This window comes from Bradyrhizobium sp. (assembly GCF_035652035.1).
Taxonomy (GTDB): Bacteria; Pseudomonadota; Alphaproteobacteria; order Rhizobiales; family Xanthobacteraceae; genus Bradyrhizobium.
Genome location: NZ_DASREO010000075.1, coordinates 110,780 through 166,114, shown reverse-complemented (window position 1 = coordinate 166,114; position 55,335 = coordinate 110,780). Strand labels below are relative to the sequence as shown.

The window sequence follows — 55,335 nt, the reverse complement described above, 5'->3', positions numbered from 1 at the left end:
TCGGCCGCCACCGCCCTCAAGGCGATGCTGGCAGACCGGTGAATTTCAGCGCGAGCTTCGGCTCCACTCTTCGCCGCCGCACAGCGATCCGACACAGCCTTCGACTTTCAGCGTGCCCGGTCCGCTGACGGAGATATTGCTCGCATAGGTTTTGCCGTCGTCGGCATTGTAAATCTGGCCCGACCATCGGTTCGGCCCGGACGGCCGCATCCCCGAGAACAGCGACAGCCCGATGATAGGACGCCTCGCCAGCGCCGGATTGGGGTTCTTGTCGTCGACCTGGGGTTTCCCGGTCTGAGGATCGATCGGCTCCTTGAGCCAGACCACAACGCCGCAGATTCCCGCGCCGCATCGGCCGACGCGCACCTTCGCGTCGCCTGCCTGGGTGAGCCAGATACCCTCTGGGCTTCCCGCGCTTTGCGCCATTGCAAGCGGGGCCGTCGTCAGTGCCGCGAGGGCCGCGGCGACGATTCGAAATCTGCGGGTCATTCATCTCTCCGGGAAGAATCGCGCCTGCATAGCAAGAAATGGCATTGGCGCAAATCCTTCACCACGGCATGCCGCACATGTCGATCGTGCCGAGCGTGGGCGCGCGCCGTTTCAGATCGAACACGAACGGTGTCATCGCTTCAAAGCGGATGCGGCCCTCCGGTTGCTCGGCATAGATCGCTCCGGCAAAAGGCTGCCAGCCGCGGGACTGGTAGAATTCGAAATTGTGCGGCTCGCAGAAGCCGCGGCGACGGTAGGCGGGATGGGTCGCGACGCCGCCAATGCCGCCGATATGCACCTTCTGGCCGTTCCAGGTCACGGTCCTGAAATGAATGCCGGCATGGCAGGCGAGTTCGCCGTCCTCGGTCTCGATCAGCACGCGCAAATCCGCATGCGCCCATTTGACGTGCCCCCAGAAAAGCTTCCCCATCTCGGCTGGCGGCCATACCGCATCCAGCAATTCTTCGGCCCGCTGCCAGGAATGATCGCCATTCAAAATTTCGATTTCGATACTCACGGCGTCACCTCGCGTGTTGCACAGCTTATCTTACGCGAAATGACCACGCTTGTTACGGACTGACTTGGCGTGGCGGCCTTGCTTCAATGGATGACGGTGCACTCGGCCTTGACGACCTGCGGCTTCGAACAATAGGCAAGTCCGATTGCGGTATGGAACGTGTATTGCGATTTGCCGCGCTTCAGCCGGTTCTCGACCTTGAGCGAGCACGAGTTGCCTATGATGGTGAGATCCACGATCAGGCTGTTGTTCGGATATTCGCGGATCGCCCGAAGCGTGTGTCTTCCGGCGACGTGCAACGAAGCCGAACCGTTGGGCAATTCGATCTTTCCTCCCAACTTGCCGTTATATTCGACCATGCCTTCAACGTTGGATGACATATCGACGGTGGCACTGCGATCGGTGGCCAGCGAGGCCGTGCCCTCGGCATGAACCGGAAAGCCTTGTATCGGCGGATTTTCGCAATTGGCGATCCCGTCGACGCTGAACTTGCCGCGGATGACGTCTCCGGCAGCCCTGCCCGAAACAGGTGACATCACAATCGAGACGGCAAGCAGCGCAACGGCGTAAACGAATCTGGTCTTCACCATTTCAGCCCCCATAAATGCCTCATCCCCATGAGAAATTCGATTTAATGCGATCGCGCACCGGTTGGCAATTGCAACGCGCTGTGCCCCGGCGGGGCCGGTCGAATTCAGTTTTTTGCGGCCAAGGAACCTTCTATAAAGGTTCCCGTTAGCCATCGTATCCCACTCTTTTCGGACATGACCCCAATGACCTTCACGCTCCCCGACCTTCCCTATGCCTACGACGCCCTCGCGCCGCATATGTCGAAGGAAACGCTGGAATTTCACCACGACAAGCATCACCAGGCCTATGTGACCAACGGCAACAACCTGCTGAAGGGGACCGAATTCGAGGGCAAGTCCCTGGAGGAGATCGTCAAGGGCTCGTTCGGCAAGAACGCCGCGCTCTTCAACAATGCGGGCCAGCACTACAACCACATCCATTTCTGGAAGTGGATGAAGCCCAATGGCGGCGGCAGCAAATTGCCGGGCCGGCTCGAAAAGAAGATCAACGAGGACCTCGGCGGGTTCGAGAAATTCAAGACCGATTTTGCCGCCGCCGGCGCCGGCCAGTTCGGCTCGGGCTGGGCCTGGCTGTCGGTCAAGGGCGGCAAGCTCGAGGTCTCCAAGACGCCGAACGGTGAAAATCCGCTGGTGCATGGCGCAACGCCGATCCTCGGCGTCGACGTCTGGGAGCACTCCTACTACATCGACTATCGCAACCGCCGCCCGGACTATCTGAAGGCGTTCGTCGAGCACCTCGTGAACTGGGACTATGTCGACGAGCTGTTCGGCAAGGCGTCCTGACCTGCGAGATCAACGGTCTCACAAAAGCGGCAGCGCGAGCTGCCGCTTTTTTCGTTGATGTTGCTGTTTCCTGAAGCTTGCAGGGTTAGCGCCCTTGCGGCAAAGCTGATGCCGGCAGCTTGGGGACTTCAGGGATGAACTATTTTCTGGTTTTTATCGGCGGTGGCCTCGGCTCGTGCCTGCGCCATACGGTGAACGTGATCTGCCCGCGTCTTCTCGGCAATCACTTCCCGTATCACACCTTCATCATCAACATCACCGGCTCGACCATCATGGGTCTGATCGCCGGCTATCTCGCCTTCAAGGGCGACGCCGTCCAGTCCTGGCGGCTGTTCATCATGACCGGCATTCTGGGCGGCTACACCACCTTCTCGGCATTCTCGCTGGATGCGGGGCTGCTTTACGAGCGAGGCGAGGTTGGCCTCGCGGCGCTCTACGTGTTGGGCTCGGTGGTGCTGTCGATCATCGGGTTGTTTGCCGGCCTCGCAATCGTGCGGTCGATGGCCTGAGGCCGTCGGGGCCCTATCGGTAGACTTGCCGGATGTTACATTATAACATCTAGCGATGGTAAGCTCCCACGGCCACGATCACGCCCAACTCCATCACCACGGCCATGGTCACGCCCACAGCCATGGTCCGGCCGCGCCGCATCCGGCACAGGCGGTCGCCTGGTCGATCCTGCGGATGACGGTGGTTTCGCGGCTGATGGCCGCGATCGCCGTCAGCGCCGTGCTCTGGGCCCTCGTCTGGCTAGTGTCCCGGTTCTGACATTCGTATGGTGTCTCGGAGGGTTCGTTTACGAATGTCAGAACCAAAGGGGACACTAGCAAATATAGGATTCCAGTGTGGTTTGGGATTTGACATTCGCCTGGAGGACTCGCGGTGATGCTGATGCGAATGTCAAATCCCCCACACTGACGATGAAGTAACGATGGCACCGCAGCTGCAATTTCACGACGTCACGCTGGGCTATGACCGGCACCCGGCCGTGCATCACCTGAGCGGCGAGGTTGCTTCCGGCGCGCTGCTCGCCGTCATTGGACCGAACGGCGCTGGAAAGTCGACGCTGTTTCGCGGGCTGGTCGGAATCCTCAAGCCGCTGTCGGGCACCATCCTGACCGATGGCATTAACCCGAAGGATATCGCCTATCTGCCGCAGACGGCCGATATCGATCGCAGCTTTCCGATTGCGGTGTTCGACTTCGTCGGCACCGGGCTGTGGCGCAGGACCGGCTTTTTCGGCGGCATCGGCAAAGGGGCGCGCGAAAAGATCGCTCAAGCCCTGGGGGCCGTCGGCCTCAGCGGGTTCGAGAACCGGGGCATCGGCACGCTGTCGGGTGGCCAGATGCAGCGCATGTTGTTTGCGCGCGTGTTGTTGCAGGATGCGCGGCTGATCGTGCTCGACGAGCCCTTCAATGCGATCGACGCGAAAACCTCGGCCGACCTGCTGGCGCTGGTCAGGCAATGGCACGCCGAAGGGCGCACGGTGCTGGCGGCGCTGCACGACATGGATCTCGTGCGCGCCCATTTCCCGGAAACGCTGCTTCTCGCCCGCGGGGAGGTTGCCTGGGGCGCAACTGCCGACGTGCTGACAGCCGAGAATCTCGCCGAGGCGCGGCGGATGTGCGAGGCCTTCGACGACAGCGCGGCGACCTGCGTCGTTCATGATGACGCGTCCGAGGCTGCCTGAGCCATGATCTACGACGCGCTGATCGCGCCATTCACCGAATTCGAATTCATGCGCCGGGCGCTCGCGGCCGTGGTGGCGCTGTCGCTTGGCGCAGCGCCGATCGGCGTGTTTCTGATGCTGCGGCGGATGAGCCTGGTCGGCGATGCGATGGCGCATGCCATCCTGCCGGGAGCTGCGGTCGGCTTTTTGCTCTCGGGCCTCAACCTGTTTGCGATGACGGCAGGCGGGCTGATCGCGGGCTTTGCGGTAGCGCTGCTGGCGGGCGTCGTGGCGCGTGCGACCGAGCTGAAGGAGGACGCTTCGCTTGCGACCTTCTATCTCGCATCACTTGCGCTCGGCGTTACCATCGTCTCGGTCAAGGGCACCAATATCGATCTCTTGCACGTGTTGTTCGGCAATATTCTCGCGATGGACGACCAGACGCTGCTCGTGGTCGCCTTCAACGCCACGCTGACCCTGACCGTGCTTGCGGTGATCTACCGGCCGCTCGTCATCGAAAGCGTCGATCCCTTGTTCCTGCGCACCGTGAGCCGGGCAGGGGCGTTTGCCCACCTCGTGTTCCTGGCGCTCGTCGTCGTCAACCTCGTCAACGGCTTCCAGGCGCTCGGCACGCTGCTCGCGGTCGGCCTGATGATCCTGCCGGCGGGGATTGCACGGTTCTGGTCGCGTGAGCTGACCGGCATGATCTCGATCGCGGTCGCAGCTGCGATCTTTTCGGGATATGCCGGATTGGTGCTGTCGTTCCAGACCCGCATTCCCTCAGGCCCCGCGATCATCCTGGTGTCGGCGCTGCTCTACGTCGTCTCGATCCTGTTCGGCAATGTTCGCGGTATCGTCAGGCAGCTCTTTCCGGCACCTCATCTCGAGGCGTGAGGCGCTCGATGCGAAGCTGGCGTGGTCTCCCTCTTTTACTGGTGTTGGTGCTATGGCTCGGCGCGGCGCCGGCTGAGGCGCAAACGCGTGTCAATGTCGTGGCGAGCTTTTCGATCCTCGGCGATTTCGTCAGGAACATCGGCGGCGATCGGGTCGACGTCACGACGCTGGTCGGCGCCAATGGCGACGTGCATGTCTACACGCCGACGCCGGCAGATGCGCGCACGATCGCCGCGGCCAGACTGCTTGTTGTCAACGGCTTCGGTCTCGAAGGCTGGTTGCCGCGGTTGCTGCAGGCGGCAGGCGGCAAGGCCTCGATCGTGACGGCTACTCAAGGCATCGCGCCGCTCAAGGCTGGCTCCGATGCCGATCCGCATGCCTGGCAGTCCGTCGCCGATGCGGAAAAATACGTCGCCAATATCCGCGACGCACTTATCGCCGCCGATCCCGCGGATGCGGATGTTTTTCGACAAAATGCGTCAAATTATCTGGCGAGGCTCGAGACGCTCGATGCGGAGGTGCGTCAAGCGGTCGGCCGGATTCCGCAAAGCCGCCGCAAGGTAATTTCGACCCACGGTGCCTTCGGTTATTTCGCCGCCCGCTACGGCATTGAGTTCATCGCACCGATCGGGGTTTCGACCGAGGCCGAACCAAGCGCGCGGGACGTTGCCAGGATCATCGCCCAGGTGAGAAAGGCTCATATTCCGGCGGTCTTTCTGGAGCGGATCGGCGACCCCCGCCTGATCCGCCGGATATCGGAAGAGACGGGGGCGAAGGTCGGCGGGACGCTCTATTCCGACAGCCTGACCGATGAAAAGGGCGATGCCCCCACTTACATTGACATGGTCAGGCACAATATTAGAACCCTGACGAGCGCGCTTGCGGATTAGGACCGAAATGGTCCTCCGACGAGCGTCAAAAATACCGGTTTCTCGCGGAGTACCTATGTCCGAACTGACGTCCCAAAAAATTCCTGTGACCGTGCTGACGGGCTATCTCGGCGCCGGCAAGACCACGCTTTTGAACCGCATCCTGTCGGAAAACCACGGCAAGAAATACGCTGTCATCGTTAACGAATTCGGCGAGATCGGCATCGACAACGACCTGATCATCGGCGCCGATGAAGAAGTTTTCGAGATGAACAACGGCTGCGTCTGCTGCACTGTGCGCGGCGACCTCGTGCGCATCCTCGACGGCTTGATGAAGCGCAAGGGCAAATTCGACGCCATCATTGTCGAGACCACGGGCCTCGCCGATCCCGCGCCGGTGGCGCAGACGTTCTTTGTCGATGAAGACGTGCAGAAGAATGCGCGGCTCGATGCTGTCGTGACGGTGGCCGACGCGAAATGGCTGAGCGACCGCCTCAAGGATGCGCCGGAAGCCAAGAACCAGATCGCGTTTGCCGACGTGATCGTGCTCAACAAGACCGATCTTGTTTCAAGGGGCGAACTTGCCGAGGTCGAGGCGCGGATCAGGGGCATCAATCCCTATGCGAAACTCCATCGCACCGAGCGCTGCAAGGTCGCGCTGTCGGACGTGCTGGAGCGCGGCGCGTTCGACCTTGATCGCATTCTCGAGATCGAGCCGGATTTTCTGGAGGAAGATGATCACGACCACGATCATCATCACCATGATCACGACCATCACCACCACCATGACCACGATCACGGGCATGGCCTGAAGCACTATCACGACGAGGACATGCAATCGCTGTCGCTCTCTTCGGACAAGCCGCTCGATCCCCAGCGGTTCATGCCGTGGCTGCAGAACCTGGTCGCGACCGAGGGGCAGAAGATCCTGCGCTCGAAGGGCATCCTTGCGTTCCATGACGATGATGACCGTTACGTGTTCCAGGGCGTGCACATGATGCTGGAGGGCGACCACCAGCGGCCGTGGAAGGACGGCGAAGAGCGCCTGAGCCGGCTCGTCTTCATCGGCCGCGAATTGCCCGAAGAAGCGATCCGCGAAGGCTTTGAGAGCTGCATCGTCGCGCGATGACCGATTTCGATCCGGGCGAATCCGCCTCCATTGTATCCGTCACCGACAAGGTGCGTTCGATTGCGATCGGCGCGCCGGTCAGCGCCGTGCATTTTCTTAAAGAGACCGCGGCTTTCGTCGGCTCGGAAGAAAACATCTTTGTTGTCGCCGGCGAGGGGGAGCCGACACCGATCGCCGTGCATGGCGGCGGCATCCTGTGCGCCGCCTCCGACGGCAAGCGTCTTCTCACCGGCGGCGATGACGGCAAGGTCGCCTCAGTCGACGCCAAGGGCGAAGTTGCGGTGCTCGCGACCGACGCCAAGCGCCGCTGGATCGATAATGTGGCTGTTCATCCCGACGGTGCGTTTGCCTGGTCGGCGGGCAAGACAGCGTTCGTCCGCGGGACCAAGAATCAGGAAAAACCGGATCAGGAAAAATCGCTCGACGTCCCCTCGACCGTCGGCGGACTTGCTTTCGCGCCGAAGGGACTGCGGCTCGCGGTTGCGCATTATAACGGCGTGACGCTGTGGTTTCCCAATATGGCGGGCGAGCCGGAATTTTTGCCATGGGCAGGCTCGCATCTGGCGGTGACCTTCAGCCCCGACAACAAGTTTCTGGTGACGGCGATGCATGAGCCGGCGCTGCACGGCTGGCGTCTTTCCGACAACAGGCATATGCGCATGACCGGCTATCCGGCCCGCGTGCGCTCGATCGCGTGGAGCGCCGGCGGCAAGGCGCTCGCGACCTCGGGCGCCGACATGGTCATCATGTGGCCGTTCGCGAGCAAGGACGGTCCGATGGGCAAGGAGCCGGCGATGGTCGCGCCGCTGAAGTCGCGCGTCACCGCGGTCGCCTGCCATCCGGATCAAGCGATCCTCGTTTCAGGTTACGAAGACGGTACCGTGCTGATGGTGCGCTTGAGCGACGGCGCGGAAATCCTGGTGCACAAAAATGGCGGCGCGGCCATTGCCGGACTAGCCTGGAACGCCAAGGGTACGCTGCTCGCATTCGTGGCCGAGGACGGCGAGGCGGGCCTTCTGGAGCCTTGAGCGCGTTTAGTTCCGGGTTCCAGGTTCGAATTTCAGCGGAACAACATTTTCCAGCGTCTGTTAACGCTCACGATGCATTTGTGAGCGGAAGATGATGTTGAATGATCGAAAGCAGCGGGCGGAGTTTTTTGTCGCGTCAGTAATGCTGGTGACGGGATTGTCGCTGACCGGCTTCTCGGTCGTCTCCACCACGCTCACCAACGTTCAGCTTGCGCAGGCAACGCCGCCCTTGCAGGGCACGCCGTCGACCAAGCCCGACGACAAGCCTGCGGAATCAAAACCCGGCGGCACGCGTCCGACGACGCCCGCGCCCGAGCCGGCTCGTCCCGATACGCAGGCGCAAAAAGAGGGCGCCAAGCCCGCGCTTCCGCCCGCGCCTCCAGAGAAGATGGCGCCTCCAATGGAGAAGAAGTGATCGACTAACCGTTGGGAATCGGCGGCTTCCCAACATCGCCTGATGCCAGGATGTGATCCGATCATGCTGGAATTGGCCGGTTGGGTCGCCTTTACGTCACCTTGTTCCCCCATAGTTCGGCCGCGCAAAGCGTTGACCGCATTCCGGGAGAACATCATGAAGATCGAGGACGTCCGGCGAACCGCCTATTCCATGCCGCTGACCAGCCCGGCCTTTCCGCCGGGGCCCTATCGCTTCTTCAACCGCGAGTATTTCGTCATCACGTATCGTACCGATCCGGAAGCGCTCGCCGCCGTGGTGCCTGAGCCGCTCGAGGTCACCGAGCCGGTCGTCAAATACGAATTCATCCGCATGCCCGATTCAACCGGCTTCGGCGACTACACCGAAACCGGTCAGGTGATTCCGGTGCGTCTCAAGGGCGAGGAGGGCGCCTATACGCACGCAATGTATCTCGACGATGAGGGCCCGATCGCGGGCGGGCGTGAGCTATGGGGATTTCCGAAGAAACTGGCGCGGCCCAAGATCGAGGTCGAAAGCGACGTGCTGGTCGGCACTTTACACTACGGATCCGTGCTCTGCGCCTCGGCGACCATGGGCTACAAGCATCGCCCCGTGGATCTCGACACCGTCCTGAAAGGGATGAAGACGCCGAACTTCATTTTGAAGATCGTGCCGCATGTCGATGGCAGCGCGCGCATCTGCGAACTCGTGCGTTTCAATCTCGAGGACATCACGTTGAAGGAAGCCTGGACCGGTCCCGCCGCGCTCGGCCTGTTTCCGCATGCGCTCGCCGATGTGGCGCGGCTGCCGGTGCGCGAGGTGGTCTCGGCGCTGCATTTCAAGGCCGATTTGACCTTGGGGCTTGGCAGCGTGGCGTTCGACTACATGGCGCGGTGATCGCACCTCTCTCGGACTGCTTGACCGTCTGCGGCGCCGCCTAGTCGCCAAAAAAGCTGAAGAAGCGAGGAGGCGGTTCGCTGACCAGGCGCGGTGGGGGATCGTCGTCGTAGAGTTCATAACGTCGCGGGCGTTCGCCAAAACGCGGCGGCCGTTGCTGTCCGACAACGTCATCGACCCTTGTGTCATACGGCATCTGGCGAGCGGCATTGGTCGCCTCATTCAGGCGGCGGTCATCCTGATCCTGTCGCCGCCGGCGTTCCGATTTGCGGTCATCGGAATATCTTCGTTCCACTCGCTTGCGAGCGACCTTGTTCTGGTCGGGGGAACCGCTGGCGCGCTCGCTTTTCACGGGCGCCGCATCTTCGCTCTTGGCCGCTGGCGCGGGGTTGCTGGCCGCGGGCGCGGGTTTTCCGCTTGTAGCGGCGTCCGCCTTGGCCGCAGCCGCGGGAGGATCTTGAGCCGGTTGTGAATCAGCGGCCGCGGTTTGCGGCGGCGTCTCTTGCGCTTGGGACTCCGTATCCACCTTTTTCGGATCCGTCGACGCCGGCTTCTGATTCGTCGGCGCGGAATTCGCGCCTATCGTCACTCGGGCCGTGGTGCCCGCATTCTGGCGCTCCAGCCTGTTCGGGGGCTGGACCGTGCTGGTCGTGATCATGTTGCCGCAGGCTACTCCGAACGCGATGGCAGCGACGGTCGTTCCAATGCCGGCAAGATACGATGTCCCGCTGAAGGCCATGTCATGTCCTCCGATTTCGGAGGTGCAACGCGGCGTGGCTTTGCGCGTTCCGGGAACTCAGGCGCTTACGGAGCGATGAGAGAGTTTTCGTTCACCGCACCAGCACGTTCCTGAATTGCCAGGGATCGCTGGTGTCGATGTCCTCAGGGAACAGTCCGGGACGATCGGTGAGCGGCGTCCAGTCGGTGTAGTAGCCTTTCACCGGGCCGAGATACGGCATCTGGATTTCCAGGAGACGATCGAAATCCATCTCGTCGGCTTCGACGATGCCTTCGTTCGGGTTTTCCAGCGCCCACACCATGCCGCCGAGCACGGCGGAGGTCACCTGCAGGCCGGTGGCGTTCTGATAGGGCGCCAGTTCGCGGGTCTCCTCGATCGAGAGCTGCGAGCCGTACCAATAGGCATTATTGTCGTGGCCGAACAGCAGCACGCCGAGCTCGTCGATGCCATCGACGATTTCGTTCTCATCGAGGATGTGGTGCTTTTCCTGCATCTTCCCTGCGCGGCCGAACAACTCATGCAGCGACAGCACGGCATCGTCAGCCGGATGGTAGGCGTAATGGCAGGTCGGCCGATAGATTGCAGTGCCCGATGCGTCACGTACCGTGAAATAATCCGAGATCGAGATCGACTCGTTGTGGGTGACGAGAAAGCCATACTGCGCACCGCGAGTCGGACACCAGGTTCGCACGCGCGTGTTGGCGCCAGGCTGCATCAGATAGATGGCGGCGCCGCAACCGGCCTGGTGAGTGTGCGCATTTTCGGGCATCCATTTCTCATGGGTGCCCCAGCCGAGTTCTGACGGCTGCATGCCTTCCGACAGAAAACCTTCCACCGACCAGGTGTTGACGAACACGTCAGGCTCTTTCGGCGACTTGGAGCGCTGGGTGTCGCGTTCGGCAATGTGGATGCCTTTCACGCCAGCCTGCCGCATCAGGTCCGCCCATTCGGCTTTGGTCTTCGGCCTGGGGGCATTGAGCTTCAGATCGGCGGCGACATTGAGCAGCGCCTGCTTGACGAAGAAGGAGACCATGCCGGGATTGGCGCCACAGCAGGAGACGGCCGTCGTCGAGCCCTTTGGCCGCGCTTTCTTGGCCGCCAGTGTGACCTCGCGAAGGGCGTAGTTGGAGCGCGCCTCCGGGCCCTTCGACGCATCGAAATAGAAGCCGAGCCAGGGCTCGTTGACGGTGTCGATGTAGAGCGCGCCAAGTTCGTTGCAGAGCTCCATGATGTCGGTCGAGCCGGTGTCGACCGAGAGATTGACGCAAAAGCCCTGGCCGCCGCCTTCGGTGAGCAGCGGGGTCAGCAAGTCGCGATAGTTGTCTTTTGTCACGCCTTTCTGGATGAAGCGCACATTGTGCTTCTCGCAATGCGCCTTGCGGCCCTCGTCTTTGGGATCGATCACCGTGATGCGCGACTTGTCGTAATCGAGATGCCGCTCGATCATCGGCAGCGTGCCTTTGCCGATGGAGCCGAAGCCGACCATGACGATGGGGCCGGTGACGCGGGCAAGCACGGATGAAGCGGACATCGAGGGTCTCCGAAACGGATGGGATTGGCCAAAACGTAATCCGTTCAAAACGGCAATTGGCCGATGAAATCAAGTCCTGAGGTTCAGGGATCTGTGGCTGTCATAAAGCCGTTACACGACGTGATCCGGCGCCAGGGCGCAATCGATAGTGGCCATCTCGATCTGCAAGGTGGCGTGGCCAATGCCGAAGCGCTGCTGCAGCTCGCGGCAGATTTCGCTTAAGAAGGCGTCGCCAGGGTGTCCGGCGGGCGTCACCAGGTGCGCGGTGAGCGCGGTTTCCGTGGTGCTCATTGGCCAAACGTGCAGGTCGTGCAGCGAAGCCACACCAGGACGGCCCGCCAGGTAGGCGCGCACCGCGGCCGGGTCAATGCCGGAGGGAACCGCTGCCATCGACATTGCGGTGCTGTCCCGCAACAGTCCCCAGGTGCCGACCACGATCGCCCCGACGATGGCAAGGCTGACGAGTGGGTCGAGCCAGAGCCAGTCTGTGAGCATGATCAACGCGCCGGCAACGACGACGCCGGCCGAAATCGCCGCATCGGCCGCCATGTGCAGGTATGCGCCGCGAATGTTGATGTCGCTGTCGCGGCCGCGCGCAAACAGCGCGGCGGTGAAGCCGTTGATGGCGATGCCAATCGCCGCGACAACCATCACGGTGATGGTGGCCACCGGCTCCGGCTGCAACAGCCGCTGCGCGGCTTTCAGGATAATGGCGCCGGAAGCGATCAGCAGCAGCACCGCGTTAAGTAGCGCGGCGAGGATCGAGGTTTTGCGCAGGCCGTAGGTCAGGCGCGGTGTCGGCGGGCGGCCCGACAGCACCGCGGCGACCCACGCTGCCACGAGACCCAGCACGTCGGAAAGGTTGTGTCCGGCGTCGGCAAGCAGCGCGGTGGAGTTCGCGAGCAGGCCGTAGACGACCTCGACGAGTACGAAGCCGCCGTTGAGCGCGACGCCGATCGCGAAGGCAAGGCCAAAGCTCGCCGGCGCATGGCTATGGCCGTGTTCGCCATGACCATGATCGTGGCCATGGTGCGCATGGCCTGCATGGTCGTGGTTGTCGTGCCCATGATGATCGTGCGCGCTCATGTCTTGATCATATCACCCGCGCAGATGAGGCGACAATCGCCGAGATTTTCAGTGCAAGATGTGATGTTATTATCTTACGTCGGTGACTGCAGCGATCACGCGCGCCGCTTGGCGGTGACTTCGATCTCGACCTTCATTTCAGGCTTCAAGAGACTAGCAACCACGAGCATCGTGGCCGCGGGGCGAATGTCGCCGAGAACTTCGCCGCAGACCTTGAAATGCGCATCCGCATTGTTGACGTCGGTGAGATAATAGGTTGCGCGGACGATATCGGTCATCGCGAAACCGCCCTCCTTCAAGGCCGCTTCGATGGTCTTGAAGCAGTTTCGTGTCTGGCTTGTGACATCCTCCGGCATGGTCATGGTGGCGTAGTCATAGCCGGTGGTGCCCGCGACAAAGGCCATATCGCCGTCGATGACAGCGCGGCTGTAGCCAGCGGTCTTCTCAAAAGGCGAACCGGTCGAGATCAAACGGCGGGGCATGTGGAGCCTTGGTTCGGGTCTGGATTGCGAACGGAATTAGCTCAGGGCAGACGCCGTGTCACGTCCGGCGGCGGCGGCGGGGAGCCCCATCGCCTGACTAAAATGTCCCGGACGATCAGCAGGCTCAACGCCATCACGAGCATGGTCGTGATGAGGCCGCGAAAGCGCGTGTGCGGCACCGCGCGTGCCGTCGGCAGGTTCTTGCGCATGGCGTCGGCTCCGCTACGCCGCGCGGGCGCGCGGCGCCTTCCGCATGGGAAGCGCCGAGCCGGTCGGCACGATCAGGCCCTGCGCGCCATCGAGCGCGCCAGGCGCAAGTTCGAGGCCGAGCAGGCGGTCGCGCTCGAACGGGCCCGGCAGCGACAGCTCGGCCGTCTTCTGGGCCGAGAAGCCGAAGCGGGCGTAGTAGGGCGCATCGCCGAGCAGGATCACCGCGCGATGGCCACGCGCCGTCGCCGCCGCGAGCGCATGGTCCATCAGCGCGGTCCCGACCCCGAGCTTGCGGGAGGTGCTATCTACCGCAAGCGGGCCGAGCACGAGCGCCGGGGTGCCCCCGGCGCTGACGTGCCACAACCGCAAGGTACCGACCAGGTGCCCTTCGGCCACAGCCGAGAAGGCAAGGCCTTCGGCGGGCGCGCGTCCGTCGCGCAGGCGCTGGCAGGTGCGCAAATGGCGATTCTCGCCAAATGCGGCATCGAGCAGCGCTTCACGGGCGACGACGTCTGAGGCCTTCTCCGCACGGATCGCGAACGGAGCGGCGTTCAGGGTGAGGGCGAGCTTGGTCTTCCGAAAAGCAGTCATGGCACGTCAGTCCCCACAGCCTAACGAGCGGCACGCCCGCGGCTGCGTTGTCCAAATCGGCGATGTCAGGGAGGGAGCCGGCGGACCGGCTCCCAGTGATGTCAGGCCTTCAAATCGGCCAGGTCAGATGTGGTAGGTCTTGAGCGGCGGAATGCCGTTGAAGGCCACCGACGAGTAGGTCGACGTATAGGCCCCGGTTCCCTCGATCAGCACCTTGTCGCCGATCTCGAGCGTGACGGGGAGCGGATACGGCATCTTCTCGTACATGACGTCGGCGGAATCGCAGGTGGGCCCAGCGAGCACGCACGGCGTCATCTCGGCCCCGTCATGCGGGGTGCGGATCGCGTAACGGATCGACTCGTCCATGGTCTCGGCGAGACCACCGAACTTGCCGATGTCCAGGTACACCCAGCGCACCTCGTCCTCGTCGCTCTTCCTGGAGATCAGGACGACTTCGGACTCGATGATACCCGCATTGCCGACCATGCCGCGTCCCGGTTCGATGATCGTTTCCGGGATCTGGTTGCCGAAATGCTTGCGCAGCGCGCGGAAGATCGACCGGCCGTACTGCACGACCGGAGGAACGTCCTTGAGGTACTTGGTCGGGAAGCCGCCGCCCATGTTGACCATGGAAAGGCTGATCCCCCGCTCGGCGCAGTCGCGAAACACCTGAGAGGCCATCGCCAGAGCGCGGTCCCAGGCCTTCACCTTGCGCTGCTGCGAGCCGACGTGGAAGGAGATGCCGACCGGCTCCAGGCCCAGGCGCTTGGCGAGGTCGAGCACCTCGACCGCCATTTCCGGGTCGCAGCCGAACTTCCGCGACAGCGGCCATTCGGCGCCGGCGCAGTCGTAGAGAATGCGGCAGAACACCTTCGCAGCCGGAGCCGCACGGGCAACCTTTTCGACCTCGGCGGCGCAGTCCACCGCAAAGAGCCGAATCCCCAAGGCGAAAGCGCGCGCAATGTCGCGCTCCTTCTTGATCGTGTTGCCAAAGGAGATGCGGTCCGGCGTTGCGCCTGCGGCCAGCGCCATCTCGATCTCCGCAACGGTCGCGGTATCGAAGCACGAGCCCATCGAGGCGAGCAGCGACAGCACTTCCGGCGCAGGGTTGGCCTTCACCGCGTAGAACACGCGGCTGTCGGGCAGCGCCTTGGCGAAGCTCTGATAGTTGTCGCGCACCACTTCGAGGTCGACGACGAGGCAAGGCTCGATGTCCTGGCCCTCGTTCCGGCGGTTGCGCAGGAATTCCCTGATGCGTTCGGTCATAGCACCCTCCAAACGGTCCAGCGACGGACCCGTTCAAAATGTTCTCGGTCGTAGGTGCCGTGGTCGTTGCCGCACGATGGAGACGCGACAGGACCTCGAACCTCAAACCGAATTGTGCTGCCGTGGATTGGTTGGGAATTTTCCCGCCCGATCACCTGGCAATGAAGGACAAGCCTTTTCAGTAGCCCGCGCCGGCGGTTGGAATGCCGGTAGAGACCAAAAAAGCCCGATCCGTCGTTGCTTTAAGTCGCGTCCCCCGTTGAGAACGAGGTGCGCCGGTTCGCCTCCGGCTGCCAGTCACGGTTGCAAGGAGAGAAGGGACCTTCAACGGCACCTCTGGAGAGAGATGCTGGCCTCTCGAGTCTGTAACTCGAAGCGACCCTCGGTCTTCTTCAACCCTTGGCGGCTGTCCGGCCTCTTGTCCGGATACCTACCGACTGACACACGACCACAGGCACGTGCGAAATTGGGCAAGTCCGCACATAAGACTTTTGAGTCTGCTTCGCAACAATTTTTTTAGGCTGAGCGCAAATTTCCCTAACGCGCGCTTACGTCGCCGCGCTCGAGGCACGAAAACGGAGTCGAAGATGAACGTGCGTTAAGTTTGTTTAAGGAAGCGTAACGCCGGCGAGCCCCATGAAGCGCGCGCTCGCGCTCTTCGACTCACGCGCGGCGCGTGAACGGCTCGACACGCTGCGCGGCGCGGATGAACGTGATCATCACGAACACGCCGATCGCAAACAAGATGGCCTGCAGGATATGAGCCCAGGTGTCCTGCGACATGCTCAGGAAGAAATCCTCCGGCGGAAGGATGATCGCGAGCGCCCAGCCGCCGGCGAAAGCCGCGCCGAACACTTCCGCGCTGATCAGCACCGCCGCGCTGAGGACGGTGATGACGCTGGGCCAGGCGATCTCGCGGCGGCCGGTGGTCGGTGAGGTTTTTGCGCTCATGGTCGTGAACTCATAGATGCCGGGACAGTTCCCGTTTTCGGGCCGCAATCTCCATGAAAAGCGGGCGTCTATCAAGCGCAAAAGGCGCAAAAAAGCCTCACCGCGTGATATAGCAGCGTCAAGGAATTTGCGAAGAAATACGGGATTTTTGGATGTCAGACATTGCCGAAACCGTGGCCACGCCTGCAGAGGCCAACCCGCTCCTGATCGCCTGGCAGACACCGGATCAGACGCCGCCCTTCGACGAGATCAAGGTCGAGCATTTCCTCCCCGCCTTCGAGCAGGCCTTCGCCGACCATGCGGCGGAGATCGCCGCGATCACCCACGATCCGGCGCAGCCGGACTTCGACAACACGATCACGGCGCTGGAGCGCTCGGGCAAGCTGCTCTCCAAGGTCTCGGCCGTGTTCTACGCGCTGGTGTCGGCCCATTCCAACCCGGCGCTGCTCGAGGCCGACAAGGAGGTGTCGTTGCGGATGGCGCGGCACTGGAATCCGATCATGATGAACGCCGTGCTGTTCGGCCGCATCGTCCAGCTCCACGATAATCGGGCGACGCTGGGCCTTGACGGCGAGCGGATGCGGCTCCTGGAGCGCACCTATACGCGTTTCCACCGCGCCGGCGCCGGGCTTGACGAGGCCGCCAAGGCGCGGATGGCCGAGATCAACGAGCGGCTCGCCCATCTCGGGACGACCTTCAGCCACCATCTGCTCGGCGACGAGCAGGACTGGTTCATGGAGCTTGGCGAGGCCGATCGCGAGGGGCTTTCGGAGAGCTTTGTGGCGGCCGCGTGCGCCGCCGCCGAGGAGCGGGGGCTTGCCGGCAAGGCGATCGTGACGCTGTCGCGCTCGTTCGTGGAGCCATTCCTGAAGACATCGACCCGCCGCGACCTGCGCGAGAAGGTTTACAAGGCCTTCACCGCCCGCGGCGACAACGGCAACGCCAACGACAACACCGCGACCATTGTCGAGATCCTGGCGTTGCGCGAGGAAAGCGCCAAACTCCTCGGCTATCCGACCTTCGCCGCCTATCGCCTGGAAGATTCCATGGCGAAGACGCCTGAGGCCGTGCGCGGTCTGCTGGAGCGGGTCTGGAAGCCGGCGCGCGAGCGGACGCTGGGCGACCGCGACGCGCTCCAGGAGATGATCGCCAAGGAGGGCGGCAATTTCGCGCTTGCCCCCTGGGACTGGCGCTTCTACGCCGAGAAGCTGCGGCAGGTCAGGGCCAATTTCGACGATGCTGCGATCAAGCCCTATCTCTCGCTCGACCACATGATAGCGGCGGCCTTCGACTGCGCCAGCCGTCTGTTTGGCCTCTCCTTCGAGGAGCGGAAGGATATCCCGGTCTGGCATCCGGATGTCCGGGTCTGGGACGTCCGCGATCGCAACGGCAAACACCAGGCGCTGTTCTATGGCGACTACTTCGCCCGGCCCTCCAAACGCTCCGGCGCGTGGATGACCTCCTTGCGCGACCAGCAGAAGCTCGATGGCGAGATCACGCCTTTGATCCTCAACGTCTGCAACTTCTCGAAGGGCGCCGAGGGCGAGCCGTCCTTGCTGTCGCCGGACGACGCCCGCACGCTGTTCCATGAGTTCGGCCACGGCCTGCATGGCATGCTGTCGGACGTGCTGTTTCCCTCGTTGTCGGGCACCAGCGTATTCACTGACTTCGTCGAGCTGCCCTCTCAGCTTTACGAGCACTGGCAGGAGCAGCCGCAGGTGCTGCGCCAGTTCGCCCGCCACTACCAGACCGGCGAGCCGCTGCCGGACGACCTGCTCAAGCGCTTCATCGCCGCGCGCAAGTTCAACCAGGGCTTTGCCACGGTCGAATTCGTGGCCTCCGCGCTACTCGACCTCGAATTCCACACGCAGGCCGCCTCCGCCAGCGCGGACGTGCGCGCCTTCGAGCGTCGGGAATTGGAGAAAATCGGCATGCCCGCGGAAATCGCGATGCGGCACCGGCCCCAGCAGTTCGGCCATATCTTCTCCGGCGATCACTATGCGTCGGGCTATTACAGCTACATGTGGTCGGAGGTAATGGACGCCGATGCTTTCGGCGCGTTCGAGGAGGCAGGGGACATCTTCGATCCGGCAACTGCAAAGCGGCTGCACGACGACATCTATTCCTCCGGCGGCTCGCGCGATCCGGAAGAGGCCTATGTCGCCTTCCGCGGCAGGGACCCCGAGCCCGACGCGCTGCTCCGCCGCCGCGGCCTGCTCGAAACGCCCGAGGCTGCATGAAAAGGCTGCCTGAGATGAGGCTGGTTCGGCGCAGCCTCGCAAGCCTGCTGTTTGGTGCCATGGGGGTGCTGGGCGCGACGGCTGCGCAGGCCCATCCCGACGTCTGGATCACCTCTTCGAGCGAACTGCTGTTTGCGCCGGACGGCTCAATGACCGGCGTGCGCCATGCGTGGACTTTCGACGACATGTTCACGACCGGCGCCTTGCAGGAGATCGACGGCAAGGCAAAGGACGCCTACTCCCGCGAAGAGCTGGCGCCGCTTGCACGGACCAACGCCGAATCGCTGAAGGAGTTCGGCTATTTCAACTTCGCAAAGGCGGACGGGAAGAATGTGAAGTTCGACGAACCCGTCGATTACTTCATGGAATACAGCCGCGACCGGCTGACGCTGCATTTCACCTTGCCGCTTAAGCAGCCGGTGAAGCCGAAGGAGCTCGTGCTCGACGTGTTCGATCCGACCTTCTTTGCGGACTTCAAATTCGGCGGGAGCGACTCGGTCAGCCTGGTCGGGGCGCCGCCTTCCTGCACGATCGGGCTGCAGCGGCGGCCGATGGATCGTGCGGCGCGTGCAAAGCCTGTGGACGAGCATCCAGCCGATGACGATCATGACGAGGCCGGTGCGATGTTCGCCAACCGGATCACGGTGGCCTGTCCGTGAGGGCGGGTGCGCGGGGGCTGCGCGTCAGATCGGCAGCAACTTTCGCAAGCCCGGCAGGAAGAAGATTGCGATGTTGATCACAAAGCCCATGCTCCACAGGATCGAGCGAAGGGTAGGCCGGTTGCCGATGTAAGTGAAGACATAGGCAATCCGCACGATCACAAACAGGACGGCGAGTTCGTTGATCAGGTTCTGGGGTGAGCTGCGAAATTCGGCGAGCAGCACCGCGGCCGCAAAAAACGGAAAGGCCTCCAGCCCGTTCTGGTGTGCGCCGAACGCGCGGGCCGCAATCGGGTCGTTATAGAAAGCCGGATCGCGCGGTCTGGAATTGTCGAAAACGCCATGCCTGAGCCATTTCACCGAAGCGATGCTCAGCAGACTGAGCATCAAGCTTGCGAAAACGCACCATTCGGCGACGGTCATGGCTCCCCCGGCCTGCGGAAGTTATTGCCGGACATAAGGACAACGTCGGTTGCTTGCCCCTTGCGATGTCCGGCCTGCTCTTGGCCATGACAGTACCGAACCTGCCGTTGCCTTGACAAGGTTGGTCCGACGCGCGAAGCCAGCCGCATGAGCGTGGTTTCTCCAAGCGATCTTTCAACGCCTGCCGCCGGGCCCGCACCGGCGCGCATCGGGGTGCTGCTGGTCAATCTCGGCACGCCCGATACGGCGGACGCGCGCGGTGTGCGTGTCTACCTGAAGGAGTTTTTGTCGGACCCCCGCGTGATCGAGAATCAGGGCTTGCTGTGGAAGCTCGTGCTCAACGGCATCATCCTGCGCACGCGCCCGGCCCGCAAAGCGCGCGACTATCGCAAGATCTGGAATACGGTCGCGGACGAGTCTCCGCTCAAGACCATCACCCGCGGGCAGGCCGACAAGCTCGCGGCCAGTATCGCCGACCACGATCATGTCGAGGTCGATTGGGCGATGCGTTACGGCAACCCGTCGATTGCAGAGCGGATCGGTGCGCTGACGGCGCAAGGCTGCGATCGCCTGCTGGTCGTGCCGCTCTATCCGCAATATTCGGCGGCAACATCGGCGACGGTGTGCGATGAGGTGTTTCGCGTGCTGGCGGCAATGCGTGCGCAGCCGGTGCTGCGGGTGACGCCGCCTTATTACGACGATCCCGATTACATCGAAGCGCTCGCGGTTTCGATCGAGACACATCTGAAAGGGCTTTCGGCTCAGCCTGACGTCATCGTCGCGTCATTTCACGGCATGCCGCAGAAATATGTCGACAAGGGCGATCCCTATGCACGCCAGTGCGAGGCGACGACGGACGCGCTTCGCAAACGGCTTGGCTTGGATCAAACGAAGCTGCTGCTCACCTATCAGTCGCGCTTCGGTTTCGACCAGTGGCTTCAGCCCTATACCGACAAGACCATGGAAAAACTTGCGAAAGACGGCGTGCGCCGCGTCGCCGTCGTCACGCCGGGATTTTCCGCCGATTGCCTGGAAACGCTGGAAGAAATCGCGCAGGAAAATGCCGAGATCTTCAAGCACAATGGCGGCGAGCAGTTTTCATATATTCCCTGCCTGAATGACAGCGAGGGCGGCATGGATGTGATCCGCCAGCTCGTTTTGCGCGAGCTTCAGGGCTGGGTATGATCTCCTGAAAGTCAAGGCGGTCAATCCCACTCGTTTTTCTTCTCTTCGAACCTTACATTTGCGGCAGGTGACCAATGGACGGGTTGGCTGCGCTTGAGAAGCGTTTGCAGGAGAGTTTTCAGGCTTTGCTGTTCACCTTCAGGAGATTTGGATGACCGGTTTCGACATCTTCGCCATTGCGATTGCGCTGTTGGTTATTCTCACCTTGTTTGCCGGCATCAAGACGGTGGCGCAGGGCTACAACTGGACCGTCGAACGATTTGGCAAATACACCCGCACTCTGACGCCGGGACTGAACCTCATCGTTCCCTATTTCGACCGCATCGGCCGCAAGATGAACATGATGGAGCAGGTGATCAACATTCCTGAGCAGGAGGTGATCACCAAGGACAACGCCACGGTGACGGCCGACGGCGTCGCGTTCTTCCAGGTGTTCGACGCGGCGAAGGCGAGCTACGAAGTCGCCAATCTCGAACAGGCGATCATCGTCTTGACCATGACCAACATCCGCTCGGTGATGGGCTCGATGGATCTCGACCAGGTGCTGTCGCATCGTGACGAGATCAATGAGCGCCTGCTGCGCGTCGTCGACGCCGCCGTCTCGCCGTGGGGCCTCAAGGTCAACCGCATCGAGATCAAGGACATCGTACCGCCCGCCGATCTGGTCGAGGCGATGGGCCGGCAGATGAAGGCCGAGCGCGTCAAGCGCGCCGACATCCTGCAAGCCGAAGGCCAGCGCCAGTCGGAAATCTTGCGCGCCGAGGGCGCCAAGCAAGGCCAGATCCTGCAGGCGGAAGGTCGCCGCGAGGCCGCCTTCCGCGATGCCGAAGCGCGCGAGCGTCTGGCGGAGGCCGAAGCCAAGGCGACTCAGATGGTGTCGGAAGCCATCGCCAAGGGCGATGTCGCCGCGCTGAATTACTTTATCGCCGACAAATACATCAAGGCGTTCGGGCAACTGGCCGACGCGCCGAACCAGAAGGTGATCATGCTGCCGGTGGAGGCGATGAGCATGCTCGGCTCATTGGCCGGCATCGGCGAGATCGCAAAAGCAACCTTCGGCGAGAGCGCGATCTCGGCCCAGGCGGCAGCGCGCCGCGCCTCGGTGCCGACCGCCGGAAGTGCTCCGCCGGCGCCTGCGGAGTAAATGCGGGAGAGCGTGTCATGAACGAAATGTTCGTTACCCTCGGCACCTGGAACTGGCTGATCTTCGGCATCATCCTGATGGCGCTGGAACTGATCGCACCCGGCGTATTCCTGTTCTGGCTCGGGCTCGCGGCGCTCCTGACCGGGCTGATATCGTTCGCGTATACACCGTCCTGGCAGGTCCAGATCCTGATGTTCGCGGCCTTTGCCGTCGTCGCGGTGCCGGTCTGGCGGCGTCTGGCGCGCAACAATGCCACTGACGGCGCCGACAGCCCCTTCCTCAACAAGCGCGCGGATGCGCTGGTGGGGCGCGTGTTCACGCTGGAAAAGCCGATCGTCGACGGCACGGGCACGGTTCGGATCGATGACACCGTCTGGCGGGTGGCCGGCCCCGACGCGCCGGCCGGCAGCCGGGTCAAGATCGTGCAGGCCGACGGCGCGAGGTTGACGGTGGCGGCGGCTTGATCGCCGCCGTCATTGCGAGGAGCGGAAGCGACGAAGCAATCCAGGATGCTTCAATGAAGGGCTTCTGGATTGCTTCGCTTCGCTCGCAATGACGAAAACTTACTGGTTTTTGCCCCAGCGCTCCGCAAAACGATGCAGCGGCAGCAGCGTCTCCTGCAGCTCGCGGCCCATGTCGGTCAGTCCGTAACCGCTTGCCGGGACCAGTTCGATAAAGCCGGCCTCGCGCAACTCCTTCAATCGTTCGTTCAGCACGGTCGGTGAAGCCTCATCGCAGGCGGCACGAAGCGCGCGTGACGTCATCGAACGCTCGCGCAGCTCCCACAGGATCCGCAGGCACCAGCGCCGCCCGAACAGGTCGAGCAGCGCCATGATCGGCCGGCCCGTCCGTGAGCCGCGCACCGGGCCGCCCCTGAGCTTGTTACGAATAGTTGAAGCTGGTTTTGCCATCCGCGTTCAAATCCTATCTTGCATCGCTACAAAATATGTAGCAAAAGCTGCTACTGATAGTGTAGCATGGAGTTGGCGATGTCGCGAATAGCCCCCCTCGAGCCGCCCTATGAGGCTGAGATTCAAGGCCAGTTCGACCGCATCATGCGCGGCGCGCCGCCATTGATGCTGTTCCGGGTGATGGCCTCACAACCGCGCGCCTGGGAGAAATTTCGCGCCGGCGGCCTGCTCGATCGCGGCCCGCTGAATTTAAGGGAACGCGAGATCGTCATCGATCGCACCTGCGCCCTTAATGCCTGCGAGTACGAATGGGGCGTCCATGTCACGACCTTTGCGAAGGCCGCTGGCCTTAACGAGGCCGAGATCAGCGCGACCGTGCACGAGGGCGCAGGCGCGCCGTGCTGGTCGGCCGCCGAACAAGCGCTGATTGCGGCCGTCGAGGCGCTGCATGCGCGTTCGACGCTCTGCGACGACGAATTCTCGCAACTCGCGTCGCACTACGATGACGCAAAGATCTTTGAGATCATCCTGCTGTGCGGCTTCTATCGCACCGTGTCGTATCTGGCGAACGGGCTCAAGCTGCCGCTGGAGGAGAGCGCGGCGCGGTTTCCGACTTAACTCCCTCTGCCCGCAAGCGGGGCGAGGCTAATTACACCACCCCGGCGCGCAACAGATCGTGTAAATGCACGATGCCAACCGGCTTGTTGGCCTCGGTCACGATCAGCGCGGTGATCTTCGAGGCGTTGAGGATTTCCAGCGCTTCGCTCGCAAGCAGATCGCCGCGGATCGTCTTCGGATTCGTCGTCATGACCTCGTCGACCAGCGCCGTCATCAGGTCGGGCCGCATGTGACGCCGCAGGTCGCCGTCGGTGACGATGCCGGCGACGTGCCCGCGCGCATCGACAATGCCGACGCAACCGAAACCTTTCGAGGTCATCTCGACCAGCGCCTCCGACATGCGGGTGCCGAGCGGCTTGATCGGCACCGCCGCCCCGGTGTGCATGACCTCGCTGATATGTTTCAGCATCGCGCCGAGCTTGCCGCTTGGATGCAGCACGCTGAAATCGACTGACGTGAAGCCGCGGCCTTCCAGCAGCGCAATCGCCAGCGCATCGCCGAGGGCGAGCATCATCAGCGAGGAGGTGGTGGGCGCAAGATTATGCGGGCAGGCCTCGCGCGCCTTCGGCAGCGTCAGCGCGACGTCGGCAGCCTTGGCAAGCGTCGAGTCGCGTTCCGCCGTCATGGCGATCAGGGGAATGCTGAAGCGCGTTGCATAGGTGATCAGCGACTTCATCTCCGGCTGCTCGCCGGACCACGACATCGCCAGGATGACGTCGTCGCCGGTGATCATGCCGAGATCGCCGTGGCCGGCTTCCGCCGCATGCACGAAGAACGCCGGCGTGCCGGTGGAGGCGAAGGTCGCCGCGATCTTGCGGGCGATATGGCCGGATTTGCCGAGCCCAGTGACGATCAGCCGTCCCTTGGCGTTGCGGATGAAATCCGCGGCGCGGGCAAAGGTCTCGCCGAGATCGGACCGTAGCGCCGCTTCGATGGCGGCGATGCCGCTGCCTTCGGCATCGAGCGTGCGGAGGGCCGATTGGACGGCGGCGTTATCGGGATCGGTGCCGGTTGAATTGGCCATCAGCGGTTTCGAAGGACGCATACGTGATTCCGAAGGTGCTTGGGATGAGGCGGCTTTCCTACCACGGCCGGGCGGGGGAAGGCGACGCGATGGGGCGTTCTCAACGCCTCATTAACCATAATTGTTTTTACTCCGTTAACGACGTTTTCCAGGTCGGCCACCGTGGCCATCAAGGTAAATGTCTGAAAGTGCTGGGGTATTTCCATCGTGGTGCCGAGGCCAGCTTTGGGCCGCCGCAAGCACGCAACCTTGTTGCGTGCCGTCTTGCCGTGCCTTGGGCTTTCCTTGGGCCTGACCGCGGCCACCTCACCCCTCAAAGCGCAGACCTTCACATCCGATTTGCTGCGCCCCACGCCCGGCGGCTTTCTATCGCCGCAAGATTCGTTTCTGCGCAAGACCAGCGGAAAGGCGGCCGACAACACGACCGATCCGGCGGTCGACGGCCAGCCCGCCGACCAGAAGCAGCCACCGGCGCCGTCGCGAATCGGCAATATCCCGAAATACGGCCTGCCTGCCGCGAGTGGCGCGGCCGACGACGGCTTTGATTCGCTCAACCGCAAACGCAAGCAGCCGAGGCTTTATCCGGGACAGGTGAAGCCAAAGCCATCGCCGGGGCCGGGCACGCCGGCGCCGTCCGAGGCGAAAGGGCCGACCAATCCGAATGCGCGGGTGAAGATTGCACCGCCGCCGTCCCAGACGGCGAATCGACCTCCCGTCCCGGCCGGGATGGCCGGCACTGCCGAGGGCCTGCCCGCGCGCAAGCCGTTGCCGGTCGACAACGATCCGTTCGGGCCGGTCGGCGACTACGCCGGCAGCTTCCTGGTCAAATCCGCGGTCGAACTGCGCGGCGGCTACGACACCAACCCCGGCCGCACCACGACGCCGCAGGGCTCGCCGTTCTGGGTGGTCGCGCCTGAACTGATGGTGACCTCCGACTGGGAGCGGCACGCGCTCGTTGCCGACCTGCGCGGCTCCTTCACGGGCTATACCAACAGCCTGTCGCCGACGCAGGACGGTGCGATTTCCGCCGCGCCGACCGATGTCAGCCGCCCGGATTTCACCGGCCACATCGACGGCCGTGTCGACGTCACGCAAGACACCAGCCTCACGCAGCAACTGCGCCTGCGCCTCGCAACCGACAATCCCGGCAGCCCGAACGTCACGGCTGGTCTTGCCAAATATCCGGTCTACGCGACCTTCGGCTCGACGCTCGGCCTCGATCAGCGCTTCAACCGGCTCGAGATTGCCGGCGGCGCCACCTTCGATCGCACGGTCTACCAGAACTCCGTGTTGACCGACGGCACAATCGCCAGCAACGCGGACCGCGCCTACAACCAATATGGCGGCGTCGGCCGTGTCAGTTACGATCTCTTGCCCGGCGTCAAACCGTTCGTCGAGGCCGAGGGCGACAGCCGTTTCCATGACCAGTACCTCGACTTCTCCGGATTTGCGCGCAATTCCAGCGGCGGATACGCCAAGGCCGGCACCTCGTTCCTGTTCTCGCAACTCCTGATCGGCGAAATCGCTGTCGGCTGGGCCGAGCGCAACTATGCCGATCCGCGTCTCGGAAAAATCGACGGTCTGCTGACGTCATCCTCGCTGACCTGGACCGCGACGCCTCTGACCACGGCGAAATTCAATTCGACGACCTCGATCGACGAGGTCATCGTGCCTGGCGTCTCCGGCGTGCTGACCCACACCTATACGTTCGAGGTCGATCACGACTTCCGCCGCTGGCTGACCGCGGTCGGCAAGTTCACCTACGGCACCTACGACTATCAGGGCGATGGCCGCTTCGACAAAAGCTACTCGTACGAAGGCGACCTCATCTACAAGCTGACGCGCAATCTCTGGATCAAGGGCACGCTGCGGCGGGACATCCTCGACTCCAACGTGCCGCTGGCAAGCTCGGCTTCGACGGTGGTGATGCTGGGCGTGCGGGTGCAGAATTAGCGCTGACCCTCCCCTGGAGGGGGAGGGTGAAAGTGTCTATCGCGGCAAACTCGTCGATCCCATCAGGAAGTTATCGATCGAGCGTGCGCACAGCCGTCCCTCGCGGATCGCCCAAACGACGAGCGATTGACCGCGGCGCATGTCGCCGGCCGAAAACACCTTTGCGAGCGAGGTCTGGAAGTCGTGGGTGTTGGCGCGGACGTTGCCACGCGGATCGAGTTCGACGCCGAGCGACTTGAGCAGGCCCTCGTGCACCGGATGCACAAAGCCCATCGCGAGCAGCACGAGCTGCGCGTCGAGTTCGAATTCGGTGCCGGCAATCGGCTTGAACTTGTCGTCGACCTGCACGCAATGCAGCTTTGCGACCTTGCCGTCAGCGCCGGAAAACTTCTGCGTCAACACCGCGTATTCGCGTTTTGCACCCTCGGCCTGGCTCGACGACGTCCGCATCTTGAGCGGCCAGTTCGGCCAGGTCAGGCCCTTGTTCTCGCGCTCGGGCGGCGCCGGCATGATCTCGAGCTGCGTCACGGAGGCCGCGCCTTGGCGGAATGAGGTGCCGATGCAGTCTGATCCGGTATCGCCGCCGCCGATCACAACGACGTGCTTGCCGCCGGCAAGGATGTCACGCACATCGCCGAGCGGTTCGTTGCCGACGCGGCGGTTCTGCTGCGGCAGGAAATCCATCGCAAAGTGAATGCCGTCGAGATCGCGGCCGGGGATGAGCAGGTCGCGCGGCGCCTCCGCGCCGCCGGTGAGCGCCACGGCGTCATAGTCCTCGATCAGTTTGCGCGGATCGGTGCCGCCATTGCCGATGTAGCTGCCGTAATGGAACGTGACGCCTTCGGCTTCCATCTGCGCCACGCGGCGGTCGATGACGCCCTTCTCCATTTTGAAGTCGGGAATGCCATAGCGCAGCAGGCCGCCGGCCTTGGCGAACTTCTCGAACACATGCACGTCGTGGCCGGCGCGCGCGAGCTGCTGCGCGCAGGCAAGCCCCGCCGGACCTGAACCGACCACCGCGACCTTCTTGCCGGTCTTCTCGGCGGGCGGCTCCGGCTTGATCCAGCCGTTCTCCCAGGCGCGGTCGACGATCGCGCATTCGATGGTTTTGATGGTGACCGGATTGTCGTCGATGTTGAGCGTGCAGGAGGCTTCGCACGGCGCGGGGCAGATGCGCCCGGTAAATTCCGGGAAGTTGTTGGTCGAATGCAGGTTGCGCGAGGCTTCCTGCCAGTTGTTCTGATAGACCAGATCATTGAAGTCGGGGATCTGGTTGTTGACCGGGCAGCCCGGCGTGCCCGGCGTCACAGCGCCGGTGCCGTGACAATAGGGAATGCCGCAGTTCATGCAGCGCGCGGCCTGGTCGCGCGTTTCCTTTTCCGTCAGGGGAATGACGAATTCCTGAAAATTCTTCAGCCGCTCGGCCACGGGCGCATACTTGCGGTCGTGCCGTTCGAATTCGAGAAAACCGGTTACCTTGCCCATTTAAACCTGCAGCCCCTGCAATTCTCGTCTTGTCTCATCTTGGCCTCATGGTTCGAGACGGCACTTTCGCGCCTCCTCACCATGAGGGATGTACAGTCTCTATCCTCATCCTGAGGAGCGGCGTCTTCGCCGCGTCTCGAAGGATGAGGCCCGTTGGTTACGCCCCGATTGCGATTTTCGGTTCGGCGTCGGCGTTTGCCTTCATTTCCTTCAGTGCGCGGCGGTACTCCACCGGCATCACCTTGCGGAATTTTGGCAGCCACGTCTTCCAGTCGCCGAGAATCTCGGCCGCGCGCTTCGAGCCCGTCAGCTTGGCGTGACGGGTGATCAGGACTTGCAGCCGCTCGACGTCAGAGTCGAGCAAGTCCTGGAACACGTCGACATGGCCGTGCGCTTCGAGATCGCCCGACTGGTGATAGGTGTCCTCGTTGATCATCTCTTCCGACAGAACCGGTTCGAGGTCGACCATCGCCATGTTGCAGAGCTTGTCGAAAGAGCCATCCTCGTCCAGCACATAGGCGATGCCGCCGGACATGCCGGCCGCGAAATTGCGCCCGGTCTTGCCAAGCACCACGACGATGCCGCCGGTCATGTATTCGCAGCAGTGATCGCCCGCGCCTTCGACCACGGCGATCGCGCCGGAGTTACGGACCGCGAAGCGCTCGCCGGCAATGCCGCGGAAATAGCATTCGCCTTCGATCGCGCCATACATCACGGTGTTGCCGACGATGATGGACTCTTCCGGCACGATGCCGGCGTTGCGCGGCGGCTTGACGACGATCCGCCCGCCGGAGAGCCCCTTGCCGACATAGTCGTTGGCGACGCCTTCGAGGTCGAAGGTGATGCCGGCAGCCAGCCACGCGCCGAACGCCTGCCCGGCCGTGCCCTTGAAGTTCACGGTGATGGTATCGAGCGGCAGCCCCGCATGGCCATAGATCTTGGCGACCGCGCCCGACAGCATGGCGCCGGCCGAACGGTCGGTGTTGTTGATTTCGCTCTCGATCTTCACCGGCGCGCCACGGTCCAGCGCTGCCTGCGCTTTCCCGATCAGGGTGCGGTCAAGCACGGCCTCCAGATGATGGTTCTGCGGCTCGGCGTGATAGATCTTCTGGCCTTTCTCTTCCTTCTGCCGCACGAACAGTTTTGAGAAATCGAGGCCCTTGGCCTTCCAGTGCGCGACCAGTTTGGTCTGGTCGAGCATCTGGGTCTGGCCGACCATCTCGTTGAATGTGCGGTAGCCAAGCGCGGCCATGATCTCGCGGACTTCTTCGGCGACGAAGAAGAAGTAGTTGATGACGTGCTCGGGTTGGCCGGTGAAGCGCTTGCGCAGCACTGGGTCCTGCGTCGCAACGCCAACGGGACAGGTGTTGAGATGGCACTTGCGCATCATGATGCAACCGGCTGCAATCAGCGGCGCGGTGGCAAAGCCGAATTCGTCGGCGCCCAGCAGCGCACCGATCACGACGTCGCGTCCGGTGCGGAAGCCGCCATCGACCTGCACGGAGATGCGGCTGCGCAGCCGCTCGCGCACCAGCGTCTGGTGGGTTTCGGCAAGGCCGATTTCCCAAGGGCTACCTGCGTGCTTGATTGAGGTCAGCGGCGAGGCGCCGGTGCCACCCTCGAAGCCCGCAATGGTGACGTGATCCGCGCGTGCTTTGGCGACGCCCGCGGCGACGGTGCCGACGCCGACTTCGGAGACGAGCTTCACCGAGACCCAGCCTTCGGGATTGACGTTCTTCAGGTCGTAGATGAGCTGCGCCAGATCCTCGATCGAATAGATGTCGTGATGCGGCGGTGGCGAGATCAGGCCGACGCCTGGCGTCGAGTGCCGAACCTTGGCAATCGTTGCGTCGACCTTGTGGCCGGGCAATTGTCCACCTTCGCCGGGCTTTGCGCCCTGCGCCATCTTGATCTGCATCATGTCGGAATTGACGAGATATTCCGTGGTGACGCCGAAGCGGCCTGAGGCGACCTGCTTGATCGCCGAGCGCATGGAATCGCCGTTCGGCAGCGGCTTGAAGCGATCTGCTTCCTCGCCACCTTCGCCGGTGTTGGACTTGCCGCCGATCCGGTTCATCGCGATCGCAAGCGTCGTGTGCGCCTCGCGCGAGATCGAGCCGAACGACATCGCACCGGTGGAGAAGCGCTTGACGATCTCCTTGGCCGGCTCGACCTGGTCGAGCGGGATGGCTTTTCGCTTTTCGTCCTCGGCGGTCTTGATCTTGAACAGGCCGCGCAGCGTCAAGAGCCGCTCGGACTGCTCGTTGAGGATTTTCGCGAACGCCCGATAACGCTCAAGCGAATTGCCGCGCACCGCGTGCTGCAGGTTGGAGACGGATTCGGCTGTCCAGGCGTGTTCCTCGCCGCGGGTGCGGTAGGCATATTCGCCGCCGACATCGAGTGCGTTCTTGTAGATCGGCGCCTCGCCGAACGCGTCCGCATGGCGGCGAACGGTTTCTTCGGCGATTTCGTTCAGCCCCACGCCCTCGATGCGGGTGTGGGTGCCGGCGAAATATTTGGCGACGAAATCGGCCTTGAGGCCGACGGCGTCGAAGATCTGCGCGCCACAATAGGACTGATAGGTCGAAATGCCCATCTTGGACATCACCTTGAGCAGGCCCTTGCCGATCGACTTGATGTAGCGCTTGACGATCTCGTAGTCGTCGAGCGAGCCGGGCAGGCGGTCCTTCATGGCGATGATGGTCTCGAACGCCAGATAGGGATTGATCGCTTCGGCGCCGTAGCCGGCCAGGCACGCGAAGTGATGCACCTCGCGCGGCTCGCCGGATTCGACGACGAGACCCACCGAGGTTCGCAAGCCGGTGCGGATCAAATGATGATGCACGGCGGCGCAGGCGAGCAGCGAGGGGATCGGAATCCGGTCCGTGCCCGCCATGCGGTCTGAGAGAATCACGATGTTGATGCCTTCGCGCACGGCCGCTTCGGCACGCGCGGTCAATTCGTCAAGCACCTGCTCGAGGCCCGCGGCGCCGAGACCGGCATGGAACGTGGTGTCGAGGGTGCGCGACTTGAAATGGGTATCCGCGATCTCCGAGATCGAGCGGATCTTCTCGAGGTCCGCATCGGTGAGGATCGGCTGGCGCACTTCGAGGCGCTTGCTCGCGGCAGCACCCTCGAGGTCGAACAGGTTCGGCCGCGGCCCGATGATCGAGACGAGGCTCATCACCAGCTCTTCGCGGATCGGGTCGATCGGCGGGTTGGTGACCTGCGCAAAGTTCTGCTTGAAGTAGGTGAACAGCGGCTTGGGCTTGTCGGACAGCGCCGAGATCGGCGTGTCGTTGCCCATCGAGCCGTTTGCCTCTTCGCCGGTCGAGGCCATCGGCGCCATCAGGATCGTGGTGTCTTCCTGGCTGTAGCCGAACGCCTGCTGCCGATCCAAGAGCGGCAGGTTCGAGCGCATGCCCTTGGTGGGCGCTTCCGGCAATTCCTCAAGCACGATCTGCGAGCCGTCGAGCCATTCCTGGAACGGATGGCTCCGGGCCAACTCGGCCTTGATCTCGTCGTCCGGAATCAGCCGGCCCTGTTCGAGGTCGACCAGCAGCATCTTGCCCGGTTGCAGCCGCCACTTTGTGACGATCTGGTCTTCCGGAATCTTGAGCACACCCATTTCGGAGGCCATGACAATGCGATCGTCTGACGTCACCAGATAGCGCGCTGGCCTGAGGCCGTTGCGGTCAAGCGTGGCGCCGATCTGGCGGCCGTCGGTGAACGCGATCGCGGCGGGGCCGTCCCACGGCTCCATCATCGCGGCGTGATATTCGTAGAAGGCGCGGCGCTTCTCATCCATCAAGGGATTGCCGGCCCAGGCCTCCGGAATCATCATCATCACCGCGTGCGGCAGCGAGTAGCCGCCCTGCACCAGGAATTCGAGCGCGTTGTCGAAGCAGGCGGTGTCGCTTTGGCCTTCATAGGAGATCGGCCACAGACGGGTGATGTCCTTGCCGTAGAGCTCCGAATGCACGCTAGCCTGCCGCGCTGCCATCCAGTTGGTGTTGCCGCGCAGCGTGTTGATCTCGCCGTTATGCGCGATCATCCGGTAGGGATGCGCGAGCGACCAGGTCGGGAAGGTGTTGGTCGAGAAGCGCTGGTGCACCAGCGCGAGCGCGCTCTCGAAATCCGCCTCGTGCAAGTCGGGATAGTACTTGCCGAGCTGGTCGGCGAGGAACATGCCCTTGTAGATCACGGTGCGGCACGACATCGAGCAGGGGTAATAGCCCGCCATGCCGCGGTCGCGGCGCTGATAGATCGCTTGCGAAATCGACTTGCGCAGGATGTAGAGGCGGCGCTCGAACTCGACCTCGTCCTTGATATGCGCGCCGCGGCCGATGAAGACCTGCATGTTGGCGGGCTCGGTCGGCTTGACCGTTTCGCCGAGCGAGGAATTGTCGGTCGGCACCTCGCGCCAGCCGAGCAGCTTCAGGCCTTCGTCCTTGATCTGGTCGGCGATGATGCTCTGGATCACCTTCCGCCAGGCCTTTTCCTTCGGCATGAAGAGCGCGCCGACGGCGTAGGCGCCCGGCGCAGGCAGCGCGAAGCCAAGCTCTTTCGCCTTGCGCGCAAAGAAGGCGTGCGGAATCTGCACCAGGATGCCGGCGCCGTCGCCGGCGCGCGGGTCGGCGCCGACCGCGCCGCGATGTTCGAGGTTGCAGAGGATCTGAAGCGCATCGGCGACGATCTGATGCGACTTCTTGCCCTTGATGTTGGCGATGAAGCCGACGCCGCAAGAGTCCTTCTCCAACGCGGGGTCGTACAGACCTTCGGCCTCTGGGCGGAATGTGTGTTTTTCGATCGCGTGCGAAACATCGGCCGGTTTCGACGCCGCGACCGACAGCCCAGGGGCCACGATGTTTTCGCGCTCGAATTCGGACCGGCTCATTCTTTGCGTCCCTTCAATCGATAAGGCCTTGGGCCTCACAGTCGGCGGCGCAGCTTTGGCGTTGTGGCACCCACCGGGCCACTGGTCGTCCTCCGCGAGCCGCAATTTCTTAAATTTAGCCTGGGCGCTGCAATCCCCGTGCCGGGGAGTGCGGCCTAAAATTGAGACAGTGTTCCTGTCCTAACTTCGACCATGCCAAATTTTTGTCTACCACACAAGCACGTGAAAGTCGCTCGCCAAGCAGTTCTGCCGTGCATGTGAGACGCAGCGGGCATTCCGCAAGGTCTTTGAGGCAAGGCACGCCGCGATGTCGCCCAAGGACTGCCGAAATCCGCGGCGAAATTCCGGTTCCGGGGTGAGGGCAAAAAAGCTCTCGACAAGCGAGAGCGTCACAGGAGCTCCAAATGAAGGCGTTCACAGGGTTGGCCATGACGGCCGGGCTGGTTTTCGCGGCGACAGCGGCGAATGCACAGGGGGCGCCCCAGCAGGCCGGGCCCGCCCGCTACCAGTCCGCATCCGATATTGCCGGGCCCTATGCCGACGCGCCGCCGCCACCTCCAGCACCGGCCTATGGCCCGCCGGTGGCCTACGGCCCGCCACCAGCCTATGGGCCGCCCCGGGGATATGGCGCCGGTCCTGCCGAATACGGTCCGGCCTATGGCGCGCCGCTGCTGCCGCCGACAGAGGTCTATGCGGTCCTGCGCGAGAACGGGTTTTCGCCGCTCGGCGCGCCGCGGTTGCGCGGCCTGTTTTATTCGATCTCGGCGATCGACCGCCGCGGCGACGATGGCCGGCTGGTGATCGACGCCCGTGACGGACGGATCATGCGCTTCGTCCGGGCCGAGCACTTTGACCGCTATGGCGGCTACGGCGATGGTTATTATGGCGGCCCACCGCGGCCTTCATATGAACCGCTGGAGCCGATGACACGTCTCGAAGGGCGTCCGGCGGCCGCGCCCAAGATGGCAAGCCGCGCGCCAACCTCCGTTCCGATGCCGAAGGCCGCGCCGTCGCGGCCTGCGGTCGAGCAGCCTGTCGCCGCGAAACCTGCGCCAGCGCCCGCACCCGCGCAGCAATCGGCCGCCATGCAGGTCAAGCCCACTGAGGCTCCGCCGGCCCCACCGGCGCCGCCCGTCGAGGCCAAGCCAGCCTCGCCGGCCATTCAGCCGACGCAGCCGATGCCAAAGGTGCAGGATTTGGAGTGACCCTTCGTCATTCCGGAGCGAGCGAAGCTCGAATCCGGAATCTCGAGATTCCGGGTCTGGTCCTTCGGACCATCCCGGAATGACCGCTTGGTACATAAAAAAACGCCCCGGTTTCCCGGGGCGTTTTCGTAATCAACGCTACGCTACCAACGCTTGGGCAGCGTCCTCGACGCGTGCCTTAGGCAGCGGCCTTGGCGGCCGAGCCCTCGATGGCAGGCGCGTCCTGTGCAGCGCCCGCGATCGGAATGTTGCGGGGCTTCTTGGCCTCGGGAATCTCGCGCACGAGGTCGACATGCAGCAGGCCGTTCTCGAGTGAGGCGTTCTTCACGACCACGAAATCGGCAAGCTGGAATACGCGCTCGAAGGCCCGTGCCGCGATGCCGCGGTAAAGCACTTCGGATTTTTCCTTGGCGTTCTCGTTGGCGACTTTCTCGCCCTTGATGGTCAGGGTGTTTTCCTTGGCGACGATCGAAAGCTCGCTCAGCGCGAAGCCGGAAACCGCCACGCTGATGCGATAGGCGTTATCGCCGGTGCGCTCGATGTTGTAGGGCGGATAGCCGGGGGTGCCGTCGGTCGCCTGATCAAGCAGCGAGAAGAGGCGGTCGAAACCGACGGTCGAACGATAAAAGGGAGTAAGGTCAAAGGTACGCATGAGTAGTCCTCCATTGAGCGACTGTTGAAGTGAACCCGCCCGCCATGGGGCCGGGCTTGCTTTCGTGCAGCCTTCAGCGATCTTTCGGGTTCAAACGAAAAATGCCGGTGCGGCCTGCACAGAACAGATATGGGAAGCGGCCGAACGCCTTCAAGCTTCCGCCGCAGCCGTTTTTGACGCGCGGCAACCCTTGATTTTCAGCGCCTTTCGCCTAAAGCGACGATGGTCGCTTTAGGTATTTCTCTTAAGCATGATCTTTTTCGGAAAACCGGTTTCCACTTTTCCGGATCATGCTTTATCGATTGGCTTGCATGACGCTCGTCTCGATTCCCGCCAATCCCGTCCCCGAGAACGTCGTTTCCGGCACGATCAAGACGCCGGACGGCGCCGAGTTGCGTTTTGCGCGCTGGGCCCCGCCCGCGGGGCGCAAGGGCACGGTCTGCGTCTTCACCGGCCGCAGCGAATACATCGAAAAATATTTCGAGACGGTGCGGGACCTGCGCGATCGCGGCTTTGCGGTCGCCATGATTGACTGGCGGGGCCAGGGGCACTCGTCGCGGCGCCTGCGCGATCCGCGCCGGGGCTATGTTCGCGATTTCGCCGACTACGACATCGACGTCGAGGCCTTCGTGCAGCAGGTGGTGCTGCCGGATTGCCCGCCGCCGTTCTTTGCGCTCGCCCATTCGATGGGAGCCGCCGTGATGTTGCGCCTGGCCCATGCTGGAAAACGCTGGTTCGACCGCATGGTGCTGACGGCGCCGATGATCGACCTGCCGGGACGCCTGACCTCGCTTCCGGCGCGCGTGCTGTTGCGGACGATGCGGCTTGCCGGACTTGGCGGCCGCTATGTTCCGGGCGGCGGCGACGCGATCACCGGCACCGGATCGTTCGTCAACAACCCGCTCACCAGCGATCCCGTGCGCTACGCCCGCAACGCCGCCATCCTGGCGGAGGATCCGACGCTAGGCCTCGGCTCGCCGACGGTCGCCTGGGCCGACACCGCCTTCCGCGCCATGATCGGGTTTCGCGCCATGGACTACCCTTCAGAGATTCGCCAGCCGATCCTGATGCTCGCCGCCAGCAACGACGCGGTGGTTTCGACGGCGGCGATCGAGGAATTCGCCTATCATTTGCGCGCCGGCTCGCACCTCGTGATCGCCGGCTCCAAGCACGAGATCCTGCAGGAGCAGGATCGCTACCGCTCGCAGTTCTGGGCGGCGTTCGACGCGTTCGTGCCGGGAACGCCACTGTTCGGGTGAGGCGGGATGCTGGGTTCACTTGGCATTCATGACTTCGGTCTCTTCATCGTCTCGGGGCTGTTGCTCAACATCGCGCCCGGACCGGACACCGCGTATATCGTCGGACGCAGCGTGCAGTCGGGATGGCGTGGCGGCGTCGCTGCCACGCTCGGCATCAGCACCGGCTGTCTCTCGCATGTTTTCGCTGCGGCGCTCGGGCTGTCGGCGCTGCTGGTTGCTTCCGCGACCGCATTTACGGCGGTGAAGTGGGCTGGCGTCGCCTATCTCTGCTATATCGGCCTCTCCATGCTGCTGTCGCGTCCGCATCAGGCGAATGAGACGGCGGCGGCGGGTGAGGGCGGCGCCGTTTCGCTTTCGCGCGTGTTCTGGCAGGGCGCGCTGACCAACGTGCTCAATCCCAAGGTGGCGATGTTCTTCCTCGCCTTCCTGCCGCAATTCGTCGATGCCAACGCGCCGCACAAGCCGTTTGCCTTTCTGGCGCTCGGCCTGATCTTCATTTTCAACGGCACGCTGTGGTGTCTTGCCGTTGCGATTGCCGCAGCGCGGGCAGCGAGACGCGTGCAGAAGTCGACAAGCGCTATTACCTGGATCAATCGCGGGCTTGGCGCGCTGTTCATCTATCTCGGCGCCCGGATCGCCTTTTCTCAGGCAAAATAGATTTCGTAACTCGCAACCGCGGCGAGATAAATCCCGAGCAGGATCATCGCAATCAGAAACCAGCGGCGGAAGGTTTCCGCCTCGAGCCGCGTGCGCACAGCCTGGCCGATCGCCATGCCGGTAAAGGAGGCGGCGAGGGCGACGACGCCCGGCAGCGCGGTCGATTCATCGAGTATTCCAGCGGCGGAAAGATTGAAGGCTTGCGCGACGGTCGCGATGGTAAAGAACACCCCTAACGCCTGGATCAGTTCGTCCTTCTTCATGCCCAGCGCCTGCATGAAGGGCATCGACGGAATCACCTGAACGCCGGTCGCAGCGGAGATCACCCCGGTCACGAATCCAATCACGCCACCGACCCATTTCTCGTCGCGCGGACGGACGATGATCGCAACCTTGCGAAGGCTGACGATCGCATAGATCACGAGCAGGACGCCGATCAGGATCGTGCCATAACGCGCACAGGGGCCGGTCATCATGTCGGCGTTGAGCCAGATGCCGATTGCAAGGCTCAGCAGCAATGGCCACAGCCGCTTGACGATGCCGAGGAAATAAGGGCCGGCAAAAGTCTGCCAGATATTGGTGAGAATGCCCGGCGCGATCACGATGGCGAGTGCATGAGCCGGTGGCATTGCGACCGCGAGCAATCCCATCGACACCGTCGGCAGGCCGAGGCCGATCACGCCCTTGACGAAGCCTGCCAGCAGGAAAACCAAAGTGATGAAAATCAGCAGAAAAGGGCTCATGTCCAACATTGACCGATCCGCAATCGCGGCACAATCTGGAGCTTATTGAATCAGCCTTCGGCTACGACGAAGGCAGACCACTTGGTGGGCCGCCATGCGTTTCGATCTGGTCGATCTTCAGCTTTTCGTCGCGGTGGCCGATAGCGGCAGCATTACCCATGGCGCGGAACGCGCCAATCTTGCGCTGGCATCGGCGAGCGCCCGGATCAAGGGGCTCGAGGCCGACCTCGGCGTGGCGCTGGTCAGGCGTCGCCGCCGCGGCATCGAACTGACATCAGCCGGCGAAAGCCTGCGCGATCACGCGCGGATCATCATGCACAATGTCGCTGTCATGCAGGGCGACATCGCCGGCTTTGCCCAAGGGGTGAAGGCGAGCGTCCATCTGCTCGCCAATACGTCGGGCCTGTCGGAGCACCTGCCAAAGGCGCTTGCTGCTTTCTTGCGTGAATATCCCGACATCAGCCTCGACGTCGAGGAACGCGAGAGCGGTGACATCGTCGGCGCCATCATCAGCGGCGCGGCCGATCTCGGCTTCGCCGCCGAACACGCTTTGCCGGAGCATCTCGAACGCTTTGTCTTTGGCGAAGATCATCTGATGCTGGTGGCGCCAAAGCGCAGCGAATTCTCAGGCCGGCGCCAGCTCGATTTTATCGACGTCGGCAATCGCGATTTCGTCGGGCTGACGAATGCGACCGCGCTCGCCATTCACATTGGTAAGCACGCCGCGCGGCTTGGCATCCGCCTGCGGATCCGGGCACGCCTGCGCGATTTCGATGCGATCTGCCGCATGGTCTCGGCCGGCGTCGGCGTCGCGGTGGTGCCCGAAGCCGCCGCGAGGCGCTGCGCGCAATCGATGCCGCTCGCGTTATTGTCGATCCGCGATCCCTGGGCGAACCGAAAACTCGTGATCTGCGCCCGCAGCTTCAAGAGCCTGCCCAAGCCCGCAAAGTTGCTCGTCGAGCATTTGCGCAAGGCGGCGCGATAGACCTCACGTCATTGCGAGGAGCAACGCGACGAAGCAATCCAGAATCTTTTTATGGCCGGGACTGGATTGCTTCGCTTCGCTCGCAATGACGCTGGAGGAGTTGCGTCGTGCAGGCGAAGCCCAAATTCACTTCTCCGTCGGGACGCCGGCGTCCTTGATCACCTTTGCCCACCGTGCACTCTCGCTTTCGATGAAGGCATGGAAATGTTCCGGAGTATCGCCGATCAGCTCCGCCCCCTGGACGGCAAGCTTTTCCTTCACCGCTGGATCGTGCATCGCTTCCAATGCCACCTGGTTCAGCTTCGCCACAATGGCGGGCGGCGTGCCGGCAGGCGCGACCAGGCCGTACCAGTTCTCGGCTTGCACATCAGGCAATCCGACTTCGGTGGTGGTCGGCACGTCCGTTGCCGTCGGCGCGCGCTCCAGTGCGCCGATCGCGATGGCGCGCAGTCCGCCGGATTTGATCTGCGGCAGCAGCACCGGCAGATCGAGAAACACCATCTGCACCTGCTGGCCAAGCATATCGTTCATGGCCGGCGCCGCGCCGCGATAGGGCACGTGCACGATGTCGATCTTGGCGGACAGTTTGAGCAGTTCGCCGGCGAGATGCGGCAGACTGCCGGGACCCGTCGAGGCGAAATTGAGGCTTCCAGGTTTTGCCTTGGCGAGCGCGACCAGCTCGGCCATGTTCCTGGCCGGGACATTGGTTGCGACCACCAGCATCTCCGGCACCTTTGCCACCAGCGTGACGGCTTCCAGATCTTTCAACGGATTGTAAGCGACCTTCTCCATGGTCGGGCTGATCGCGAGCGCGCCGGCGCTTGCAAGCGCAATCGTGTAGCCGTCGGGCACAGCCTTCGCGAGCACCTCGATGCCGAGCACGCCGCCCTGTCCGCCTCTGTTATCGATGATGACCGGCTGCTTGATGACTTCCGAGATGCGCTGACCGATGACGCGCGCGATGATGTCGCTCGGCCCGCCGGCCGGGAACGGCACGATCAGGCGGATTTGCCGCGCCGGAAATTCTTCCGCCGTTGCGGATGCCGCTGATAGCAGGGCGAATCCCGTGACTAAGGCGCGCAAGACTTTCATGGGTGATGCCCTAACTGTTGAGCAGCTTGAGCGCCGCTTCGTGTGTGCGCGGGTCGCCGGCGGCGACAACACGGCCGCCGCTCTGCGCGGGCTTGCCTTCCCAGGTGGTGACGATGCCGCCCGCGCCGGTAATGATCGGAATGTGCGCGGCGATGTCGTAGGGCTTGAGTTCGGTCTCGATGACGAGATCGAGATGGCCGGCGGCGAGCATGCAGTAGGAGTAGCAGTCGCCGCCATAACGGTTGAGCCGCACCTCAGCGGCAACGCGATCGAACGCGGCGCGGTCGGCCTCGTTCATCAATAGCGGGCTCGTGGTGAGCAGCGTCGCATCGCTCAGTGACGCGCAGCGCCGCACCGAAAGGCGCCGATGGCCGGCTGAGCCGGAATAATACGCCGAGCCGTTGTCTCCGGAAAAACGCTCGCCGATATAGGGCTGATGCATCATGCCGAACACCGGCATCTTCTTGTGCATCAGTGCGATCAGCGTGCCCCAGGTCGGAAAGCCTGAAATGAAGGATTTGGTGCCGTCGATCGGGTCGAGCACCCAGACATATTCGGCGTCCTCGCGCTCATTGCCGAATTCCTCGCCGACAATGCCGTGCTGGGGGAAGTTGGCCTGGATCAGCCGGCGCATCACCGCTTCGGCGGCGCGGTCGGCTTCGGTCACCGGATCGAATTCCTTGCCGCCCTTGTTGTCGACCCCGAGTGAGGTCCGAAAGAACGGCAGGATGGTTTCGCCTGAGGCGGTCGCAAGGCGGCCAATGAAGGCGGTGAAATCGATGACCGTCACGAGAATTCCTTGAACTTACGTCAGCCGCGTCATGCGGCACGTTTCCTAGCGCAATCCGGTCACTTCCGCACCGTCGACACTAGGTTAACCAGTGGGCAAGGCTGGTTTTAGACCCAGCGAATCGGTCGGCGCGAAGGGGTAAATTTCCAATGACCGCAAGCGATCACGAGTCCGAGAGAAAATAAAAACCGGTGGACGAATCAGTGCCGCAAATGCCGACTTTTCTTTATAAATATTTGATATTATTATAGAAATAAAGAATTCAGTCTCGCGAAACGTTCGGGCCACGGCACGGCGATATGCACCAGAATAAATTCGAAAGCCCTTGCGCTTTGTGCAGCGCGGCCGCATATTGTTGCGGTGCGGTAGCGCCTCGCGTTACCGCTGCCCTCCTTGGGCGTTTCCTCCCTAGACTTGGGCCGCTTGTTCATTCAGGCGGCCCTTTTTTCTTGGCCCTGTCATTCTTGGAATTGTCACGGTGCCGTCTTGCCTGACCGCTCCCGCGATCCGCGATGATCGCGATCATTCCGCCGCGGTCTGGAACGGCTCGAGGCCGTCGAGCGGAATAGAGGCGAGCACCTCCGCCAGCACAGTGAAGTCGTGCGTCACCTGGGTAAACCGCTCGCCGCGCGAGCGCCGCCGCTCATCCATGTAAACGGCGCGGTTGAGCTCGAGCTGGATCGTATGCAGCCCGGAGGCCGGATTGCCGTAGTGCTCGGTGATGAAGCCGCCCGCATAGGGCTTGTTGCGTCCGACCGAATAGCCCAGCCGCGCCATGGCATCTTCGACCTTGTCGGCAAGGATGGGAGCGCAACTGGTGCCGTAGCGATCGCCGATCACGACGTCCGGCCGCCGTGGTTCCTCGCGCGACACGCCGACCGACGGCATCGAGTGGCAATCGACCAGGATGACGGTGCCGAAGGCGCGATGGGCCTTGTTGATCAACCGGCGCAGGGCGCGGTGATAGGGCTTGTAGAGCGTTTCGATGCGGCCGAGCGCGTCATCGACCGCAATGCGTTCTGAGTAGATTTCCTGGCCGTCGCCGACGACGCGCGGGATGGTGCCGAGGCCGCCGGCAACCCGCATGGATCGCGTGTTGGCAAAGCTCGGCAGCCGCCCTGAGAACATCCGCGGATCGAGTTCATAGGGTTCGCGGTTGACGTCGACATAAGAGCGCGGAAAGTTGACGCTCACGGTCGGAAAACCGAGGCCGCTGAGGCCAGCGATCAACTCGTCCATGAACGAGTCTTCCGAGCGGCGCAGGCCGGCCAGATCGATGCGCGAGATTTTCAGGAATTCGTCCGGATAGACCGAACCGGAATGCGGCGAATTGAAGATGATTGGCGCCCGCCAGGCAGCCGGTTCGACAATCTCGAACGGCGACTGCAGTTCTTCGTCAAGCTGGGTCATTGCGCGGCGCCGTCCCTGAAATCCGCCCTTCTGAGCGTGTCATGTATGCCCGGAAGATGCGGCTTTTGAGGTGCCATTGTCGGTAATCGCGGTCGCCGTGCCAAGCGAAAAAACTCTAAAACGCCTGAAACGTAAACTTGCGGCGGGAATTGTCGGTCTTGATTGATTCGCGCCGCAATCGGGTCCAGAAATACTGCCACGAGGTACTCGCTGCGCCGCCCCTTTCACCCGAAATTTACTCTCTGTCGGGCTTAGTGGGATGGGGTGATCTTCAAACCGGACTAGACGATTCCAGCCATGCACAAGATCCTGCTTGCAGAAGACGACAACGACATGCGCCGCTTCCTGGTCAAGGCGCTGGAAAACGCTGGTTTTACGGTCTCGCCGCACGACAACGGCATGTCGGCCTATCAGCGGCTGCGCGAGGAGCCGTTCGAGATGCTGCTCACCGATATCGTGATGCCGGAAATGGACGGGATCGAGCTCGCGCGTCGCGCCTCGGAACTCGATCCCGATATCAAGATCATGTTCATCACCGGCTTTGCGGCCGTGGCGCTGAATGCCGACTCCGAGGCGCCCAAGAACGCCAAGGTCCTGTCGAAGCCCGTTCACCTGCGCGAACTGGTCAGCGAAGTTAACAAGATGCTGGCGGCCTGATCGGCCCCCGAGGCGTCGAAAAACGACGCGTTGCAACCTTGCCTGCCCGCGTGGGAGCCGATATACGGACCCCCAACCCGAGACTTAAGACTTTAGGGCACGTAGCTCAGCGGGAGAGCACTACCTTGACATGGTAGGGGTCACAGGTTCGATCCCTGTCGTGCCCACCATCCCCAATCGTTAGCGTCAAGCATCGTATGGGGACTGCATTTCGTCCCTCGCCATCCCAAAGACAACGCCGGGTGACGCGATGACCAAACCCGACCTCAAACCTCACGCCTATGTGCTGGCAGTGCAAGACCTCGCCGGCTCGTCCGCCTATTTCGTCGATGCGCTGGGTTTTACCAGCGAGTGGAACGAGGGCGACGACTGGCATTGCGTGTCGCGAGGCGAGGTGCGGGTGATGCTCGGCCGCTGCCCCAATGCTTTGCCACCGCGCGAACTCGGCGACCACAGCTATTTCGGTTACCTCGAGACCGATGACGTCGACGGTCTGCATGCGGAATTTGTGGCGCGCGGTGCACGTATCCGCTCGGCGCCGTCGGACAAGCCCTGGCGCCGGCGCGAGATGCACGTCGAGACGCCCGAGGGGCATCGCATCATGTTTGCCCAGCGGATTTGACATGGCGGGAGCGGCGCTCGCCCCTTGCGCCGCCCGGGGCCCGGCGGCAAACTTCGTCCCAAAGCGCGCGGCCGCGGAATGCGGTTTGCAACAGCGAGATCATGGGACGGAACATGGCGGCGACGCGGATCGACTGCGATATCCACCCCGCAATTGGCGGTACGCGCACCACGCTATTGCCCTATCTCGACGATCACTGGAAAGAGCAGGTGGTGAGCCGCGCGATCGACGGCCTCGACCTCAACTCCTATCCGCCGCACATGGCCTTGTCCGGCCGCGCCGACTGGCGGCCTGCGAAAGGCAAACCCGGCAGCGATCTTGCGATGGTCCAGCGCGGCGCGTTCGACCAACTCGGTTCAAGTCACGCGATCTGCAATGTGCTGTACGGCGCGCAGGCCGTCTACGATCCCTATATGGCGTCGGCCTTCTGCAAGGCGATCAACGACTGGATATCAGCCGAGTGGCTCGATCGCGATCCGCGTCTGCGCGCTTCAATCGTGATTCCATGGCAGGCGCCCGATCTGGCCATCGAAGAGATCGAACGCCGCGCGCCCGACAAGCGGTTCGTCTCGGTTCTGGTGCTGGCGCAAGGCGAGAGCCTGCTTGGCCGGCGGCATTACTGGCCGGTGTGGCAGGCCGCCGAAAAACATCAATTGCCGCTCGCGATTCATGCCGGCAGCGCGTATCGGCAGGCGCCGAGTTCCGTCGGCTGGCCGTCCTATCGCTACGAATATTATCTCGCCGAGGCGCAGGCGTTTCAGTCGCAGGTGCTCAGCTTGATCTATGAGGGCGTGTTCCTGAAGTTTCCGAAGCTCAAGGTCGTGCTGATGGAATCCGGCGTCACCTGGCTGCCGGCGTTCATGTGGCGCGCCAACAAGACCTGGCGCGGCGTTCGCGTCGAGGTGCCGTGGGTCGAGCGCGAGCCGGCCGCGATCATTCGCGACCATGTTCGCGTCACCATGCAGCCGTTCGATGCGCCGCCAAATGCAGCCGACGTCGCCGATATCATCGAGATGATCGGTTCCGACAAGATGTTCCTGTTCGCGTCCGATTATCCGCACTGGCAGTTCGACGGCGATGACGCCATCCCGCCGAACCTGCCGGCTTCGATCGTTTCGCGCATGTGCGCAGACAATCCGCTTGAAACCTTTCCGCGGTTGTCGCTCAACTAACTTGTTTTTCGAGGAGGATCGCATGAGTGAAGTCATCGACCGCCCGCTGCTCGATCAGGAAAAGCCCGCAAAGACGCGATTCCGCATCATCGATTGTGACGTCCATCCGAGCCTGCATGCGAAAAGCGACCTCAATCCCTATCTCGCCAAGCGCTGGCACGAACACTTAAGGACCTATGGCGACCATCTGCGCACGCCGTACATGGGCACCACGCCGTATCCGCGTTCCTCGCCGTTGATTGCGCGGCGCGATGCCTGGCCGCCGACCGGCGGTCCTCCGGGCTCGGATCTCGATTTCATGCGCAAGCAGTATCTCGATCCGCTTGATGTCGAGTTCGGCCTGTTGCAGGTGCTGGACATGTTTATCTTCTCGCAGCAAGACCTCGAACTGGGTGCTGCGATCCAGCGTGCCGTCAACGAATGGCAACTCGCGCACTGGACCAGCCGCGATCCGCGCTTGAAAGCCGCCATTCTGATCGGTCAGGACGGCGCCGATCTGGCGATCGCCGAAATCGAGCGGTGCGCCAAAGTCGGCCAATACGTGCAGATCAATATCTCGCCGCGCGCCAATGAGCCGATCGGCCGTCGCCGCTATTGGCCGATCTATGCGCGCGCCGAAGAACTCGGCCTGCCGATCGGCATTCACACGGGCGGTTATGGCGGTCATCCGCCGACAGCCGGCGGCTGGCCCTCTTATTATGCGGAGGAGCACCAGTCGAACGCGCATACCATGGCGGCGGCGCTGACGAGTCTCGTGCTCGAAGGCGTGCCGCAGCGTTTCCCACGCCTCAAATTCGTATTCATCGAGGGCGGCTTCGGCTGGATCTCATCGACGATGTGGCGGATGGATCAGCATTTCGAACGCTTCCGCAGCGAGGTGCCTCATCTCAAGCGCAAGCCATCCGAATATGTGCGCGAGCATTTCTGGTTCACCACCCAACCGGTCGACGAGCCCGACGAGGCCAAACATCTGCGTTCGCTGATCGAATGGGTCGGCATCGATCGCCTGCTGTTTTCGTCCGATTATCCACATTGGGATTTCGACGATCCACGCTACGCGTTCAAGGCCCCGCTCACCGAGGCGGAACGGGTCAAGCTGTTCCAGACCAACGCGCGCGCGGTTTTCAAGCTCTAACCAGTTGCCATGACCCGTCACATCGTTGCTCGCACATCAGAGATCCCGCCCGGCGGTAACAAGGTGGTCACGCTCGATGGACGTGACGTTGTTGTGTTCCATGCCAACGGCGAGTTCTTCGCACTGCTCAATCGCTGCCCGCATGCCGGCGCGCCGCTCGACCAGGCGGCCTGTGTGGCGCGGTTGACCTCGCCGGAACCCGGCGTCTATCAGCGCTCGCGCGTCGGCGAATTGCTCCGTTGCGGCTGGCACGGCTGGGAATTCGACATGCGGAGCGGCCAGTCATGGTTTGATCCCCAGCGCGTGAAGGTGCGAACCTACCCCGTCGTCATCGAAGACGGCGAGACGCTGGCTAAAGGACCTTATGTGGCCGAAACGTTCCAGGTTCACGTCGAAGATAATTATGTGATCGTCGAGACGTGAAGCGTCTGCGACACTCGCAATACATGGTTCTTGTGCTATAAGCCCGCTTCCCAAGTTCTATCAGGTGCGAACGGATGTCGAAGCAGGCAATGCGCGAAGAGGCCGAGCGCCTGATCCGCGAGGCGATGGCGCGAAAGCCGCTGGTCGTCAAGGAAGGCAACACCCGCATCGAAGCGGTGTGCGGCAAGTGCGGCGCGCCGAACCGTGTTTCCGCCGAGCGCGGCGTGACTCGGGCGAAATTCACCTGCAAGCAGTGCGGGCACAAGCAGGAGACGCTGTAAGCGCTCAGCCTTCCTTCACGAACTTCGCGAAGGCTTCCGCATAGTCTGGATGCCAACGCGACAGCGCCGGGCGGTTTTCGACGATGTCTCCCGCCGCCCAGAGGATGCGCCGCTCGTCGAGCCGTCGCGGCACGTCGTTGTCGGGGCAGAGGACGTAGAAGTCTCCAGTTTCCAGCCGCTCGATCAAGAATTCGACGGTTTGCTCCGGCGTCCAGGCGGCGGCGGGCTTTTCGGTGCGGCCCTTGGCGGTCAGACCCGTAAACACGAAGCCTGGAATGAAGAGGTGCGCGCTGATGCGGCCGCCTGCGGCGTTGCGCAACTCGTATTGCAGCGCCTCGGTGAAAGCCTTCACGCCGGCCTTCGAAACATTGTAGGCGGGATCGCCAGGGGGTGTCGTGATGCCCTGCTTCGAGCCGGTGTTGATGATCAGGCCCGGCCTGCCGCGCGCCATCATGCGCGGCGCAAAGACCCTGGAGCCATTGATGACGCCCCACAGGTTAACGGCCAGAATGCGCTCCCAATTGTCCGGCTTGCGGAACAGGCTGCTCCCGGGTTGAATGCCCGCATTGTTCATCAGGAGATCCGTGCCGCCAAAGCGGTCATGCACGGCGGCTTCCAGTTTTGCCACATCGTCGGCCCGGCTGACGTCGACCGCCATCGCCATCACGTTGGCGGCCCCGCCCGGTGAAAGCGAGACCAGTTCGGCTTCGGCGGTGGCCATCCGCTCCTTGCTCATATCGGCGACACACACCTTCATGCCAAGGCGGGCGAACCGCTTGGCGGCGGCAAGTCCGATACCGCCGGCGGCTCCGGTGATGACGGCGACGTTGTCGGGTGACATGACGAGGTGGGGCATGGGAGATCTTCCCTTCAGGCTATCGCGTTGGCGATGGTTTTGCGGTTAGAAAATCCTGATCGCAAATTGCGACAAAGACATTTTCGGGGCGTATCACATGAATTTTCCTCACCTGTTTTCACCGCTTCAGGTCGGTCCCTATCGGCTCGCCCATCGCGTGGCGATGGCGCCGTTGACGCGGATGCGCGCCGAGCGGTCGAGCTTCGCGCCGCGTCCGCTCAATGCCGAATATTATGGACAGCGCGCGACGCCGGGCGGTCTGCTGATCGCGGAAGCGACGCCTGTGGCAGTCACCGGCCGCGGCAATCCGGGAGTGCCCGGCATTTATTCGCAAGCGCAGATCGAGGGCTGGCGCGGCGTGGTCGATGCGGTGCATGCCAAAGGCGGCTTGATCTTTCTCCAGCTCTGGCATGTCGGCCGGGTCTCGCATTCATCGCATCAGCCCGGCGGTGCGCTGCCGGTGGCGCCATCGGCAGTGCGGATCACCAACGAAGGCATGCTGGCGATGACATCAGATGGCAAGATGGTGCCGTATGAGACGCCACGGGCGCTCGAGACCGAAGAAGTCGTGCAAGTCGTCGAGGCGTTCCGGCAGGCCGCCATCAATGCCAAGGAAGCCGGCTTCGACGGTGTCGAAATTCACGGCGCCAATGGTTATCTGCTCGAGCAATTCCTGCAGTCGCATACCAACTTGCGCACCGACCGTTATGGCGGATCGATCGAGAACCGCGCGCGGTTGCTGCTCGAGATCACGCAAGCAGCGACCGGCGTGTGGGGAGCTAATCGCGTCGGCGTGCGTCTTTCGCCTTACGGCATCGCCAATGGCAGCGGCGAGGGCGACCCGATGCCGCTCTATAGCCATGTGGTGAAGGCGCTCGACCAACTGGGGCTCGCTTATCTCCATTTCATTGAGCCGCGATCGAGCGGGGCGGGACGCGCCGAGGTGAACTGGCAGAATGTGCCGTCGGCGATGGTGCTGTTCCGTCCGCTCTGGCGTGGCGTGCTGATTGCGGCCGGCGGCTTTACCGGCGAGACGGCGGAGGCCGCGATCGCGCAAGGCCATGCGGATGCGATCGCGTTCGGCCGCATCTTCATCTCCAATCCGGATCTGCCGCGCCGCTTGCAGCATGGCTTTCCGCTCACGCCCTATAACCGCGCCACTTTCTATGGCGGCAACGAGGCTGGCTACACGGACTACCCGGTTTACGACGAGATGGCGCCGGCCTGATACTGTCATTCCGGGGCGCGAGGACACGAGCGAACCCGGAATCTCGAGATTCCGGATTCGATGCTGGCGCATCGCTCCGGAATGACAGGGTAAGGAGCAGCTCCAATGGCCAAACCCACCAAAGCCGCCGGGATCGCCAGAGGCAAATGCCTCTGCGGCCGCGTCGCGTTCGAGATCGACGTGCCGGCGCGCTGGGCCTGGCACGATCATTCCTCCGCCAGCCGCCGTGCACACGGCGCAGCGTATGCCACCTACGTCGGAAGCTGGCGCAAGCGCTTTCGCATCACCGCAGGCGAAGACGATATCTCGCGCTTCGAGGATACGGCGACGAAAAACGTGCGCTCCTTCTGCAAGCGCTGCGGCACGCCATTGATCTACGAACGCCCGCGCTCGCCGCACATGGTGAACATTCCGCGCGCGCTGTTTTCCGACCGCACCGGCCGGCAGCCGCTCTATCACATCGCCATCGAGGAGCTGCAGGAGTGGACCTATACCGGCGAGCCTTTGGTGCCGCTAAAGGGTTTTCCCGGCGTGGTCTGGCATCGCGGCAAGAAAAAGCCGCGCAACGATCGCGAGGGCATGTTCTGATCACGTGCAGGAGCGCAACGCAGCCATGATCGCGATTTGTTGCCTCGGACAAACAAAGTTGATCATGATGTGGGTGGCGACGGCAACGGCCGCGCGCGCGGAGGAAACATGAAAAATCGCAATACCGGGCGTTCGGCGTTCCTGGCTTTGCTCAAGGACGAGGGCATTACGCATCTGTTCGGCAATCCCGGTACCACCGAACTGCCGATCATGCATGCGCTCAAGGATCACCCGGACCTCACCTATGTGATGGCGATGCAGGAAAGCCTCGTCGTTGCGATCGCCGACGGCTATAGCCGCGCCTCGGGACGCCTCGTCGCCTGCAATGTTCATGTCGCGCCCGGTCTTGGGAACGCGATGGGCTCGCTCTACAACGCGCAGTTCACGGGAACGCCGATGATCCTGACCGCGGGGCAACAGGAGCAGGGCCATGGGCTGATGGAGCCCTTATTGTATGGTCCACTGGTGCGGATGGCCGAGCCGTTGGTGAAGTGGGCAGTGGAAGTGTCGCGGCTGGAAGATCTGCCGCGGATCGTGCGCCGCGCCGCCAAGATCGCGACCACGCCGCCGACCGGCCCGGTGTTCATCTCGCTGCCGGGAGACATCCTCAATTCGGAGGCCGGTATCGAGCTGGGACGTTCGACCCGGGTCGACGCGCGCGTCAAGCCGTCCGACGAGACGCTGCAAGCTCTGGTCTCGCGCATCCTCAAAGCCGAGCGGCCGGTGATCATTGCCGGCGACGAGATCGTGAAAAGCGATGCGTTGCAGGAAGCGGCGCAACTTGCCGAGGCGCTCGGCTGTCCGGCGTTTCAGCAATCGGTGCCGTACGGCGCGCATTTCCTCTCCGAAAGTCCGTGCTTCATCGGCGCGCTGTCGCGCTCGCAGCCGCAGGTGCGCGACGTGCTTGCGCCGTACGATCTTCTGATCGCGCTCGGTGCCGATCCCCTGCGCATGTCTGTCCATAGCGAGACCGATCCCTTGCCGGAAGGATTGTCGATCGTGCAGGTCGGTCTCGTCGAATGGGATCTCGCCAAGAATTATGGTGCGGAGATCGCGCTGAAAGCCGACGTGAGGGAAACGCTGCGCGCGCTTGTTCCCGCGTTGAAGGCCAAAGGCGGTGCGGCGCTGGAAGCGAAGGCCAAAAAAGGAATGGCCGCGCTATCGTCGAGCAATTGGTCGGCACGGCGCGCATCGCTGGGGGAGCAATTGACAAAACGCGGCGACCGCATGCCGATCGATCCGGATTATCTCACCTTGAAGGTGGTCGAGGCATTGCCGGACAATGCCATCGTGGTCGACGAGGGCCTGACGTCGTCGCGACAGATGCTGTCGCTGAGAGCGCACCGCGATCGCTACGGCTATCATGCGCTGGCCTCGGGCGGTATCGGCTGGGGATTGCCGGCCTCGGTCGGCGTCAGCCTTGCCAATCCGGATCGCCCGGTCGTGTGCTTCTCCGGCGACGGCAGCGCGATGTATTCGATCCAGTCGCTCTGGACCGCCGCGCACCACAAGCTGCCGCTAAACGTCGTGATCGCCAACAATGGCGGCTATCGCATCATCAAGCAGCGGCTGCTCGCCTTTCACGGCGACGATCATTATGTCGGAATGGATTTCGCCGATCCGCCGGTGGATTTTTCTGGTCTGGCCAAATCGCTCGGCTGCGAAGCGATCCGGATTTCCGATCCCAGGGAGTTGAAGTCGACCCTCACTTCCGCGTTCAAGCGGCCCGGCGCGAAGCTGATCGAGGTGATGGTGGACGGAACGGTGTGAGGCTATTCGTCATTCCGGGGCGATGCGGAGCATCGAGCCCATGAATCCATCGTGCCGCAGAGCTTGTTGAGGAATGGATTCCGGGTTCGCCCTCCGGGCGCCCCGGAATGACGGTCAGTCTCCTTGCGGCCGAACCTTCGTCGCCGGATGCGGTGCCTCCAGTCGCGCGCGGCCCGCGCCGAACAATTTTTCCCGCAACGTGCCTTCGCTGTAGGCCGTCTTGTAGCGGCCGCGGCGCGTCAATTCGGGCACCAGCATGTCGGTGACATCAGCGAAATCGCCGGGCGAGACTGCAAACGGCATGTTGAGCCCGTCGACATCGGTCTGATCGAACCAGGCTTCGATGGCGTCGGCGGCTTTCTCCGGCGTTCCGATCACGACAGGCCCGATGCCACCAATTCCAACGTGTTGCGCGACTTCGCGCACGGTCCACACCCGGTCAGGATCGGCGCGGGTGATGTTGTCCATCGCCGAACGGCCAGCGTCGTTCTCGACGTGGCGCACCTGCTGATCGAGGTCGTAGGCGGAAAAATCGACGCCGGTCCAGCCCGACATCAAGACCAGCGCGCCCTCTGGGCTGACATGGCTGCGATAGTCCTCATATTTCGCTTTCGCCTTGGCCTCGGTCTCGCCCAGGATCACCGTGAACATCGAGAACATCAGGATCTCGGCGGGGTTGCGACCCGCTTTGGCCGCGAGTTCGCGAATGCCGGCCACGCGCGGCGCGATCACTTTCGCCGACGGTCCGGACATGAAGACGCATTCGGCATGCTCCGCTGCGAACTGGCGTCCGCGCGGCGAAGTGCCGGCCTGATAGAGCACCGGCGTGCGCTGTGGTGAAGGCTCGCAGAGATGGATGGCATCAAGGCGAAAGTTCTTTCCCTCATGCCGGACGCGATGAACCTTCTTTGGGTCGGCAAAGATACCGCGCGCGCGGTCGCGCAAGGCCGCGTCGTTTTCCCAGCTGCCTTCCCAGAGCTTGTAGACCACCTCCATATATTCGTCGGCGATGTCGTAGCGGTCGTCGTGCCCGGTCTGTTTGTCCTTGCCGGCGCCTTTCGCAGCGCTGTCGAGATAGCCGGTGACGACGTTCCAGCCCACGCGCCCTTCGGTGAGATGGTCGAGCGTCGACATTCGCCGGGCAAACGTGTAGGGCGGCTCATAAGAGAGATTGGAGGTCACGCCGAAACCGAGATGTTCGGTCACCGCCGCCATCGCCGGGATCACCAGCATGGGATCATTCACGGGGGTCTGCGCGGCGTTGCGCACCGCGGCGTCGTGACTGCCACCGAACACATCGTAGACGCCGAGCACGTCGGCGAGAAAGAGCCCGTCAAACCGGCCCCGCTCCAGCGTCCTCGCAAGATCGAGCCAGTAGGGCAGGCGGTGATAATCGGCGGTGCGGTCACGCGGATGCGTCCACAGTCCGGGCGATTGGTGCGCGACGCAATTCATCGCAAAGGCGTTGAGGCGGATTTCTTTCTTCTTCATGCGAGATGACTTTCGGAGGCGCGCAGGCGTCGGCGGCCAGCGCGATATCTGATGGGCTTACTGACCGGCCTGCTTGAACGGCAGCTCGGCTTCCGCCGGCGCCTTTACATGCGCGACATTGAGCGTCATCGAGACGACGTCGTAATAGCCGTTGACGGCAATGAGGTCGACGATGCCCTGCTCGCCGAATTTTTCCAGCGCGCGGGCGTAGATCGCATCGTCGACGCTGTGATCGCGGCGGAGCTGTGTGGTGAATTCCCAGACGATGGCCTCATCGTCCTTCATCTTCTCCGGCTTGCGGCCGGCACCGATCGCCTTCACGATCTCGGGGTCGAGCCCGGCTTTGATCGCGAGCGGGGCGTGCGCATACCACTCATATGACGCGCCCCAGGCCTGCGCCGTCATCAGGATCGCCATCTCGTTGACGCGCTTGTCGAGCGAGGTGTTGAAGCGGACATATTCGCCGACCTTTTGCAGGCGGTCGGCCAAAACCGGGCTGCGCAGCCAGGTGTTGAAGGGGCCGCTCATCCGGCCTCGGGGTCCGTTCATGATCGCTTCCGCAATGCTGCGCTGGGCAGGCGTCATCTGATCCAGCGTCATTTCCGGCATGCGCGCGCTCGTGAGAGCAAAAGCTGAGCTAGCGAGCAAAACGCCGACAGCGGCGAGGCGCAGAATGGATTTCATGGAGTTCTCCCTTTGATCGGCCGTTTCCCGGCCGTTCGCCGAATTGTCGCATTCCCAACTCGATTAGCAAAGACCTTCCAGCCTGAGGTCTATCCCGCTAACGTGACTTTATTGAAGCGCCAATCCAGCCCAGCGAATAAATGCCATGACCAGAACTGATGCCGTCACCCGCGCCCAGAACATGCTGCGTTCGGGAGAATTTCTCATCCAGCTCGACCGCCGGGTTTCCTACCAGACCGAAAGCCAGAATCCGGAGAAGCGCGCCGCGCTGGCGGCCTATCTGACCGAGGATCTACAGCCGGCTTTCGAAAAGATGGATTTTTCGACACGGCTGATCGAGTCCCCGGCGAAAAAAGGCCCTTATCTGCTCGCGGAATATCGCGAAAATGTCTCCGCACCGACCGTCCTGGTCTACGGCCACGGCGACGTCGTCGACGGCATGGTGGGGGAGTGGCGCGACAATCTCGATCCATGGCGCACCACGCAAGTTGGCAACCGCGTCTACGGGCGCGGCACGGCCGACAACAAAGGCCAGCACAGCATCAACATGGCGGCGCTGCGCGCGGTGCGCGAGACACGCGGCGGCAAGCTCGGCTTCAATGTGAAGTTCATCATCGAGACCGGTGAGGAAATCGGCTCGCCGGATTTGCCGCAGGTGTGCCAACAGCTGCGCGAGGAGTTGAAGGCCGATCTCTTGCTGGCGTCCGATGGTCCGCGCCTGTCGGCCGAGCGCCCGACGCTGTTCCTCGGCTGTCGCGGTGGCATCCGGATTCATCTCGACGTTAATTTGCGCGAGGGCGGTCATCACTCCGGCAATTGGGGCGGCGTGCTCGCCAATCCCGCGACCATTCTGGCCAGCGCCATTGCAAGCCTCGTCGACAGTCATGGCCGTCTGCAGCTCGAAGCATTGAAGCCGCCACGGCTGTCGAACCAGATTCGCGCCGCGCTCGCCGATGTCGAGGTCAAGCCGACGGCGGATGAGCCGGCATTGGCCGAGAACTGGGGCGAAGAGGGTTTGTCCGCGGCGGAGCGGCTTTACGCCTGGAATACGCTCGAAGTGCTGGCGATGTCGTCGGGCAACATCGAAAAGCCGGCTAATGCGATTCCGGGCCGCGCCTCGGCTGTGCTGCAATTGCGCTTTGTGGTCGGCACCAAAGTCGACAACATTGTGGATGTGATCCGCGCGCATCTGAATGCGCGCGGTTTCGCCATGGTCGAGGTTTCTGCAACGCAGCGCTTTGCCGCCTCGCGCACCGATTTCGATAGCCCCTGGATCAACTGGACCGCGGACTCGATCCGCAAGACGACCGGAAAAGCTCCGGCGGTGTTGCCGAATTTCGGCGGCTCACTGCCGAACGACGTCTTCACCGATATCCTGAAATTGCCGACCCTATGGGTGCCGCACTCGTATCCCGGCTGCTCGCAGCACGCGCCCGACGAGCACATTCTGCTGTCGGTCACTGAAGAGGCGCTTGGCATCATGGCCGGCCTGTTCTGGGATCTGGGCGAGCTGAAAGCGCCGCTTTAGTTGAAGGAAAATCGCATGACCGTTTCGGCGTCGGCCGAATCCGCGCCGGCAACCGGCGTCGAGAAGAACATCACGCGGCTGATCGTCGCGACGTCGATCGGCAACGCACTCGAGTGGTTCGACATCACCGTCTACGGCTATTTTGCAGTCTACGTTTCGAAGGCGTTCTTTCCGAGCGACAGCCAGGCGACGTCGCTGCTCCTGACCTACGGAACCTTCGGGCTCGCCTATCTTGCGCGGCCGATCGGCGGCATTGTGCTCGGCGCCTATGCCGATCGCTATGGCCGCAAGGCGTCGTTGTTGATCTCCATCGTCCTGATGACGCTCGGCACGACTGCGGTCGCGGTGATGCCGACCTACGCGACCATCGGCATTGTCGCGCCCATCGCTGTCATCATCGCGCGCCTGGTGCAGGGGTTTTCCGCCGGCGGCGAGTTTGGCAGCTCGACCGCGTTTTTGGTCGAGCACCAGCCCGAGCGGCGCGGCTTTGTCGCAAGCTGGCAATTTGCCAGTCAGGGTTTGAGCAATCTGCTTGCCTCGACGTTCGGCGTCGGGCTCACCGCATGGATGCTGCCCGCTGACCTCACGTCATGGGGCTGGCGCATTCCGTTCCTGTTCGGCGTGCTGATCGGGCCGATCGGCATCTATATCCGCAACCATCTGGAAGACGCGACCGCGCCGCCGGCGGCGCAAAGTTCTCCGGTCCGGGAAGTCTTTTTGCATCAGAAGTCGCCCGTCCTGCTCGGCATCGGCGCGCTCGCGATCTCGACCGCGGTCAACTACCTGATCATTTACATGCCGACTTATGTGGTCACGAAATTCAACTTGCCGCCGGTCACCGGTTTTACCGCAACCTTTGTCGGCGGCATCATGGTCACGGTGCTGACGCCTTTCGCCGGGATGTTTTCCGACCGGATCGGGCGAACCCGGCACATGATCGCGGCCAATATCGTCCTCTTGATCTCGATCTTCCCGTTGTTTCTGCTGATCACCAACCATCCGGTGCCGGCTGTCATCATCTTTGCGGTGTTCTTGCTGTCGACGTTGAAGGCGCTCTATTACGGCCCGCTCGCGGCGCTGATGGCGGAACTGCTGCCGCCCGCGACGCGGGCCACGGGTCTCGGCCTTGGCTATAACATCGGTGTCACATTGTTCGGCGGCATGGGACCGGCGACCATGACATGGCTCGGCGGCTTTGCCCTGATCGGCAATCTGGCGCCGGGCTACTACCTGACGGTGGTTGCGTTCTTGAGCCTCGGCACCCTGTTAACCATCCATGTGACGAAGGCCGCCTCACAAGAAGCGTGATCCGGAGCCGTGACGGAGTGGCGCAGGCGCGATTTTCCCGCCAAAGGTTGGCTTGCGACGGGCGGGCGTTCAGACCATAAAAGCCTATGACGTTAACCAGCGCCAGCGATGCTGCTGTGGCCGA

Annotated in this window: 58 protein-coding genes and 1 tRNA gene (2 of these 59 only partly in view); 35 read left to right on the top strand and 24 right to left on the bottom strand. The window is 62.8% G+C overall.

Annotation, left to right across the window (positions count from 1 at the left end):
- Positions 1-42, top strand: partial view of a DUF3095 domain-containing protein gene (locus tag VFB05_RS20705; protein ID WP_325015595.1) — the 3' portion only. 1,119 nt of this gene lie to the left of the window's left edge; the window shows 42 of its 1,161 coding nt (coding positions 1,120-1,161); its start codon lies off the left edge, out of view; it ends in the stop codon at positions 40-42.
- Between the two features lie 3 nt (positions 43-45).
- Here VFB05_RS20705 and VFB05_RS20700 read toward each other — a convergent pair whose 3' ends face one another.
- The 3 genes from VFB05_RS20700 to VFB05_RS20690 all read right to left on the bottom strand — a co-directional run bounded on the left by VFB05_RS20700 (position 46) and on the right by VFB05_RS20690 (position 1,596).
- Positions 46-489: a DUF2147 domain-containing protein gene (locus VFB05_RS20700; protein WP_325015592.1), complete on the bottom strand. Its 444-nt coding sequence runs from the start codon at positions 487-489 to the stop codon at positions 46-48.
- Between the two features lie 58 nt (positions 490-547).
- Complete coding sequence (locus tag VFB05_RS20695) at positions 548-1,006, bottom strand: GNAT family N-acetyltransferase (protein ID WP_325015590.1); 459 nt, start codon at positions 1,004-1,006, stop codon at positions 548-550.
- Between the two features lie 83 nt (positions 1,007-1,089).
- On the bottom strand, positions 1,090-1,596 hold the full coding sequence (locus VFB05_RS20690; RefSeq protein ID WP_325015587.1) for a hypothetical protein: 507 nt from the start codon (positions 1,594-1,596) through the stop codon (positions 1,090-1,092).
- A 183-nt stretch (positions 1,597-1,779) separates the two neighbouring features.
- On the opposite strand from VFB05_RS20690, the gene VFB05_RS20685 reads away from it, so the two are divergent.
- The 10 genes from VFB05_RS20685 (at position 1,780) to VFB05_RS20640 (ending at position 9,280) form a co-directional block, all read left to right on the top strand.
- Positions 1,780-2,379, top strand: coding sequence for a superoxide dismutase (locus VFB05_RS20685; protein ID WP_325015585.1), 600 nt, complete (start codon positions 1,780-1,782; stop codon positions 2,377-2,379).
- Between the two features lie 134 nt (positions 2,380-2,513).
- The gene (gene crcB / locus VFB05_RS20680) at positions 2,514-2,888 is read left to right on the top strand and encodes a fluoride efflux transporter CrcB (protein WP_325015582.1); all 375 of its coding nucleotides are present in this window, start codon (positions 2,514-2,516) and stop codon (positions 2,886-2,888) included.
- Between the two features lie 55 nt (positions 2,889-2,943).
- On the top strand, positions 2,944-3,147 hold the full coding sequence (locus tag VFB05_RS20675; protein WP_325015579.1) for a hypothetical protein: 204 nt from the start codon (positions 2,944-2,946) through the stop codon (positions 3,145-3,147).
- 163 nt (positions 3,148-3,310) lie between these two features.
- Positions 3,311-4,069, top strand: a complete 759-nt coding sequence (locus tag VFB05_RS20670; RefSeq protein WP_325015577.1) for an ABC transporter ATP-binding protein — start codon at positions 3,311-3,313, stop codon at positions 4,067-4,069.
- A gap of 3 nt (positions 4,070-4,072) precedes the next feature.
- Positions 4,073-4,942, top strand: a complete 870-nt coding sequence (locus VFB05_RS20665) for a metal ABC transporter permease (RefSeq protein WP_325015575.1) — start codon at positions 4,073-4,075, stop codon at positions 4,940-4,942.
- Between the two features lie 8 nt (positions 4,943-4,950).
- Positions 4,951-5,832, top strand: a complete 882-nt coding sequence (locus tag VFB05_RS20660) for a metal ABC transporter substrate-binding protein (protein ID WP_325015573.1) — start codon at positions 4,951-4,953, stop codon at positions 5,830-5,832.
- A 55-nt stretch (positions 5,833-5,887) separates the two neighbouring features.
- A complete protein-coding gene (locus VFB05_RS20655; protein WP_325015571.1) occupies positions 5,888-6,940 on the top strand; it encodes a GTP-binding protein in 1,053 nt (350 codons plus the stop codon).
- Positions 6,937-7,968: a WD40 repeat domain-containing protein gene (locus VFB05_RS20650; RefSeq protein ID WP_325015569.1), complete on the top strand. Its 1,032-nt coding sequence runs from the start codon at positions 6,937-6,939 to the stop codon at positions 7,966-7,968. The genes VFB05_RS20655 and VFB05_RS20650 overlap by 4 nt, the downstream gene beginning before the upstream one ends.
- 142 nt (positions 7,969-8,110) lie before the next feature.
- Positions 8,111-8,383 (top strand): hypothetical protein, encoded by a 273-nt coding sequence (locus VFB05_RS20645; RefSeq protein ID WP_325015638.1) that lies wholly within the window; start codon positions 8,111-8,113, stop codon positions 8,381-8,383.
- A gap of 156 nt (positions 8,384-8,539) precedes the next feature.
- Positions 8,540-9,280, top strand: a complete 741-nt coding sequence (locus tag VFB05_RS20640; protein ID WP_325015568.1) for an acetoacetate decarboxylase — start codon at positions 8,540-8,542, stop codon at positions 9,278-9,280.
- Positions 9,281-9,320: 40 nt separating this feature from the next.
- Here VFB05_RS20640 and VFB05_RS20635 read toward each other — a convergent pair whose 3' ends face one another.
- The 8 genes from VFB05_RS20635 to VFB05_RS20600 form a co-directional block, all read right to left on the bottom strand.
- A complete protein-coding gene (locus VFB05_RS20635) occupies positions 9,321-10,019 on the bottom strand; it encodes a hypothetical protein (protein WP_325015566.1) in 699 nt (232 codons plus the stop codon).
- Positions 10,020-10,110: 91 nt separating this feature from the next.
- Positions 10,111-11,550 (bottom strand): homospermidine synthase, encoded by a 1,440-nt coding sequence (locus tag VFB05_RS20630; RefSeq protein WP_325015564.1) that lies wholly within the window; start codon positions 11,548-11,550, stop codon positions 10,111-10,113.
- Between the two features lie 111 nt (positions 11,551-11,661).
- The gene (locus VFB05_RS20625) at positions 11,662-12,636 is read right to left on the bottom strand and encodes a cation diffusion facilitator family transporter (protein WP_325015562.1); all 975 of its coding nucleotides are present in this window, start codon (positions 12,634-12,636) and stop codon (positions 11,662-11,664) included.
- 95 nt (positions 12,637-12,731) lie between these two features.
- The gene (locus VFB05_RS20620) at positions 12,732-13,118 is read right to left on the bottom strand and encodes a RidA family protein (RefSeq protein WP_325015560.1); all 387 of its coding nucleotides are present in this window, start codon (positions 13,116-13,118) and stop codon (positions 12,732-12,734) included.
- Between the two features lie 41 nt (positions 13,119-13,159).
- Positions 13,160-13,327 carry a hypothetical protein gene (locus VFB05_RS20615; RefSeq protein ID WP_325015557.1) on the bottom strand — a complete coding sequence of 56 codons (168 nt, stop codon included), beginning with the start codon at positions 13,325-13,327 and terminating at the stop codon, positions 13,160-13,162.
- Positions 13,328-13,340: 13 nt separating this feature from the next.
- Positions 13,341-13,919 carry an N-acetyltransferase gene (locus VFB05_RS20610; RefSeq protein WP_325015555.1) on the bottom strand — a complete coding sequence of 193 codons (579 nt, stop codon included), beginning with the start codon at positions 13,917-13,919 and terminating at the stop codon, positions 13,341-13,343.
- 123 nt (positions 13,920-14,042) lie between these two features.
- Positions 14,043-15,185, bottom strand: coding sequence for a type III PLP-dependent enzyme (locus tag VFB05_RS20605; RefSeq protein ID WP_325015553.1), 1,143 nt, complete (start codon positions 15,183-15,185; stop codon positions 14,043-14,045).
- A gap of 663 nt (positions 15,186-15,848) precedes the next feature.
- Positions 15,849-16,136, bottom strand: a complete 288-nt coding sequence (locus VFB05_RS20600) for a hypothetical protein (RefSeq protein WP_325015551.1) — start codon at positions 16,134-16,136, stop codon at positions 15,849-15,851.
- Positions 16,137-16,288: 152 nt separating this feature from the next.
- Between VFB05_RS20600 and VFB05_RS20595 the strand changes: the two genes are divergently transcribed.
- Both VFB05_RS20595 and VFB05_RS20590 read left to right on the top strand, forming a co-directional pair.
- Entirely contained in the window at positions 16,289-18,376 is a 2,088-nt protein-coding gene (locus VFB05_RS20595; RefSeq protein WP_325015549.1) for a M3 family metallopeptidase, read from the top strand.
- A gap of 20 nt (positions 18,377-18,396) precedes the next feature.
- Entirely contained in the window at positions 18,397-19,035 is a 639-nt protein-coding gene (locus VFB05_RS20590) for a DUF1007 family protein (protein WP_414643228.1), read from the top strand.
- Positions 19,036-19,059: 24 nt separating this feature from the next.
- On the opposite strand, the gene VFB05_RS20585 is transcribed toward VFB05_RS20590, so the two are convergent.
- Positions 19,060-19,458, bottom strand: a complete 399-nt coding sequence (locus VFB05_RS20585) for an MAPEG family protein (protein WP_325015547.1) — start codon at positions 19,456-19,458, stop codon at positions 19,060-19,062.
- A 147-nt stretch (positions 19,459-19,605) separates the two neighbouring features.
- Between VFB05_RS20585 and hemH the strand changes: the two genes are divergently transcribed.
- The 3 genes from hemH to VFB05_RS20570 all read left to right on the top strand — a co-directional run bounded on the left by hemH (position 19,606) and on the right by VFB05_RS20570 (position 22,251).
- Positions 19,606-20,643: a ferrochelatase gene (hemH, locus tag VFB05_RS20580; RefSeq protein WP_325015546.1), complete on the top strand. Its 1,038-nt coding sequence runs from the start codon at positions 19,606-19,608 to the stop codon at positions 20,641-20,643.
- 151 nt (positions 20,644-20,794) lie between these two features.
- Positions 20,795-21,787, top strand: coding sequence for an SPFH domain-containing protein (locus tag VFB05_RS20575; RefSeq protein ID WP_325015544.1), 993 nt, complete (start codon positions 20,795-20,797; stop codon positions 21,785-21,787).
- Positions 21,788-21,804: 17 nt separating this feature from the next.
- Positions 21,805-22,251 carry an NfeD family protein gene (locus tag VFB05_RS20570; protein WP_325015542.1) on the top strand — a complete coding sequence of 149 codons (447 nt, stop codon included), beginning with the start codon at positions 21,805-21,807 and terminating at the stop codon, positions 22,249-22,251.
- 99 nt (positions 22,252-22,350) lie between these two features.
- Here the strand turns inward: VFB05_RS20570 and VFB05_RS20565 are convergent, their stop codons facing one another.
- Positions 22,351-22,698, bottom strand: a complete 348-nt coding sequence (locus VFB05_RS20565) for a helix-turn-helix domain-containing protein (RefSeq protein ID WP_325015540.1) — start codon at positions 22,696-22,698, stop codon at positions 22,351-22,353.
- 66 nt (positions 22,699-22,764) lie between these two features.
- On the opposite strand from VFB05_RS20565, the gene VFB05_RS20560 reads away from it, so the two are divergent.
- Complete coding sequence (locus VFB05_RS20560; RefSeq protein ID WP_414643226.1) at positions 22,765-23,316, top strand: carboxymuconolactone decarboxylase family protein; 552 nt, start codon at positions 22,765-22,767, stop codon at positions 23,314-23,316.
- Between the two features lie 31 nt (positions 23,317-23,347).
- Here VFB05_RS20560 and VFB05_RS20555 read toward each other — a convergent pair whose 3' ends face one another.
- On the bottom strand, positions 23,348-24,361 hold the full coding sequence (locus VFB05_RS20555; protein WP_325015536.1) for a KpsF/GutQ family sugar-phosphate isomerase: 1,014 nt from the start codon (positions 24,359-24,361) through the stop codon (positions 23,348-23,350).
- A 186-nt stretch (positions 24,362-24,547) separates the two neighbouring features.
- Here VFB05_RS20555 and VFB05_RS20550 point away from each other — a divergent pair, with 186 nt between their 5' ends.
- Positions 24,548-26,293, top strand: coding sequence for an outer membrane beta-barrel protein (locus VFB05_RS20550; RefSeq protein ID WP_414643225.1), 1,746 nt, complete (start codon positions 24,548-24,550; stop codon positions 26,291-26,293).
- 36 nt (positions 26,294-26,329) lie between these two features.
- On the opposite strand, the gene VFB05_RS20545 is transcribed toward VFB05_RS20550, so the two are convergent.
- The gene (locus VFB05_RS20545) at positions 26,330-27,778 is read right to left on the bottom strand and encodes a glutamate synthase subunit beta (protein WP_325015532.1); all 1,449 of its coding nucleotides are present in this window, start codon (positions 27,776-27,778) and stop codon (positions 26,330-26,332) included.
- A 157-nt stretch (positions 27,779-27,935) separates the two neighbouring features.
- Complete coding sequence (gltB, locus tag VFB05_RS20540; protein ID WP_325015530.1) at positions 27,936-32,675, bottom strand: glutamate synthase large subunit; 4,740 nt, start codon at positions 32,673-32,675, stop codon at positions 27,936-27,938.
- A gap of 404 nt (positions 32,676-33,079) precedes the next feature.
- On the opposite strand from gltB, the gene VFB05_RS20535 reads away from it, so the two are divergent.
- Positions 33,080-33,880, top strand: coding sequence for a hypothetical protein (locus VFB05_RS20535; RefSeq protein WP_325015528.1), 801 nt, complete (start codon positions 33,080-33,082; stop codon positions 33,878-33,880).
- A gap of 178 nt (positions 33,881-34,058) precedes the next feature.
- Here VFB05_RS20535 and VFB05_RS20530 read toward each other — a convergent pair whose 3' ends face one another.
- Positions 34,059-34,532: an Hsp20 family protein gene (locus tag VFB05_RS20530; protein WP_325015526.1), complete on the bottom strand. Its 474-nt coding sequence runs from the start codon at positions 34,530-34,532 to the stop codon at positions 34,059-34,061.
- Positions 34,533-34,843: 311 nt separating this feature from the next.
- On the opposite strand from VFB05_RS20530, the gene VFB05_RS20525 reads away from it, so the two are divergent.
- Positions 34,844-35,791 (top strand): alpha/beta hydrolase, encoded by a 948-nt coding sequence (locus VFB05_RS20525; RefSeq protein WP_325015524.1) that lies wholly within the window; start codon positions 34,844-34,846, stop codon positions 35,789-35,791.
- Between the two features lie 6 nt (positions 35,792-35,797).
- Complete coding sequence (locus tag VFB05_RS20520) at positions 35,798-36,448, top strand: LysE family translocator (RefSeq protein WP_325015522.1); 651 nt, start codon at positions 35,798-35,800, stop codon at positions 36,446-36,448.
- Here the strand turns inward: VFB05_RS20520 and VFB05_RS20515 are convergent.
- Positions 36,436-37,191, bottom strand: a complete 756-nt coding sequence (locus VFB05_RS20515) for a sulfite exporter TauE/SafE family protein (RefSeq protein ID WP_325015520.1) — start codon at positions 37,189-37,191, stop codon at positions 36,436-36,438. The two genes, VFB05_RS20520 and VFB05_RS20515, sit on opposite strands and share 13 nt — an antisense overlap.
- Before the next feature lie 94 nt (positions 37,192-37,285).
- Between VFB05_RS20515 and VFB05_RS20510 the strand changes: the two genes are divergently transcribed.
- Entirely contained in the window at positions 37,286-38,176 is an 891-nt protein-coding gene (locus VFB05_RS20510) for a LysR substrate-binding domain-containing protein (RefSeq protein ID WP_325015518.1), read from the top strand.
- Between the two features lie 126 nt (positions 38,177-38,302).
- Here VFB05_RS20510 and VFB05_RS20505 read toward each other — a convergent pair whose 3' ends face one another.
- The 3 genes from VFB05_RS20505 to VFB05_RS20495 all read right to left on the bottom strand — a co-directional run bounded on the left by VFB05_RS20505 (position 38,303) and on the right by VFB05_RS20495 (position 41,468).
- Positions 38,303-39,268 carry a tripartite tricarboxylate transporter substrate binding protein gene (locus VFB05_RS20505; protein ID WP_325015516.1) on the bottom strand — a complete coding sequence of 322 codons (966 nt, stop codon included), beginning with the start codon at positions 39,266-39,268 and terminating at the stop codon, positions 38,303-38,305.
- Positions 39,269-39,278: 10 nt separating this feature from the next.
- Positions 39,279-40,058 (bottom strand): histidinol-phosphatase, encoded by a 780-nt coding sequence (gene hisN / locus VFB05_RS20500; protein WP_325015514.1) that lies wholly within the window; start codon positions 40,056-40,058, stop codon positions 39,279-39,281.
- Positions 40,059-40,580: 522 nt separating this feature from the next.
- On the bottom strand, positions 40,581-41,468 hold the full coding sequence (locus VFB05_RS20495) for an N-formylglutamate amidohydrolase (RefSeq protein ID WP_325015512.1): 888 nt from the start codon (positions 41,466-41,468) through the stop codon (positions 40,581-40,583).
- 297 nt (positions 41,469-41,765) lie between these two features.
- Here VFB05_RS20495 and cpdR point away from each other — a divergent pair, with 297 nt between their 5' ends.
- From cpdR to VFB05_RS20460, 7 genes are all read left to right on the top strand, one after another.
- Positions 41,766-42,125, top strand: a complete 360-nt coding sequence (cpdR, locus tag VFB05_RS20490; protein WP_325015509.1) for a cell cycle two-component system response regulator CpdR — start codon at positions 41,766-41,768, stop codon at positions 42,123-42,125.
- Between the two features lie 95 nt (positions 42,126-42,220).
- A tRNA-Val gene (locus tag VFB05_RS20485) sits at positions 42,221-42,295 on the top strand.
- A gap of 80 nt (positions 42,296-42,375) precedes the next feature.
- Entirely contained in the window at positions 42,376-42,747 is a 372-nt protein-coding gene (locus VFB05_RS20480; RefSeq protein WP_325015507.1) for a VOC family protein, read from the top strand.
- Positions 42,748-42,860: 113 nt separating this feature from the next.
- Positions 42,861-43,919 carry an amidohydrolase family protein gene (locus tag VFB05_RS20475; protein ID WP_325015505.1) on the top strand — a complete coding sequence of 353 codons (1,059 nt, stop codon included), beginning with the start codon at positions 42,861-42,863 and terminating at the stop codon, positions 43,917-43,919.
- 22 nt (positions 43,920-43,941) lie between these two features.
- On the top strand, positions 43,942-45,054 hold the full coding sequence (locus VFB05_RS20470; protein WP_325015503.1) for an amidohydrolase family protein: 1,113 nt from the start codon (positions 43,942-43,944) through the stop codon (positions 45,052-45,054).
- Positions 45,055-45,063: 9 nt separating this feature from the next.
- Positions 45,064-45,477, top strand: a complete 414-nt coding sequence (locus VFB05_RS20465) for a Rieske (2Fe-2S) protein (RefSeq protein ID WP_325015501.1) — start codon at positions 45,064-45,066, stop codon at positions 45,475-45,477.
- A gap of 74 nt (positions 45,478-45,551) precedes the next feature.
- Positions 45,552-45,758: a hypothetical protein gene (locus tag VFB05_RS20460; protein ID WP_325015499.1), complete on the top strand. Its 207-nt coding sequence runs from the start codon at positions 45,552-45,554 to the stop codon at positions 45,756-45,758.
- Between the two features lie 4 nt (positions 45,759-45,762).
- Here VFB05_RS20460 and VFB05_RS20455 read toward each other — a convergent pair whose 3' ends face one another.
- A complete protein-coding gene (locus VFB05_RS20455; protein ID WP_325015498.1) occupies positions 45,763-46,614 on the bottom strand; it encodes an SDR family NAD(P)-dependent oxidoreductase in 852 nt (283 codons plus the stop codon).
- A gap of 97 nt (positions 46,615-46,711) precedes the next feature.
- On the opposite strand from VFB05_RS20455, the gene VFB05_RS20450 reads away from it, so the two are divergent.
- From VFB05_RS20450 to VFB05_RS20440, 3 genes are all read left to right on the top strand, one after another.
- The gene (locus VFB05_RS20450; RefSeq protein ID WP_325015496.1) at positions 46,712-47,842 is read left to right on the top strand and encodes an alkene reductase; all 1,131 of its coding nucleotides are present in this window, start codon (positions 46,712-46,714) and stop codon (positions 47,840-47,842) included.
- A 105-nt stretch (positions 47,843-47,947) separates the two neighbouring features.
- The gene (locus VFB05_RS20445) at positions 47,948-48,430 is read left to right on the top strand and encodes a GFA family protein (RefSeq protein WP_325015495.1); all 483 of its coding nucleotides are present in this window, start codon (positions 47,948-47,950) and stop codon (positions 48,428-48,430) included.
- A gap of 108 nt (positions 48,431-48,538) precedes the next feature.
- On the top strand, positions 48,539-50,200 hold the full coding sequence (locus VFB05_RS20440) for a thiamine pyrophosphate-binding protein (RefSeq protein ID WP_325015493.1): 1,662 nt from the start codon (positions 48,539-48,541) through the stop codon (positions 50,198-50,200).
- 114 nt (positions 50,201-50,314) lie between these two features.
- On the opposite strand, the gene VFB05_RS20435 is transcribed toward VFB05_RS20440, so the two are convergent.
- On the bottom strand, positions 50,315-51,691 hold the full coding sequence (locus VFB05_RS20435) for an LLM class flavin-dependent oxidoreductase (protein WP_325015491.1): 1,377 nt from the start codon (positions 51,689-51,691) through the stop codon (positions 50,315-50,317).
- Positions 51,692-51,748: 57 nt separating this feature from the next.
- Positions 51,749-52,375, bottom strand: a complete 627-nt coding sequence (locus VFB05_RS20430) for a carboxymuconolactone decarboxylase family protein (protein ID WP_325015489.1) — start codon at positions 52,373-52,375, stop codon at positions 51,749-51,751.
- A gap of 145 nt (positions 52,376-52,520) precedes the next feature.
- Here VFB05_RS20430 and VFB05_RS20425 point away from each other — a divergent pair, with 145 nt between their 5' ends.
- The 3 genes from VFB05_RS20425 to VFB05_RS20415 form a co-directional block, all read left to right on the top strand.
- A complete protein-coding gene (locus VFB05_RS20425) occupies positions 52,521-53,903 on the top strand; it encodes a M20 family metallopeptidase (RefSeq protein WP_325015487.1) in 1,383 nt (460 codons plus the stop codon).
- Between the two features lie 15 nt (positions 53,904-53,918).
- Positions 53,919-55,211 (top strand): MFS transporter, encoded by a 1,293-nt coding sequence (locus VFB05_RS20420; protein WP_325015485.1) that lies wholly within the window; start codon positions 53,919-53,921, stop codon positions 55,209-55,211.
- 86 nt (positions 55,212-55,297) lie between these two features.
- Positions 55,298-55,335: the 5' portion of a hypothetical protein gene (locus tag VFB05_RS20415; RefSeq protein WP_325015483.1), read on the top strand. The gene runs 373 nt beyond the window's last position; the window shows 38 of its 411 coding nt (coding positions 1-38); its start codon is at positions 55,298-55,300; the stop codon falls past the right edge of the window.

Coding starts and splice junctions, on each gene's coding strand:
- VFB05_RS20620 (WP_325015560.1), bottom strand. CDS start 13,118: ATGCCCCGCCGTTTGATCTCGACCGGTTCGCCTTTTGAGAAGACCGCT.
- VFB05_RS20655 (WP_325015571.1), top strand. CDS start 5,888: ATGTCCGAACTGACGTCCCAAAAAATTCCTGTGACCGTGCTGACGGGC.
- VFB05_RS20450 (WP_325015496.1), top strand. CDS start 46,712: ATGAATTTTCCTCACCTGTTTTCACCGCTTCAGGTCGGTCCCTATCGG.
- VFB05_RS20480 (WP_325015507.1), top strand. CDS start 42,376: ATGACCAAACCCGACCTCAAACCTCACGCCTATGTGCTGGCAGTGCAA.
- VFB05_RS20440 (WP_325015493.1), top strand. CDS start 48,539: ATGAAAAATCGCAATACCGGGCGTTCGGCGTTCCTGGCTTTGCTCAAG.
- VFB05_RS20675 (WP_325015579.1), top strand. CDS start 2,944: ATGGTAAGCTCCCACGGCCACGATCACGCCCAACTCCATCACCACGGC.
- VFB05_RS20435 (WP_325015491.1), bottom strand. CDS start 51,691: ATGAAGAAGAAAGAAATCCGCCTCAACGCCTTTGCGATGAATTGCGTC.
- VFB05_RS20605 (WP_325015553.1), bottom strand. CDS start 15,185: ATGACCGAACGCATCAGGGAATTCCTGCGCAACCGCCGGAACGAGGGC.
- VFB05_RS20475 (WP_325015505.1), top strand. CDS start 42,861: ATGGCGGCGACGCGGATCGACTGCGATATCCACCCCGCAATTGGCGGT.
- VFB05_RS20520 (WP_325015522.1), top strand. CDS start 35,798: ATGCTGGGTTCACTTGGCATTCATGACTTCGGTCTCTTCATCGTCTCG.
- VFB05_RS20505 (WP_325015516.1), bottom strand. CDS start 39,268: ATGAAAGTCTTGCGCGCCTTAGTCACGGGATTCGCCCTGCTATCAGCG.
- VFB05_RS20535 (WP_325015528.1), top strand. CDS start 33,080: ATGAAGGCGTTCACAGGGTTGGCCATGACGGCCGGGCTGGTTTTCGCG.
- VFB05_RS20635 (WP_325015566.1), bottom strand. CDS start 10,019: ATGGCCTTCAGCGGGACATCGTATCTTGCCGGCATTGGAACGACCGTC.
- VFB05_RS20570 (WP_325015542.1), top strand. CDS start 21,805: ATGAACGAAATGTTCGTTACCCTCGGCACCTGGAACTGGCTGATCTTC.
- hemH (WP_325015546.1), top strand. CDS start 19,606: ATGAGCGTGGTTTCTCCAAGCGATCTTTCAACGCCTGCCGCCGGGCCC.
- VFB05_RS20510 (WP_325015518.1), top strand. CDS start 37,286: ATGCGTTTCGATCTGGTCGATCTTCAGCTTTTCGTCGCGGTGGCCGAT.
- VFB05_RS20615 (WP_325015557.1), bottom strand. CDS start 13,327: ATGCGCAAGAACCTGCCGACGGCACGCGCGGTGCCGCACACGCGCTTT.
- VFB05_RS20650 (WP_325015569.1), top strand. CDS start 6,937: ATGACCGATTTCGATCCGGGCGAATCCGCCTCCATTGTATCCGTCACC.
- VFB05_RS20640 (WP_325015568.1), top strand. CDS start 8,540: ATGAAGATCGAGGACGTCCGGCGAACCGCCTATTCCATGCCGCTGACC.
- VFB05_RS20555 (WP_325015536.1), bottom strand. CDS start 24,361: ATGCGTCCTTCGAAACCGCTGATGGCCAATTCAACCGGCACCGATCCC.
- VFB05_RS20530 (WP_325015526.1), bottom strand. CDS start 34,532: ATGCGTACCTTTGACCTTACTCCCTTTTATCGTTCGACCGTCGGTTTC.
- VFB05_RS20545 (WP_325015532.1), bottom strand. CDS start 27,778: ATGGGCAAGGTAACCGGTTTTCTCGAATTCGAACGGCACGACCGCAAG.
- VFB05_RS20525 (WP_325015524.1), top strand. CDS start 34,844: ATGACGCTCGTCTCGATTCCCGCCAATCCCGTCCCCGAGAACGTCGTT.
- VFB05_RS20425 (WP_325015487.1), top strand. CDS start 52,521: ATGACCAGAACTGATGCCGTCACCCGCGCCCAGAACATGCTGCGTTCG.
- VFB05_RS20645 (WP_325015638.1), top strand. CDS start 8,111: ATGCTGGTGACGGGATTGTCGCTGACCGGCTTCTCGGTCGTCTCCACC.
- VFB05_RS20560 (WP_414643226.1), top strand. CDS start 22,765: ATGGAGTTGGCGATGTCGCGAATAGCCCCCCTCGAGCCGCCCTATGAG.
- VFB05_RS20585 (WP_325015547.1), bottom strand. CDS start 19,458: ATGACCGTCGCCGAATGGTGCGTTTTCGCAAGCTTGATGCTCAGTCTG.
- VFB05_RS20700 (WP_325015592.1), bottom strand. CDS start 489: ATGACCCGCAGATTTCGAATCGTCGCCGCGGCCCTCGCGGCACTGACG.
- VFB05_RS20470 (WP_325015503.1), top strand. CDS start 43,942: ATGAGTGAAGTCATCGACCGCCCGCTGCTCGATCAGGAAAAGCCCGCA.
- VFB05_RS20600 (WP_325015551.1), bottom strand. CDS start 16,136: ATGAGCGCAAAAACCTCACCGACCACCGGCCGCCGCGAGATCGCCTGG.
- VFB05_RS20465 (WP_325015501.1), top strand. CDS start 45,064: ATGACCCGTCACATCGTTGCTCGCACATCAGAGATCCCGCCCGGCGGT.
- gltB (WP_325015530.1), bottom strand. CDS start 32,675: ATGAGCCGGTCCGAATTCGAGCGCGAAAACATCGTGGCCCCTGGGCTG.
- VFB05_RS20420 (WP_325015485.1), top strand. CDS start 53,919: ATGACCGTTTCGGCGTCGGCCGAATCCGCGCCGGCAACCGGCGTCGAG.
- cpdR (WP_325015509.1), top strand. CDS start 41,766: ATGCACAAGATCCTGCTTGCAGAAGACGACAACGACATGCGCCGCTTC.
- VFB05_RS20595 (WP_325015549.1), top strand. CDS start 16,289: ATGTCAGACATTGCCGAAACCGTGGCCACGCCTGCAGAGGCCAACCCG.
- crcB (WP_325015582.1), top strand. CDS start 2,514: ATGAACTATTTTCTGGTTTTTATCGGCGGTGGCCTCGGCTCGTGCCTG.
- VFB05_RS20495 (WP_325015512.1), bottom strand. CDS start 41,468: ATGACCCAGCTTGACGAAGAACTGCAGTCGCCGTTCGAGATTGTCGAA.
- VFB05_RS20660 (WP_325015573.1), top strand. CDS start 4,951: ATGCGAAGCTGGCGTGGTCTCCCTCTTTTACTGGTGTTGGTGCTATGG.
- VFB05_RS20670 (WP_325015577.1), top strand. CDS start 3,311: ATGGCACCGCAGCTGCAATTTCACGACGTCACGCTGGGCTATGACCGG.
- VFB05_RS20455 (WP_325015498.1), bottom strand. CDS start 46,614: ATGCCCCACCTCGTCATGTCACCCGACAACGTCGCCGTCATCACCGGA.
- VFB05_RS20685 (WP_325015585.1), top strand. CDS start 1,780: ATGACCTTCACGCTCCCCGACCTTCCCTATGCCTACGACGCCCTCGCG.
- VFB05_RS20445 (WP_325015495.1), top strand. CDS start 47,948: ATGGCCAAACCCACCAAAGCCGCCGGGATCGCCAGAGGCAAATGCCTC.
- VFB05_RS20565 (WP_325015540.1), bottom strand. CDS start 22,698: ATGGCAAAACCAGCTTCAACTATTCGTAACAAGCTCAGGGGCGGCCCG.
- VFB05_RS20430 (WP_325015489.1), bottom strand. CDS start 52,375: ATGAAATCCATTCTGCGCCTCGCCGCTGTCGGCGTTTTGCTCGCTAGC.
- VFB05_RS20610 (WP_325015555.1), bottom strand. CDS start 13,919: ATGACTGCTTTTCGGAAGACCAAGCTCGCCCTCACCCTGAACGCCGCT.
- VFB05_RS20515 (WP_325015520.1), bottom strand. CDS start 37,191: ATGAGCCCTTTTCTGCTGATTTTCATCACTTTGGTTTTCCTGCTGGCA.
- VFB05_RS20630 (WP_325015564.1), bottom strand. CDS start 11,550: ATGTCCGCTTCATCCGTGCTTGCCCGCGTCACCGGCCCCATCGTCATG.
- VFB05_RS20460 (WP_325015499.1), top strand. CDS start 45,552: ATGTCGAAGCAGGCAATGCGCGAAGAGGCCGAGCGCCTGATCCGCGAG.
- VFB05_RS20690 (WP_325015587.1), bottom strand. CDS start 1,596: ATGGTGAAGACCAGATTCGTTTACGCCGTTGCGCTGCTTGCCGTCTCG.
- VFB05_RS20625 (WP_325015562.1), bottom strand. CDS start 12,636: ATGAGCGCGCACGATCATCATGGGCACGACAACCACGACCATGCAGGC.
- VFB05_RS20575 (WP_325015544.1), top strand. CDS start 20,795: ATGACCGGTTTCGACATCTTCGCCATTGCGATTGCGCTGTTGGTTATT.
- VFB05_RS20665 (WP_325015575.1), top strand. CDS start 4,073: ATGATCTACGACGCGCTGATCGCGCCATTCACCGAATTCGAATTCATG.